We start from the raw sequence: 54,025 nt of genomic DNA on the forward strand, positions 1-54,025 counted from the left end.
CGGAGCGCCAGGTGGTGCTGCTCACAATCCCTCCCGAGGCCGTTACTTTCCTCTAGGTACCTACTATACGCAGGCGATTAACGTGCTCGGTGTCCACATGCACACCGAGAGGGGCACATCATGATCGTGGTTACCGGCGCGACGGGGAATGTCGGACGACCGCTGGTGCGGGCGCTGGCCGGGGCGGGTGAACCGGTGACGGCCGTGTCCCGGCGCGTCGCGGCGGCGGACCTGCCACCGGGCGTACGGGCGGTCCGCGCCGACCTGGCCGACCCGGCCGGGCTGAAGGCGGCGTTCGACGGCGCCGACGCGCTCTTCCTGCTGTTCACCGGCGAGCAGTTGGCCGGCGGCGCGGACCCGGAGGCCATCCTGGACACCGCGCGGCAGGCGGGCGTACGCCGGGTGGTGCTGCTGTCCTCGCAGGGCGTGGCGACGAAACGCCATCCGCCGGGGCAGGAGGAGGCGGTCCGCGCGTCCGGGCTGGAGTGGACGGTGCTGCGGCCGGGCGGCTTCCACTCCAACGCCCTCGCCTGGGCGCCCGGGGTACGCGCCGGGCGGGTGGTGCACGCGCCGTTCGGCGACGTGGCGCTGCCGAGCGTCGACCCGGCCGACATCGCCGAGGTGGCGGCGCTCGCGCTGCGCGGCGGCAGCCACGCCGGAGGAACGTACGAGCTGACCGGGCCGGCGGCGGTCTCGCCACGGCAGCAGGCGGCGGCGCTCGCGGCGGCGCTCGGGGAGCCGGTCCGGTTCGTCGAGCAGACCGCGCAGCAGGCGCGGGAGCAGATGCTGGCGTTCATGCCGGAGCCGGTGGTGGCGGCGACCCTGAGCATCCTGGGCACGCCTTCGCCGGCCGAGCAGCGGGTCAGCCCGGATGTCGAGCAGCTGCTCGGCCGGGCGCCGCGCGGCTTCGCCGACTGGGCGGCGCGACACGTCGCGGACTTCCGCTGACCGGTCCCGCCGGCCCGCCGGGGCTTGCCCGGCGGGCCGGCGGCGGTGCTCAGCCCTGCGGCCGGGGGCAGAGGCAGAACGGCTGGCCGATCGGGTCGAGCAGCACGGTCCACCGCTCGCCGCCCGGCTGGAACTCCGGCCGCGTCGCGCCGGCCGCCACGAACTCCTTCTCGGCGACGGTCACGTCGTCGACGTAGAGGTCGAGGTGGTAGCGCTTGCCGGCGGTCTCGTCCGGCCAGGCCGGCGGCGCGTATCCGGGCACCAGGCCGAAGCCGATCGAGGTCCCGTCCGTGCTGATCATGGCGTATTCGGCCTGGCTGTGGGTGACCTCCCAGCCGAGGGCGCGGGAGTAGAACGCGGCGTGGGCGACCGGGTCGGAGCTGTCGAGGTTGACCATGGCGAGGTCGGCGTGCAATGTCATGCCGGCAGTCTGCCGAAGGTACCTGCCATCTTCTGTCAGGATCAGCCGGCGGATCGCAGCCGGCACAAGTTCCTGCGGGCCGGCCCGCAGGTCTCTACCGTCGGTGGTGATGGGCAGGGAACGGGCGGGGAGCCGGCCGGCCCGGCGCCGCCGCCGGCCGGTACGCGCCGGCGTGCTGGTCGCCGGCCTCGGGCTGGGTACCTGCCTGGTCGGGGTGGCCGGGCTCGGCGTCTGGAACGTGCAGGTGGTGCTCCAGGCCAACGGCCCGGTCCGCGACACCGCCGACGCGTTCTTCCGGGAGGTGGCCGCCGGGGAGACCGACCAGGCGTACGGCAAGCTGTGCCGGGAGGCGCGGGGGAAGTGGAGCCAGGTCGGCTTCGGCAGCTGGGTGCGCACCCCGCCGCAGGTCAGCGGCTACGAGATCGTGGACGTGGCGGTGCAGACCCGGGGCGGCCGGCCGCGCGGCACGGTGACGGTGCGGCTGACCCGCGACGGCGGCGGCAGCGAGGAGCGGGAGCTGCCGATCGTGCAGGAGGACGGGAAGTGGCGGGTCTGCGGGGATCCGTTCTGACCGGCTGCCCCAGGCGGCGTACCAGGAGGTAGCCGCCGCTCAGGACGGCGCCCGCGCTGGCCGCCAGGACGATGGGCCGGCCGCCGCCGGCGAGCAGCGCGGCCACCGCCGCCACGTCGGCGACCACGCCGACGCCCTGCGGCAGCAGGCGCGCGGGTCCCGGTGGCGTGCCCTCCGCCGGTGCCGTGGTGATGCCGTCCGTGCGCACGGGCCGTCTGTGTCAGGTGCGCGCCCGTCAGGCGCGCGGGCCGAGGTCGCCGGAGCGGTAGTGGCGCCGACACAGCACCTGGTAGCGCACGTCGGCGCTGTCCACGGTGTCGCCGATGACCACCTGCTCGCCCTCGCGTACCACCCGCCCCTCGACGACGCGGGCGTTGAGCCGCCCCTCCCGCCCGCACCAGCAGAGCACCTCGACCTGGATGCGGGCCACCTCGTCGGCGAGTTCGAACAGCCGCTGCGCGGCCGGGAACAGGCAGGAGCGGAAGTCGGTGGCCAGGCCGAAGGCGTACACGTCGACGTCGAAGTTGTCGACCAGGTCGGCCATCTGCTCGATGTGCGCCAGGTTGTAGAAGGACGCCTCGTCGCAGATCAGGTAGTCGACGCGGACCCCCTCGGCCCAGGCATCGCGCACCAGGTCGCGCAGGTCCAGCTCGTCGGTCACCTCGACGGCGGAGTGGGCCAGCCCGATGCGGGTGGTCACCTGCGGGCCGAGCGAGCGGTCGATGCGGGTGGTGACCAGGCCGCGGCGGCCCTGCCGGGAGTGGTTGTAGTTCATCTGGAGGGCCATCGTGGACTTGCCGCAGTCCATCGGCCCCCAGAAGAACTTCAGCGCGGCGGCGTGCAGCGGCCGGCCGTCGACGCCGCGGGCGGCGGCACAGCCGCCGGCACGGTCGTCGCCGGGGCCCGGCAGGGGACGGGCCAGGCAGATCGGGGCGGCGTCGTCGGTCACGTCGGGGCAGCCTAGTTCATCGACGCGGAAGGATCTTGCCCGCGCGGCAGCCCGCGCGGGCCCGCTCACAGCACCCGGGGCGGGGTGTTGCCGGCGGCGACGATGGCCCGGCGGATCGGCACGGCCGCCAGCAGCGCGAACCCGACCACGAAGAAGATCAGCAGGGAGACCAGGCCCACCCGGTACGAGGAGGTGAGCTGGAACACCAGGCCGAAGGCGAGCGGCCCGAGCCAGCTGGTGCCCTTGTCGCTGATCTCGTAGAAGCCGTAGTACTCGCCCTCCTTGCCGGCGGGGATGAGCTGGCTGAACAGCGACCGGCTCAGCGCCTGGCTGCCGCCGAGCACCAGTCCGATGCACCCGCCGAGCACCATGAACGGCAGGGGCGCCTCGGCGGGCAGCCGGAACGCGGCGATGATCACGCCGGTCCACAGCACCAGGGACAGCAGCACGGTCTTCCAGGCGCCGATGCGTCGGGCCAGGGCGCCGAGGGCGAGCGCGCCGCCGAAGGCGAGGAACTGCACGAGCAGGATCGTCACGATCAGGGTGCTCTGCTCCAGCCGCAGCTCCTCGGTGCCGTACTGGCTGGCCAGGGTGATGACGGTCTGGATGCCGTCGTTGAAGACCAGGAAGGCGAGCAGGAAGAACAGCGTCAGCGGGTACGCCTTGATCTCCCGCAGGGTGTGGCCGAGCTGCCGGAACCCGTCGGTGAGCACGTTGCCGCCGCCGTGCAGCGCCGCGGCGGTGGGGTGCTCGCGCAGCCAGCGCAGCGGCAGCAGGGTGAACGCCGCCCACCAGACGCCGGCCGAGACGATCGACCAGCGGGCCAGGTCGAGGGTGCGCTGCGGGTTGCCCTCCTCGCTGAGCATGGTGACCGCGACCAGGTTCAGCGCGAGCAGCAGCCCGCCGCCGAGGTAGCCGATGGCCCAGCCGCGGCTGGAGATGGCGTCCCGGTCGTCGGGGCCGCCGAGCTGCGGCAGGAACGAGTTGTAGACGACCACGGCGGCGCCGAAGGAGATGTTGGCGAGCAGGAACAGCGCCCCGCCGAGCAGGTAGCGGTCGCCGGTGACGAACGCGAACGCGATGGTCGCGCCGGCGCCGGTGAACGCGGCCGCGGCGAGCAGGCGCTTCTTGTGCGCCGACCGGTCGGCGATCGCCCCGACGACCGGCAGCACGAACACGGTGAGGAACACCGACAGCGAGATCAGGTACGGGTAGTAGGAGCCGGCCGCGATCCGGATGCCCAGCGGGTGCACGGCCCCGTCGCAGCTGTCGGCGCCCAGCTCGCAGCCGGCGGCCAGTTCGGTGACGGTGGTGAGGAACGGGCCGAGGAAGACCGTGATCACGGTGGTCTGGAAGGCGGAGTTCGCCCAGTCGTAGAAGTACCAGCCGGTGCGTTCGCGGCGGGTGCTGCCCGGGCGGGCGGGCTCGGCGACGGCGGGGGCGACCGTATCGGCCATCGGGGTCCTCGGAGGTTCAGGCGGCCCAGTGGCCGCGGCTGCGGTAGACGTCGCGCAGCACGCCGACGTGATCGGTCATGATGCCATCCACACCAAGATCAAGTAAGTCGTGCATTTCGGCGGGATCGTCGATCGTCCAGACGTGCACCTGCAACCCGAGCCGGTGGCAGTAGTCGAGGAACCGGCGGTCGACCACGGGCACGCGGCCGTAGCGGACGGGGACCTGGGCGGCGACCACGGACGGGGGCAGCCGCAGCGGCCGCCCGTGCAGGGAGGCCATCCGCAGCCGGGCCACCCCGCGCATGCCGAGGCTGGTGGCGACCTTCGCCCCGGCCAGGGCGCGCAGCCGGGCCAGCCGGGCGTCGCTGAACGAGGCGAGCAGCACCCGGTCGCCGGCGCCGACCCGGGTGACCGTGTCGACGGTCGGCACGACACCGCCGTCGGCCTTCACGTCGACGTTGAACCGGACCTCGGGCCAGGCGCCGAGGACCTCGTCGAGGCGGGGCACCACGGCGGCGCCGCCGACGCGTACCGAGGCCAGGTCGGCCCAGCGCAGGTCGGCGATGCGGCCGCGCTCGCCGGTGACCCGGCGCAGGGTGGCGTCGTGGAAGATCACCGGCACGCCGTCGGCGGTGGCGTGCACGTCGGTCTCCACGTAGCGGTAGCCCAGGGCGACGGCGCGCGCGAACGCGGCGGCGGTGTTCTCGTCGCCCTCGGCCGCGCCGCCGCGGTGGGCGAAGGCCAGCGGCGCGGGGGCGTCGAGGTAGCCGTGACGGGGCTGCACGCCGGAAGTATGCCGCGCCCGCGTGACGTCCGGGTGACCGGCCGGCGTCGCCGCAACCAACTTCCCTATTGTTCCCTGTCGCCGCTACGATAGGGCGCGATGGGGAATGACATGTACTCGGTGGAGCAGGTGGCCGACCTGCTCGGGCTGCACGTGCGCACCGTGCGCGGCTACATCCGCGCCGGCCGCCTGCGCGCGGTGCGCATCGGCAAGCAGTACCGGATCGCCCGCGCCGACCTGGACGCGCTGACCGGCCGGCCCGCACCGGCCGCCGGGGCGCCGGCGGCGGAGGTGTCGAGCATCGTGCAGGTCGACGGCGTCGACCGGGCCGCGGCCGACCGCCTCGCCACGCTGGTGCTGGCCGGCGTCAACACCCATCACGACCCCGCGCGCCCGCTGCGCGTGCAGACCGTCCACGACGAGGAACGCCACCGCATGAAGATCGTGATCCTGGGCGACGCCGCCGCCACCGCCGACCTGCTGCACCTGGTCGACGCCGTGCTGGCCGGCGACAACGACCTGCTCGTCCGGACGGAGACCGGTGATGCCTGACGTGCTGGAACAGCGGGCCGGGGTGCCGGTGCTGGTCTGCGACCCGGCCGGCCCGCCGGTGGCCACCACCGAGGCGGCCCTCGACCTGATCGGCGCGGCCTTCGCCGGCGCCGAGGTGGTCGCCGTGCCGGCCACCCGGCTCGACCCGAGCTTCTTCTCGCTGGGCACCCGCTTCGCCGGGGAGATCATGCAGAAGTTCGTCAACTACCGGCTGCGGCTGGTCGTCGTCGGCGACATCTCCGCGCACCTGGCGGCCAGCGGCGCGCTGCGGGACCTGGTGGCCGAGTCCAACCGGCACGACCAGGTCTGGTTCGTGCCCGACCTGGCCGCGCTGGACGCCCGGCTGGGCCGCGGCTGAGCCTCAGCGCACCCAGCCCGCGGTCAGCGCGGTCACGCCGAGCCCGTCGGGGTCGGCCAGCTTGACGCCGACGAACTGCCGGGCGGCGGGGGAGGTCTGCACCCGGGGCGCGGGCTCCGGGTCGGTAAGCGTCGCCACCACCGCCGCGGCGGCGTCCGCGGGCGACTGCGCGGCGGCGAACGCGGCGGCGCTGCGATCGAGGTACGCGCGCAGGGCCGGCCCGTACACCCCGGCGGCGGCGATCGCGGCCTCGGGGTCGAGGCCGACGTTGGCGACGAACTCGCTGGCCACCGCGCCCGGCTCGACCACGGTGACGCTGACCCCCACGGTGGCGGCGACCGGGGCGAGGCTCTCCATGAACCCCTCGACGGCGAACTTCGCCGCGCAGTACGCCTCGTTGAACGGCTGCCCGACCACCCCGCCGACGCTGGTCACGGTGATCAGCCGTCCCCGGGTGGCGCGCAGGTGCGGCAGGGCGGCCCGGCTGACGTGCAGGACGCCGAAGAAGTTGACCTCCAGGACCGCCCGGACGGCCTCGACGGTCTCCTGTTCGAGGGTGCCGACGTGCCCGGCGCCGGCGTTGTTGACCACCGCGTCGAGCCGGCCGTACCGGGCGACCACGTCGGCCACGCAGGCGGCCGCCTCGGCCTGGTCGACCACGTCGAGCCGGCGTACGTCCAGCAGGTCGCCGACCCCGGCGGCGTCGGCGGCGGCGCGCAGCCGGTCGGCGCGGGCGAGGTCGCGCACCGTGGCCACGGTGCGCCAGCCGGCGCGGGCCGCGCCCACGGCGGTCTCCAGGCCGATGCCGGTGGACGTGCCGGTGATCAGGACCGTTGGTGCGCTCATCCCCGCCTCCGCCGTCGGCTGCCCGCGTTCCGCTCGCAGGGTCGCACCGGGCGGCGGGTCGGCGCAGCGGAACGCCCGACGTGAGCGCGTCAGCCCGGCTGCCGGCTCGGGCCGACCCCGGCGTCGCGGGTCTGCGGCGGCGGGTACGGCTGCTCGGCCAGCAGCCGCGCCAGGTGCGCGCTGTTGAGCGCCAGGGCCGAGGTGGTACGGCCCGTGGTGTCCGGTTTGGGGCGGGCGTCGATGTAGTCGGTCTTGTGCAGCGCCTCACCGACCCAGTAGGTGGCTCCCGCGGCGGGGCAGGTGAAGCCGACCTCGTTCAGCGCCTGCTGCACCTGGCCGATGGTGTGGTGCGCGCCATCCTCGTTGCCGACCACGGCGACGCCGGCCACCTTGCCGTACGTGCGCAGCCGACCCTCGGCGTCGGTCTCGGACAGCTCGGCGTCCAGGCGTTCCAGGACCATCTTGCAGACCGCCGACGGCTGGCCCAGCCAGATCGGGGTGGCGATCACCAGGATCTGCGCGGCGAGGAGCTTCGCGCGGATGGCGGGCCACCCGTCGCCCTCACCTTCGTCGGTGGAGACCCCGAAGCGCACGGGGTGGTCGACGATCCTGATCATCTCCCCGGCCACCCCCTGGGTGCCCAGCGCGTCGAGCACCTCCTGACCGAGCACCTCCGAGCTGGACGGGACGGGCGACGGCTTCAGCGTGCAGTTGAGCACCAGAGCCCGGATCGACGCCACGGTCGTTTCCTCTCGGCCGGCCGGCGGTGACGGGTGTCGCATACCCCGGTGGCTGGCCCGCGATGCCTGTCGGGTCAGCGCGCCGGCCGGCGGCGGTGCGACCGGCTGGTGTCGACCGGGCGGCCGGGGTCGACGTGGCGGGGCCGGTCCGGCTCGTCGGGACGCAGCGGCGCCAGGTCGTCGGTGACCGCGTCGATGATCCGTTCGGTGGCCCGCCGGGCCGCGCCGGGGGTGCCCGGGTGCAGGTCACGCAGCATCACCGGGACGCCGAAGTGCACCCGGACGGCCGGCCGGCGCCACACCGCCCGGGCCACGGCGCGCAGCATGCCCTTGGGCGCCCGGTAGGGCAGCACCTCGTGGGAGCCCCACTGGGCGACCGGGACGACGGGGGCGCCGCTGGCGAAGGCGAGCCGGGCGGTGCCGGTCTTGCCCCGCTCGGGCCACAGGCCGGGGTCCAGCCCGATGCGCCCCTCGGGGTAGACCAGCACCACCGAGCCGCCGGCCACCGCGCCGGCGGCCATCTCCAGCGAGTGGTGCACGGAGCTGGTGCCGCGGTCGACGCGGATGTGCCCGGCGCGGCGCATCAGCGGCCCGATCACCGGGGCGCGGAACAGCCCGCCGGTGGCCATGATCCGCGGGTGGATGCCGCGCACCTGGCAGGCCGCGGCGAGCACCACCGGGTCGAAGGGGCTGATGTGGTTCGCGGCCAGCACCAGCGGCCCGCGGCGCAGGTCCTCCGGCACGTCGCCGCTGACCTCGAGCCGGCCGAGCAGGCCGACGAGGCCACGGGCGGCCAGTTGCGCGGCGCGCCAGAGCAGGGGCGCCCGCCAGTGGGTGATCGGGGTGTCCATCAGTGCTGGATGGTCGCACGTGCGCGGGTGAGCCCGGGGCCCGATCCCGGGCCGGCCGGCAGAGGTGATCAGGGTCATTGGTCCCGGGCCGCTTCGGGCCCTGCGGCCCTGCCGATTCTTCTACGACGCCGAGTAGTATTTACTACGTCTCGTAGTATGCACAGCTGGGGGTTTCAGGTGGACGCGTTGGACGTCGCCCGCTGGCAGTTCGGTGTCACCACCGTCTACCACTTTCTGTTCGTGCCCTTGACCATCGGCCTCTCCGTGCTGGTGGCCATCCTCCAGACGATGTGGCACCGCACCGGCAACGAGCGGTACCTCAAACTCACCAAGTTCTACGGCAAGCTCTTCCTGATCAACTTCGCGATGGGCGTGGTCACCGGCATCGTGCAGGAGTTCCAGTTCGGCATGAACTGGAGCGACTACTCGCGCTTCGTCGGCGACATCTTCGGCGCGCCCCTGGCGATCGAGGCCCTGGTCGCGTTCTTCCTGGAGTCGACCTTCATCGGCCTGTGGATCTTCGGCTGGGACCGGCTGCCCAAGCGCCTGCACCTGGCCGCCATCTGGGCCGCGGCGATCGGCACCAACCTGTCCGCGTACTTCATCCTCGCCGCGAACTCGTTCATGCAGAACCCGGTCGGCTACCGGATCAACCCGGACACCGGCCGCGCCGAGCTGACCGACTTCGTCGCCGTGCTCACCAACAAGGTCGCCCTGATCACCTTTCCGCACACCCTCTCCGGCGCGTTCCTGGTCGCCGGGTCGCTGATCGTCGCCGTCGGGCTGTGGCACGTCATCCGCAACCGGGGCAGCGCCGACACCGACGCCTACCGCTTCGCCACGAAGTTCGGCTCCTGGGTGGTGCTGGTCTCCTCGGCGCTGGTGCTGTTCACCGGCGACATCCAGGGCAAGATCATGACCGAGGTGCAGCCGATGAAGATGGCCGCCGCCGAGGGCCTCTACACCACCGAGAGCCCCGCCTCGTTCTCCGTGCTCACCGTCGGCAGCCTCGACGGCAGCCGCGAGGTCTTCGCCCTCAAGATCCCGTACCTGCTGTCGTTCCTCGGCACCGGCGACCCGAACGGCACCGTGCAGGGCATCAACGACCTCCAGGCCCAGTACGCCACCCAGTACGGCGCCGGCAGCTACACCCCGATCATCCCGGTCACCTACTGGAGCTTCCGCTTCATGATCGGCCTCGGGCTGGCCGCCGCCGCGATCGCCCTGATCGTGCTCTGGACCCAGCGCAAGGGCCGCACCCCGTCGAGCCGCTGGCTGCTGCGCGCCGGCCTCGTCATGCCGGCCCTGCCGCTGCTGGCCAACTCCTTCGGCTGGATCTTCACCGAGATGGGCCGCCAGCCGTGGATCGTCTTCGGCGAGATGCTGACCCGCAACGGCGTCTCCCGCAGCGTCTCGCTGACCGAGGTGCTCACCTCGTTCACCGCCTTCACCCTGATCTACGCCACCCTCGCGGTGATCGAGTTCAAGCTGCTGGTCCGCTACGCCAAGGCCGGCGTGCCCGACCTGGCTCCGGCCCCCGAACCAGCCGACACCGACGACGCCGATCGCCCGCTGGCGTTCGCCTACTGACCCCGGAGCCCACCGTGGAACTGACGACCGTCTGGTTTCTCCTCGTCGCCGTGCTCTTCACCGGCTACTTCATCCTCGAAGGCTTCGACTTCGGCGTCGGCATGCTGCTGCCCGTGCTGGGCCGCGACGACCGGGAACGCCGCGTCCTGATCAACACCATCGGCCCGGTCTGGGACGGCAACGAGGTCTGGCTGATCACCGCCGGCGGCGCCATGTTCGCCGCCTTCCCCGAGTGGTACGCCACCCTCTTCTCCGGCTTCTACCTGCCGCTGCTGCTGATCCTGCTCGCCCTGATCGCCCGCGGGGTGGCCTTCGAGTACCGGCACAAGCGCCCCGAGGCGACCTGGAAGCGCCGCTGGGACCAGGCCATCTTCTGGGGTTCGGCCGTGCCGGCGGTGCTGTGGGGCGTCGCCTTCGCCAACATCCTCCGCGGCGTGCCGCTGTCGGCCGACCACGAGTACGCCGGCGGCCTGCTCGACCTGCTCAACCCGTACGCCCTGCTCGGCGGGGTGACCACCCTGGGCCTGTTCCTCACCCACGGCGCGGTGTTCATCGCCCTGAAGACCAGCGGCGACATCCGGCAGCGCGCCGGCGCGCTCGCCGTCAAGCTCGGCGTCGCCACCGCCGTGGTGGCGGTGGCCTTCCTGGCCTGGACGCTGACCATCCGCTCCAGCGCGGCCGCCGTCGTGCTCGCCGTCGGCGCCGCCCTCGCCCTGCTCGGCGGTCTCGCCGCCGCCCGGGTACGCCGGGAGGGCTGGGCGTTCGCCGGCACCGCCGTGGCCATCGCCCTGGCCGTGGCGACCCTGTTCGCCGCGCTGTTCCCGAACGTGCTGCCGTCCACCCTGGACGCCGCCGGCACGCTGACCGCGAGCAACGCCGCCTCCACCCCCTACACCCTGAAGATCATGACCTGGGTGGCGGTGGTGTTCACCCCGATCGTGCTGGCCTACCAGGGCTGGACCTACTGGGTGTTCCGCAAGCGGATCGGGGTACAGAACATCCCGCAACACTGACGAGCCTGCGGGCGCGGGTGACGCGGGGCCGGTGCGAGGGGGTCGCACCGGCCCCGCGGGGCGTCTCAGACCAGGTCGATCCGCTCCCACTCGACCGGGTAGCCGGCCCGGGCGAAGGTGGCCGCCATCGGCGTGTTGCCCTGGTCGGTGGCGGCCACGATCTCGTCGGCGCCCGCCTCGACCAGCAGGTGGGTGGCCTCGACGAGCAGGTCGTAGGCGTAGCCGTGGCCGCGCTGTCCGGGCAGCACGCCGACGAACCCCACCACGTGGTGGGTCTGGTTGCGGGCCGGCACGACCAGCCCGACCGGCTCACCGCCGGGGGTGAACGCCAGCCGCCACCAGTCCCGCGGGCTGGGCATCCAGCGCAGCAGGTCCAGGTCCTCCTGCGCCGCCGCGAGCGGGCCGTGGGCAGCCGCCGCGGCCCGGAAGTGGGCGTCCAGGCTGCCCTCGCCGATGCGGCACAGCACGTCCAGGATCACCGCGTCGTCCGGCTCGGGCCGGAACTCCAGCCGCCCCGGCCGGGCCGGCAGGCCGGATCCGGGCGTCCAGCGGTACCGGTACCGCTCGACCAGCACCCGCATGCCGGCCGCCGTCGCGGCGTCGATCCGGGCCTGCGCCTGGGCGCGGACCGCGGGATCCTCCCGCCAGCCGTAAGGGAGCAGGATCGAGTACTCGGTGCGCAGCGGCGCCGTGCGCAGCAACTCGACCGCCGCGGCCTCGTCGGTGAAGTCGAACCAGTCCAGCGCCAGCGGCGCCGGGTCCTCCGGCCCGGCCCACCAGGCGGCCCGGGCGACCACCACCCCGTCGCGCAGGGCCACCCAGGTCCATTCGGGGCGGAAGCCGCCGCCAACGTACGTCTCGCCGAGCACGGCCCGCCCGACCAGCCCCGGGTCGGGCAGGGAGTCGAAGAGGTGTTCCTCGCCCGCGACGAGCGGGCGGATGACCAGATCGGTCATGAAGGGTCCTTCCAGGAAGCGGTGCGCTCCCCGGTTCAGGATCCCGGCGTCCTCGCAGCCGGGTGGGAGCGCATGACTGTCGTACGCATGGCGCTCACCTCCCTCCGGTCTCGGTCGAGGACGCGGCGGAACGCTACCAGACGCCCCGCGCCCCGGCCGAGGCGTTTTCCCCGGCCGGGGCGCGGGGTGCGGGTCAGCGCGCCTCGCGCAGCTCCGCCAGCCGGGCCTCGATCTCGGCCAGCTCGGCGCGCAGCTTCTCCGCCTGCTGTTCCGCCTCGGCCCGCTCCGCGGCCAGGATCTGCTCCACCGCCTCCTGCACCCCCGGCACGTCGACCAGCGCCACCATCCGCAGCGCCTCGGCCGGCTTCACCACGTACGGCTTCGCGAGTGCCTTGGCGCCCTGCTGCGCCGCCACCGTCCACTCGCCCTCGGCGTAGGCCAGCGTCACCGTCAACCCGGCCGGGCCCTTCGGCTTCACCGCCTTCACCGCCCGCCGCGCCGGCTTCGGCTCCGCCTGCTGCGTCACCCTCGGCTCCTCCCGCCGCGGCGCCGGCACCGCCGGCGTGTCCAACACGAACTCCGGCTCCGCCGGCGCCGCCTCGACCGGCGGCTCCGGCTTCGGCTCCGCCGGCCGCCGCCCCGCCCCCTTCGGGGCGATCGCCACGTCGGTGGGGGAGAAGGGCAGCTCGTCGCGGCCGAACCGCACCACCACGAACTCCTCGGACACCTCCGGATCGGTCAGCTCCACCACCTGCCCGAGCTGGCCCGCCATCTGCCCGGCCGCCGCCGTGAACACCACCTTGGGCTTGCGGCCGGCCGCCAACGCCTCCCGGATGCCCTGTACCTCGTCAGTGGACAAACCCTGGCCCGCCATCACAGCCCTCTTCCGTACACGTGTCTGATGCCTGCCTTGATACCAGCCCGCACCGACACCCGGGAGATCAACCCCCGGCGACCCAGACGGCCGCCACCTCCTCGGCCACCGCGGCGGCCTGCGCGAACCCGGCCCGCGCCGACGCGGCCCGCCGCGCCGGATCCAGCACGTTGCGCCCGATCGCCGCCCGCGCCGCCCGGTCCGGCGACACCACCGCCACCCGCGCGCCCGCCGACCGCAACCCCGCCACCTGCGCCGACAGCCGCGGCATCGGCCCGAACCCGGCCCGCGTCGGCGCCAGCACCACCACCCGCTCCGCGCCCCGCGCCAGGTCCGCGTTCACCGCCGAGCGCACCCCACCGTCGACGTACCGCCGGCCCCCGATGGTGACCGGCGGCCACACCCCCGGCACCGCGCAGCTGGCACCCACCGCGTCCACCAGCGCCACCTGCGAGCCGGCGTCGAAGACCACGAACTCGCCCGAGGTCGCGTCCACGGCCGTCACCAGCAGCCGCCGCGCCGGCCACCCCTGCACCGGCAACCGCGCCGCGATGACCGCCCGCCGCGACTGCTCCGACGGGGTACGCGCCGCCAGGGCCATCGCGCCGACCCGGGCCCGCGCCAGCACCTCGTCGCGACCCCGGGCACCCGCCCACGCCCAGCGGGCCAGCACTCCGACGCCCAGCCGGGCCGCCACCTCGGTTCCCGTCGGGCGCAACTGCGCCGCGTACAGCTCCTCGACCGGCGTGTCCGAGCACACCTGCGCGCCCACCACCGAACCCGCCGAGGTGCCCACCACCAGCTCCGCCCCGGTCAGGTCCACGCCCCGCGCGGCCAGCCCGGCCAGCAGCCCCAACTCCCAGGCCACCCCGGTCACCCCACCGCCACCCAGCACCAGCGCCCGCGTCATGTGTGACCGTCCTCTCCACCCGGGTCCCGCGCCGATCACGGTAACGTCACCCCCACCACCAGGGCAGGGGAGAGGACATTGAGCTCCGTCACCATCGTCACCGGTGGGGGGCGCGGCATCGGCGCCGCCACCGCCCGCCGGCTCGCCGCCGCCGGCCACGACGTCGTCATCGGCTACCGCAGCGACCACGCCGCCGCCGAGGCCGTCCTCGCCGACGTGCGCGCCGCCGGCCGCCGCGGCGTCGCCGTCCCCGCCGACACCGGCGACCCCGACCAGGTCCAGCGCCTCTTCGACGCCGCCGACGAACTGGGCCCGCTCACCGGCCTGGTCAACAACGCCGGCATCACCAGCCCGATCGGGCCCTTCGCCGACCTGCGCGTCGAAGACCTGCGCCAGGTCGTCGACGTCAACCTCGTCGGCTACGTCCTCTGCGCCCAGCAGGCCGCCCGCCGGATGACCCGCGGCGGGGCCGTCGTCAACGTCTCCTCCGCGGCCGCCACCCTCGGCAGCCCCGGCGAGTACATCCACTACGCGGCCGTCAAGGCCGCCACCGACACCCTCACCGTCGGCCTCGCCAAGGAACTCGCCCCGCGCGGCATCCGGGTCAACGCCGTCGCCCCCGGCATCATCCGCACCGACATCCACGCCCTGTCCGGCGCGCCCGACCGCCCGGACACCGCGGCCGGCCGCATCCCGCTGGGCCGCGCCGGCGAACCCGACGAGGTCGCCGGCGCCATCGCGTTCCTCCTCGGCCCCGACGCCTCGTACACGACCGGCGCCGTCCTGCGCATCGCCGGCGGCCTCTGACGCCGAAACGGCCCGGGGGAGAGTCGTCCCCCCGGGCCGCCCGCCGCTAGTGGGTGAACAGCTTCGCCGCCGTGATCAGCGTCTGCACCACCCCGTACCCCAGCAGCGCCGACACCACCACCCACGACACCACCAGGCGGACCCGCTGCCCGCCACCGACCCGCTCGTTCACGACCCGCTCCTCTCCGCCGCCACCGGCTGCGCACCCTCGACACCGTCCCGGTCCGGCGCCGGCTCGTGGAACCGCTCCGGCACGGGCCGGATCAACAGGTTCGCCACGAAACCGACCGCCAGCACCCCGACCATCGTGAACAACGCCGGCCGGTACGCCGCCGCCGTCAACGTGCCCGGCTTGCCCTGCGCGTCCAGGAACGCGTTCACGATCAGCGGACCGGCCACCCCGGCCGCCGACCACGCCGTCAACAACCGGCCGTGGATCGCGCCCACCTCGAACGTGCCGAACAGGTCCCGCAGGTACGCCGGCACCGTGGCGAACCCGCCGCCGTAGAACGACAGGATCACGCACGCCAGCAGCACGAACAGCGCCGTCGCCAACTGCCCGAACAGGGCCAGCAGCACGTACAGCACCATCCCCACACCCAGATACAGCAGGTAGATGGGCTTGCGGCCGATCACGTCCGACGTCGACGACCACACGAACCGGCCGGCCATGTTGAACAGCGACAGCAGTCCCACGAACCCGCCGGCCGCCGCCACCGACACCGCCGAGGTCCCGTTGTCCCGGAAGAAGTCCTGGATCATCGGGCTGGCCTGCTCCAGGATCCCGATGCCCGCGGTCACGTTGCAGAACAGCACCACCCACAGCAGCCAGAACGAACGCGTCTTCACCGCGTTCGCCGCCGACACGTTCGCCGTGGTCACCAGCGGCTTCGCCGCCACCCGCGCCGGGTCGAAGCCCGCCGGCCGCCAGTCGGCCGCCGGCACCCGCACGTTGAACACCCCGAACATCATGATCACGAAGTAGCCGACGCCCAGCGTCAGGAACAGCCACACCAGCGCGCTGCCCGACGCCGTCGAGCCCGCGTTCGACGGGTCGTACCCGGAGTCGTAGAACGACAGCAGCTGCCGGGACAGGGGAGAGGCCACCATCGCCCCACCCCCGAAGCCCATGATCGCCAACCCGGTCGCCAGGCCCGGCCGGTCCGGGAACCACTTGATCAACGTGGAGACGGGGGAGATGTAGCCGATCCCCAACCCGATGCCGCCCAGCACCCCGTACCCCAGATACAGCAGCCACAGCTGCTTCGTGGCGATGCCCAGCGCGCCGACCAGGAAACCCGCCGCCCAGAAGCACGCCGAGACGAACATCGCCTTGCGCGGCCCGTTGGCCTCCACCCACGTGCCGGCCACCGCGGCCGACAACCCCAGCATCACGATCGCGATGCTGAAGATCACCCCGATCGCCGTCTGCCCGGTGTCGAAGTGCGCGATCAGGGAGTTCTTGTACACGCTGGTCGCGTAGACCTGCCCGATGCAGAGATGGATGGCCAGCGCCGCCGGCGGAATCAGCCACCGGCTGTAGCCCGGCGGCGCGACGGTGTGCCGACGATCGAGTGCGGAAAGCATGCGTGCTTCCTCTCCGGAGAATGGCGAGAAACCCACCCGTACATGCCCACGCCGCACGCTGCGCCGAAACCCGCTCCGCGCCGGACGGTCGAAACCCTGAGCCGAACGGTCACCCCGACACCGGGGTCGCGCACCTGTCGTCGACGCGCCGTCACCGCCCGTCGTCACCGATCATGGGCACATGCCGCTGCTCACCACCCCGGCCCTGCACCCCGGCGCCCTCGCCCGCCACCCCCAACCCGACCTCGACGCCGGCGACCTGCGCCTGCGCCCCTGGCGACCCGACGACCGGCCCGCCGTCCTCGCCGCGTACGCCGACCCCGCCATCCGCCGCTGGCACTGCCGTGCCATGACCGACGACGAGGCCCGCGACTGGATCGCCTCCTGGCCGGAGCGCTGGCGGCAGGAGACCGGCGCCGGCTGGGCGGTCACCGACCGCACCGGCGTGCTCGGACAGATCAGCCTGCGCGCCATCGACCTGCCCGAGGCCGAGGCCGAGGTGTCGTACTGGGTGCTGCCCGCCGCCCGCGGCCGGCACGTCGCCGCCCGCGCCCTGACCGCGCTGACCGCCTTCGGCTTCGACCGGCTCGGCCTGCACCGCGTCTGGCTGCGCCACTCCACCGCCAACCCGGCCTCCTGCCGGGTGGCCGAACGGGCCGGCCTCACCGCCGAGGGCACCCAGCGCGGCGCCGCCCGGCACACCGACGGCTGGCACGACATGCACCTGCACGCCCGCCTGCGTACCGACACCTGACCAGCGCCGCGCCGGCGGATGCGACGATGGGCCCGTGAAGATCCTGTCCATCCAGTCCTCGGTCGCCTACGGTCACGTCGGCAACTCCGCCGCCGTGTTCCCGCTGCAACGGCTCCGGCACGAGGTCTGGCCGGTGCTGACCGTGCACTTCTCCAACCACACCGGCTACGGCGCCTGGCGCGGGCCGCTGCTGCCCCCGGCCGACGTCGCCGAGGTGATCGCCGGCATCGAGGACCGCGGCGTCCTCGGCACCGCCGACGCCGTGCTCTCCGGCTACCAGGGCGACCCGGCGATGGGTGAGGTCATCCTCGACGCGGTCGCCCGGGTGAAGGCGGCCAACCCGGACGCCGTGTACTGCTGCGACCCGGTGATGGGCGACGTCGGCCGTGGCATGTTCGTCCGGCCCGGCATCCCCGAGTACCTGCGCGACACCGTCGTGCCACGCGCCGACATCGTCACCCCGAACCAGTTCGAGTTGGAGTTCCTGGCCGGCCGCGGCACCGACACCCTGGAGGACCTGCTCGCCGCCGTCGACGTCGTCCGCGACACCGGACCCCGGCACGTGCTGGTCACCAGCGTGCTGCACGGCGACGTCCCGGCCGGGTCGCTGGAGGTCGTCGCCGTCTCCGACTCCGGCGCCTGGGCGGTCACCACGCCGCTGCTGCCGATCAGCCCGAACGGCGGCGGCGACGTCACCGCCGCGCTCTACCTGGCCCACCTCGCCACGACCGGGTCACCCGAGACGGCGCTGGAGCGCACCACCAACTCCATCTACGCCGTCCTCGAGGCGACCCTCGCCGCGGGCACCCGGGAGCTGCAGCTCGTCGCCGCCCAGGACGCCATCGCCGACCCGCCCACCCGGTTCGGCGCCCGCCGGCTGCGCTGAGCCGACCTCCGCCGCGCCGGCGGCGGACTTCTCCGGACCGCCTTCTCCCGCCCGGCGGCTCGCCTAGGCTCGGTGGCGGCGCAGTCCGGTTCCGCCGCCGCGTAGGGGCCGGAACGGGCGCCCGGCCCCGCCCCGGTGCGGATGCGGAGGACGCCGGATGGACGAGACCACGTTCGCGGCGCCGGCCTGGGCCTGGCTGGCGGTCGGCGCGGTCATCGCCGTCATGCTCGCGGTGGACATGTTCTCCCACCGCGACCACCACGTCGTCGAACTCCGCGAGGCGCTGCTCTGGAGCGCGGTGTGGATCACCACGGGCGTCGCCTTCGGCCTGGTGATCTGGCTCTGGCGCGGCGGCGGGTCGGCGGTGGCGTACTACTCCGGCTACCTGCTGGAAAAGGCGCTGTCCGTCGACAACGTCTTCGTCTTCGCACTGCTGTTCAAATACTTCCGGGTACCCGCCGAATACCAGCACAAGGTGCTCTTCTGGGGAGTCCTCGGCGCACTGGGATTCCGGCTGGTCTTCATCTTCGCCGGCGCGCAGCTGCTGGAGCGGCTGACCTGGGCCGGCCTCGTGCTCGGCGCGTTCCTGATCTGGACGGGCTGGCGCCTCGCGGTCCGCGGCGAACCGGACGTCGACCCCGACCGCAACCTTGCCGTCCGGACCTTCCGCCGGCTGGTGCCGACCGACCCGCGCTACCACGACGGCCGCTTCACCATCCGGGTCGACGGCCGCCGCACGGGCACCGTGCTGCTCGTCGCGTTGGTCGCGATCGAGGCCACCGACGTCATCTTCGCGATCGACTCGGTCGCGGCCATCCTGGCCGTCACCACCAACACGTTCCTGGTCTGGACGGCGAACGCCTTCGCCGTGCTCGGGCTGCGCAGCCTGTACTTCTGCCTGGCCGGTCTGCTGCGGCACTTCGGCTACCTGCGCTACGGCCTGGCCGTGCTGCTCGCCTTCGCCGGGGTGAAGTTGATCCTGGCCGAGACCCCGGTGGGCAAGCTGCCGGTCTGGCTCACCCTCACCGTGGTGGTGCTGACCCTCGCCGTCGCCATCACCTGGAGCGCGGTGGCCGCGCGCCGGGACGTCCGGGCCCGGTGACCACCGCCACCGAGCCGGGTCGACACCGGCGCGGTGCGGCGGTGCTGGGCAACGCCGCCGGCGACGTGGCACGATCTGGCAGGTGACCAGCAGTACCGCCGCCGCCCAGCACCTGCGCGACCTCGCCCGGCTGCGCCGCGTCCGGGACCGGATCGACCGGGAGTACACCCAACCCCTGGACGTGGAGGCGCTCGCGCGCGGCGTGAACATGTCGGCCGGGCACCTCAGCCGCCAGTTCCGGCTCGCCTACGGCGAATCCCCGTACTCGTACCTGATGACCCGCCGCATCGAACGCGCCATGGCGCTGCTGCGCCGTGGCGACCTCAGCGTCACCGACGTCTGTTTCGCGGTCGGCTGTTCGTCGCTGGGCACCTTCAGCACCCGCTTCACCGAGCTGGTCGGCGTGCCGCCCAGCACCTACCGCGCCCAGGCGGCCGGCGGCACCGCCGAGATGCCGCCGTGCCTCGCGAAGCAGGTCACCAGGCCGGTCAGGAATCGAGAAGCGAAGGCCACGGGGCCGCAACTAGCGTGACCGCCATGGCCGTCACCCGCCACCACGCCCTCCTTTCGCACACCGACGCGGACGCCGCCGCCGCGCCGGGCTGAGCCGTCCGGCTGCCCGCACCCCGCCCACGGCCCACGCAGACCGCCGCACAGATGGAGACACGATGAGGACGGACACCCCGTCGCCCGCGCCGCACGCCGCCGACACCCACGACATGATCCGCGTGCAGGGCGCCCGCGAGAACAACCTCAAGGACGTCAGCATCGAGATCCCGAAGCGCCGCCTGACGGTGTTCACCGGCGTCTCCGGCTCCGGCAAGAGCTCGCTGGTCTTCGGCACCATCGCCGCTGAGTCGCAGCGCCTGATCAACGAGACCTACAGCACCTTCGTGCAGGGCTTCATGCCGACGCTGGCCCGCCCCGAGGTCGACGTGCTCGACGGGCTGACCACCGCGATCATCGTCGACCAGGAGCGGATGGGCGGCAACCCCCGCTCCACCGTCGGCACCGTCACCGACGCCAACGCCATGCTGCGCATCCTCTTCAGCCGGCTCGGCCAGCCCCACATCGGCTCGGCCCAGGCCTTCTCCTTCAACGTCGCCTCGATCAGCGGAGCCGGCGCGGTCACCATCGAACGCTCCGGCCAGACCACGAAGGAACGGCGCAGCTTCTCCATCACCGGCGGCATGTGCCCGCGCTGCGAGGGCATGGGCTCGGTCACCGACTTCGACCTGTCCGCCCTGTACGACGACACCAAGTCGCTCAACGAGGGGGCCCTCACCATCCCCGGCTACAGCGTCGACGGCTGGTACGGCCGAATCTTCAGCGGCTGCGGCTTCTTCGACCCCGACAAGCCGATCCGCAAGTTCACCAAGAAGGAACTGCACGACCTCCTCTACAAGGAGCCGACCAAGATCAAGGTCGAGGGCATCAACCTCACGTACGAGGGCCTCATCCCCAAGATCCAAAAGTCGTTCCTGGCCAAGGACGTCGACGCCATGCAGCCCCACATCCGGGCCTTCGTGGAGCGCGCCGTCACCTTCACCACCTGCCCCGACTGCGACGGCACCCGCCTCAACGAGGCCGCCCGCTCCTCCAAGATCGCCGGCATCAGCATCGCCGACGCCTGCGCCATGCAGATCAGCGACCTCGCCGACTGGGTACGCGCCCTCGACGAACCCTCCGTCGCGCCGCTGCTCACCGCACTCGGCGCCACCCTCGACTCGTTCGTGACGATCGGGCTGGGCTACCTCTCCCTCAACCGGCCCTCCGGGACGCTGTCCGGCGGAGAGGCGCAACGCACCAAGATGATCCGCCACCTCGGCTCCTCGCTCACCGACGTGACCTACGTCTTCGACGAACCCACCATCGGGCTGCACCCCCACGACATCCAGCGGATGAACGAACTGCTGCTCCAACTGCGCAACAAGGGCAACACCGTGCTCGTCGTGGAACACAAGCCCGAGACCATCGCCATCGCCGACCACGTCGTCGACCTCGGCCCCGGCGCCGGCACCGCCGGCGGCGAGGTGGTCTTCGAAGGCACCGTCGAAGGACTACGGGCCAGCGGCACCCGCACCGGCCGGCACCTCGACGACCGGGCCCGCCTCAAGCCGTCGGTCCGCACACCCTCCGGCCTCCTGGAGGTACGCGGCGCCGACACCCACAACCTCCAGAACGTCGACGTCGACATCCCCCTCGGCGTGCTGACCGTCGTCACCGGCGTGGCCGGCTCCGGCAAGAGCTCCCTGATCCACGGTTCGGTGTCCGGACGCGACGGCGTCGTGACCGTCGACCAGGGCGCCATCCGCGGCTCCCGGCGCAGCAACCCCGCCACGTACACCGGCCTGCTCGACCCCATTCGCAAGGCCTTCGCCAAGGCCAACGGCGTGAAGCCCGCGCTGTTCAGCGCCAACTCCGAAGGCGCCTGCCCCGCCTGCAACGGCGCCGGCGTCATCTACACCGACCTGGCCATGATGGCCGGCGTCGCCACCACCTGCGAGGAATGCGAAGGCAAGCGGTTCCAGGCCTCGGTCCTGGAATACCACCTCGGCGGCCGCGACATCAGCGAGGTCCTCGCCATGTCGGTCGACGAGGCCGAGGAGTTCTTCGGCGCCGGCGAGGCGCGCACCCCGGCCGCCCACAAGATCCTCGACCGGCTCGCCGACGTCGGCCTCGGCTACCTCACCCTCGGCCAGCCGCTCACCACGCTGTCCGGCGGCGAGCGGCAGCGACTCAAGCTGGCCACCCGGATGGCCGACACCGGGGGCGTCTACGTCCTCGACGAGCCGACCACCGGCCTGCACCTCGCCGACGTCGAACACCTGCTCGCCCTGCTCGACCGGCTCGTCGACTCCGGCAAGTCGGTCATCGTCATCGAGCACCACCAGGCGGTCATGGCCCACGCCGACTGGATCATCGACCTCGGCCCCGGCGCCGGCCACGACGGCGGCCGGATCGTCTTCGAGGGCACACCCGCCGACCTCGTCGCCGCCCGCACCACCCTCACCGGTGAACACCTCGCCGCGTACGTCGGCTCCTGACCGGCCCCGAGACGGGGAAGCACGCCGAGCGCCCGGCCCGGACCAGGATGGTCCGGGCCGGACCCGCCGACCGGTCAGCCCAACGCGGCAGCGAACATGCCGGGCTCATACGAACCGCCCCGCTGGTGCACGATCACGGCCATCCGGTTCGCCGCGTTGATCAACGCGACCAGCGCGACCAGCGCCGCGATCTGGTCGTCATCGTAGTGCTTGCGCACCGCGGCCCACGTCTCGTCCGACACCCCCTCGTGCGCGTCGGCCAGCCGGGTGCCCTCCTCGGCGAGCGCCAGCGCGGCCTGCTCGGCCTCACTGAACACGGTCGACTCCCGCCAGGCGGCCACCAGGTTGAGCCGGACCGCGCTCTCGCCGGCCGCCGACGCCTCCTTCGTGTGCATGTCGATGCACCAGCCGCACCCGTTGATCTGGCTGGCGCGCAGCGACACCAGCTCCTGCGTGGACCTCGGCAGCGGCGACTGGTGGATGACCAGGCCGGCGTTGGCGAACCGCTTGGCGAACTTGACGGCGATCTCGTTGGCGAACATGTCGAATCGAGCGTCCATGGCTCGTCCCTCCTGATGGTGTCGCACCGGACGACCACGAGATGTCGCCGACCCCCGACCCCGTGACAACACGCCCACGTGACGACCGCCACAGCCATCCGCACGCCCGTCGGTGTCACACAACGGCCCGGACCGGCATCTGATGGGGGAGACCATCGAGACCGAACAGGAGCCACCCATGGCCGGCACGGCGCACACCGCACCCGACGAACGTGGCCGCGACGACCGCCCGGACCCCGCCACCGAGGTGTTCCTCGCCCACCGCAACCTGCTGTTCACCGTCGCCTACGAGATGCTCGGCTCGGCCGCCGATGCCGAGGACGTCCTCCAGGAAACCTGGCTGCGCTGGGTACGCGTCGACCTCACCACGGTGCGGGAACAGCGGGCGTACCTGGTCCGGATCACCACCCGCCAGGCCCTCGCCCGCCTGCGCACGCTCGGCCGCCGCAAGGAGTCCTACGTCGGCCCCTGGCTGCCCGAACCACTGCTGACCGCACCCGACGTGGCCGAGGACGTCGAGCTGGCCGACAGCGTCTCGATGGCGATGCTGCTCGTGCTGGAGACACTCACGCCGACCGAGCGCGCGGTGTTCGTCCTGCGCGAGGTGTTCGATCTGCCCTACGACGAGATCGCCGAAGCCGTCGACAAGAGCGAGCCCGCCGTCCGCCAGATCGCCCACCGGGCCCGGGGCCACGTCGCGGCACGCCGGCCCCGCGGGGTCACGTCCGCGGCCGAGACCCGGGACGCCCTGGAGGCGTTCCGGAAGGCGACCGAAACCGGCGACCTGCAGGGCCTGCTCGACATCCTCGCACCGGACGTCGTCTTCCTGGGCGACGGCGGGGGAGTCCGGCAGGCCGTCCCGCGGCCCGTCGTGGGGGCCGACAAGGTGGGCCGCCTGCTGGCCGCCGGGGTGGGCCGGATCGCCGCCCTGATGTCGCTGCGACCCGCCCAGGTCAACGGCTACCCGGCGCTGATCCTCCAGCAGGGCGACGAGGTCGACACCGTCCTCGCGGTGCGCATCGACGACGGGCTCGTCACCGGGCTCTACGCCGTGCGCAACCCGCACAAGCTGTCCCACCTGCAGCGCGAGGTCAGCCTGAGCCGCTGACTCCGACATCGAGGAGCCATAGTGTCCGATGCGTCACGATTCCACCACGGGGGAGAGGTCCAGGAAGCCATGCCGAGACAGCGCGCGACCGACGAAGCCCAGATCCGCCAGCAGATCGACAAGATCGTCGAAAGACTCCGGGACCGGGACCTCGAGGGCCTGAAGCAGCTCTACACCACGAACGTGGTGTCCTTCGACGTCGAGCCGCCGCTACAGCACGTCGGGGTGGACGCGAAGCTCAAGAACTGGGCGAACGTCTTCGCGGTCTTCGAGCGGGTGGCCTACGAGGTCCGCGACCTGACCCTCACCGTCGGCGACGACGTGGCGTTCGGACACGCCTTCGCCCGGCTCAGCGGCGCCCTGAGGGACGGTACGACCACGAGCGGCATGTGGGTGAGGGCCACCTTCTGCTTCGAGAAGATCGGCGACACGTGGCTGATCGCGCACGACCAGGTCTCGGTGCCGCTCGACGTGCGCAGCGGCAAGGGGATGGTCGACCTCCAACCCTGACCTGTCGCAGGCGATCAGGGCCCGCTGCGGCAGGTCCTGATCGCCTCCCTCGTAACGTCGATAATGCACATTATGTCAAGTAAGCAGGTTCCGGCCCTCCCCGGGCTCAGTCCACGACCGGGTCGGTGAGGACCGCCGCCAGGGCCCGCGACTGCTCCTCGTTCCGGTCGTCGGCCACCAGCGTGATGAGGGCCTTCCACAGCGCCCAGCCGCGGGCGCGCCGCCAGGCGTCGTCGGGCAGGCCGACCGCCTCCCGGAACAGCCGGCGCTCCGGACCGGCGAACCAGGTCCACGCCGGCACCAGGTCGCAGGCCGGATCCCCGACGCCGCAGGTGCCGAAGTCGATGACCGCGGACAGCCGCCCCTCCGCGACGAGCAGGTTGCCCACCGCCACGTCGCCGTGGAACCAGACCGGCGCCGCCGGCCAGGCCGAGGTCAGCGCCCGCGCCCAGACGTCCTGGCAGGCGCGCGTGTCCACCCGGCCGTCCAGCACCTCGAGGGCCCGTTCGACCTCGTCGCCGTAGGCGCTCGGGTGGCAGCCCCGGAAGCAGGAGTGCCGCCCGGCCACCGGGCCTCCGACGGTGGGCGCCCGCCGCAGCGCGGTCAGGAACGCGCCGAGGTCGCGCGCCACGGCCGGCCGGTCGACCTCCCCGGCGGCCCCGAGGGTGTCGCCGGGCAGCCAACGCCGCACCGACCAGGGGTACGGGTAGCCGGCGCCGGGCGCTCCGGTGGCCACCGGTTCGGGTACGGGCAGCGGCAGGTGGCGGGCCAGCACGGGCAGGCAGCGGTCCTCCTTGGCGACGCCGGGCACGTAGCCCTCGGCGCTGGGCAGCCGCACGACGAGGTGGTCACCGAGGCGGAAGGTCCGGTTGTCCCACCCCTGCCGGGCCACGGCGGCGACCGGCAGGTGCGCCCAGTTCGGGAACTGTTCGGCGACGAGGCGGCGTACCAGTTCTTCGTCGATGTCCACCACGCACCCAGTCTGCGTGCCGCGACAAGTGGTTTCCGGTGTCGCTCTCCCCCACGTGGGCGGCTGGCGGGAACGCGAAAATCATGCATAATATGCCTTATGCATGACAAACCGGACGAACCGGTAGGACGGTTGATCGAGGAGTTCCTGACCGCCCGGGCCACCCGCAAGCCCTCCCCCCACACCCTGGCGGCCTACCGGCGGGACCTGACCACCGTGGCAACCCTGGTGGCGGCCGACGACGGGACCACTCCCCTCCCCCTCGACCGGCTCCCGGTCTCCGCCCTGTCCCCCCGGGTCATGCGCGCGGCGTTCGCCCGCTTCGCCGCGCCCCGCGCCGCCGCCTCGGTCCACCGTGCCTGGTCGACCTGGAACAGCTTCTTCACGTTCCTGGTCGCCGAGGGCGTCGTACCCGGGAATCCGATGCCGGCGGTGGGGCGGCCCCGCACCCCGCTCCACCAGCCCAAGCCGCTGCGCGGCGAGGACACCCCGGAGGAACTGCTGGCCGCGGTGGCCCGGGAGGACGGCCGGCAGCGCGACCCGTGGCCGGAGCGGGACCTGGCCGTGCTGGCGTTGGCGCTGTGCGCGGGGCTGCGCCTGTCGGAGCTGCTGGCGCTGCGGGTGGCGTCGGTGGCCGGCCGGCCCGGCGAGCGCCGGGTCGACGTGGCGGGCAAGGGTGGGCGGCCGCGGACGGTGCCGATCGAGGCGGGCGTGGACCGGGTGCTGGCGGACTACCTGGACAGCCGGCGGCGGCGGTTCGGGGCGCGCAGCGTCCGGCCGGACTCGCCGCTGCTGGTGGACCGGCGGGGTGAGCCGTTGCGCCGGGGTGGCCTGCAGTACCTGGTGGAGTCGTGTTACCGGCGGGCGGGGATCGGTGACCGGGTGCCGCGGGGGGCGCGGCTGCACGCGTTGCGGCACACGTTCGCGACCCGGTTGGCCGAGGACGGGGCGAGCGCGGCGGAGATCATGCGGTTGCTGGGGCACGCGTCGCTGGCGTCGTCGCAGACGTACATCGAGGTGACGGCGGGTCAGCAGCGCGCCGCGGTGGCCTCGAACCGCACGAACCGGGCCCTGGCCGGTCTGGTGGGGCGGCGCGAGGTGGGCTGAGCGGGGCAGCATGGTCGGGATGCGGGTGGGTGCGGCGCGGGCGGTGGCGGTCGAGTGGGTGCGCGCGGAGATGCGCCGGGATCCGTCGATCGGGGGTGCGTTCTTCAGCGGGTCGACGGTGGGTGTGCCGGACGAGGCGGTGCTGCCGTCGTCCTCGGATGTGGACGTGCTGCTGGTGCGGGACGGGCCGGCGGCGAAGGTGGGCAAGTTCGTTCACCGTGGGGTGCTGCTGGAGGTCTCGGCGGTGACCTGGGCGGAGCTGGGGACGCCTGCGGACGTGCTGGGGTCGTGGGTGTTCGCGCCGATGTTCCGGGCGGGTGCGGTGATCGCGGATCCGTCGGGTCGGTTGGCGGGCATCGGCGAGCGGGTGGCGGCGGGGTTCGCGGATCCGGTGTGGGTGCGGCGGCGGTGTGCCGGTGTGCGGCGGCGGATCGAGGACGGGTTGGCGCGGCTGGACGATCGGGCGTCGTTGCCGGAGCAGGTGCTGGCGTGGGTGTTCCCGACGTCGGTGCTGGCGGTGTGGCCGGCGGTGGCGGGGTTGCGGGATCCGACGGTGCGGCGGCGGTACGTGCGGGCGCGGGAGGTGCTGGCCGGGTACGGGTTCGGTGACCGGTATCCGGAGTTGCTGGCGTCGCTGGACGGTGGCGGGGTGGGGCCGGATCGGGTGCGGGAGCACCTGGCGGGGTTGGCGGTGACGTTCGACGAGGCGGCGCGGGTGGCGCGTACCCCGTTTCCGTTCGTGGCGGACCTGTCGGCGGCGGGGCGGCCGGTGGTGTTGGACGGCGGCGCGGAGCTGGTGGCGGCGGGCGCGCACCGGGAGGCGATGTTCTGGATCGTGGTGACGTACGCCCGGTGTCACGCGGTGCTGGCGGTGGACGCGCCGGAGCGGGAGCGGGTGTTGCGGCCGGCGTTCGAGGCGGCGGTGGCGGATCTGGGGGTGGCGTCGGCGGCGGATCGGCGGCGGCGGGCGGCGGAGCTGCTGGGGTCGTTGCCGCGGTGGCAGGCGGTGGTGGATGCGGTCGCGGAGCGCGCTGTGGCAGGCTGAGGGGCGAACGCGACTGGCGGCACGGAGGATGGGCAACCATCGGGGAGCTCGTCGCGGGGGTCGACCGCCTGGGCCTCCGCGGGCGGGGTGCGGCATGTCTTCTTCGGGTACGACGACGGCGCGGCTGCTGCCGGGTGCGCCGGTGGCGGAGCAGGTGTTGGCGGAGGTCGCCGAGTCGGTGGTGGCGTTGCGCGCGGCGGGGGTCACGCCGGCGTTGGCGACGGTGCTGGTGGGCGACGACGACGCGAGCGCGGGTTACATCCGGATCAAGCAGCGGCAGGCGGCGGAGCTGGGTTTCGTGTCGCCGCACGTGCATCTGTCGGCGTCGGCGTCGCAGGCGGATCTGCACGCGGTGCTGGCGGATTTCAACGCGGACAAGGCTGTGCACGGGGTGCTGGTGCAGTATCCGATTCCGGGGCATCTGGACTACGACCGGGCCCTCGCGGAGCTGGACCCGGACAAGGATGTGGACGGGATGCATCCGGTGAACATGGGCCGGTTGGCGTTGGGGTTGCCGGGTCCGCTGCCGTGTACGCCGGCGGGGATCGAGGCGTTGCTGGCGTTCCACGGGGTGCCGGTGGCGGGCCGGGAGGTGGTGATCCTGGGTCGGGGCGCCACGTTGGGTCGGCCGTTGGCGATGCTGCTGGCGCAGAAGCGGCCGACGGCGAACGCGGCGGTGACGGTGGTGCACACGGGGGTGCCGGACTGGCCGCGGTACACGCGGCGGGCGGAGATCCTGGTGGCGGCGGCCGGGGTGCCGGGGATTATCCAGCCGGAGCATGTGCGTCCGGGTGGTGTGGTGGTCGGCGGTGGGGTGCGTTACGAGGGGCGGCGGCTGCTGCCGGACGTGGACGAGTCGTGTGCCGAGGTGGCGGGGGCGATCACGCCGCGGGTCGGCGGGGTGGGTCCGACGACGGTGGCGATGCTGTTCCGCAACGCGGTGCGGGCGGCGCAGCGGGCGTCGGGGCTGGGCTGAGGCGCCGGGCGGTCAGCCGAGGTCGACCAGGAGCGGCCGGTGGTCGGAGATGGTGGACAGCGGGGTGTCGACGGCGGTGACCGGGGGCAGCCGGTCCAGGCCGCGCCGGTCGGCGAGGATGTGGTCGAGTTGCACCCGGGGTTGCCCGGCCGGGTAGGTGGGGCGCCGGCCGAGCGGTCGCCAGCGGGACAGCAGCGCGGCGGGTCCGGCGGGCAGGTTGAGGTCGCCGAGGAGGATCCGGGGGGCGGGCAGCGTGCGCAGGGCGCGGACGACGCGGCGCAGTTGCAGGATGTTCCAGCCGGGCACGAAGGACAAATGGGTGGCGGCGACGGTGAGCGGCCCGTGCGGGGTGTCGAGGACGGCGGCGAGGACGACGCGGGGTTCGTCGCGGAGCAGGACGAGCCCGCCGCCGGGGCCGGGGACGTAGATGGGTGAGCGGACGGGTGCGGGTCGTAGCCGGGTGACCTGCCAGGAGCGGACGGGGTGGCGGCTGACCAGGCCGATGCCGTAGAGGGGTTCGCCGTGGCCGTCGTCGTCGTGGGTGAGGGGGCGGAACTGTTCGCCGGGGGTGCCCACGACGGCGGCGGCGAAGCGGTGTTCGGGGGCGTCGAGGGCGCGGGCGGCGATGGCGGTGAGGTCGAGGTTGCCGCTGCGGGACTGGTCGCGGTCGACCTCCTGCAGGGCGAGGACGTCGGCGTCGAGCGCGGTGACGGCGGCGGCGAGCCGGTCGGGGTCGACGAGGCCGTCGGTGAGGGACCGGCCGTGCAGCAGGTTGAAGGTGGCCAGGCGCACCTGCACACCCTACGTCGGCATGGCAGGCTTGCCGGGTGCTGAGGGCGTTGCTGTGTTCGATGCTGGTGTTCGTGGCGGTGGCGTCGGTGGGCCTGTGGTTGCGGCGGCGCCGGGGGCGTTGACCTGCGGTGAGGCTGGCCACAGGCGGTCTCGTCGGGGCGGTGGGGCTGGGCAGAATGCGGCCCGTGGATCCTCTGTCGCTGACGACCCTGTTGAGCGCGGCCGCCCTGGCGGGCTGGGTGGACGCCGTGGTGGGCGGGGGTGGCCTGTTGCTGTTGCCGGCGCTGCTGCTGGGCGCGCCGGGGGTGCCGGTGGCGACGGCGTTGGGCACGAACAAGCTGGCGGCGATCTTCGGTACGTCGACGGCGGCGGTGACGTACGCGCGGCGCACGAAGTTGGACTGGGCGGTGGCGGGTCCGGCGGCGGGGTTGGCGGTGCTGACGGCCGGGTTGGGCGCGGCGTTGGCGGGGGCGGTGCCGGCGGGGGCGTACCGGCCGGTGGTGCTGGTGGTGCTGGTGTCGGTGGCGGTGTTCGTGCTGACCCGGCCGCGGCTGGGTGTGGTGTCGCATCCGGGGCGGCGTACGCCGGTGCGGGTGGCGATCGCCGTGGCGGTGGCGGGGCTGGGCATCGCGCTGTACGACGGGCTGATCGGTCCGGGCACCGGCACGTTCCTGGTGTTGGCGTTCACGGCGCTGGTGGGGTCGGATTTCGTGCACGCGTCGGCGATGGCGAAGGTGGTCAACGCGGGCACGAACCTGGGTGCGCTGGTGGTGTTCGCGGCGACCGGGCACGTGTGGTGGCTGCTGGGCGCGGCCATGGCGGTGTGCAACGTGGCGGGGGCGGCGGTGGGCGCGCGGATGGCGCTGCGGCGTGGTTCGGGTTTCGTGCGGGTGGTGCTGCTGGTCGTGGTGCTGGCGCTGGTGGGCAAGCTGGGCTACGACCAGTGGATGGCGGCGTGAGGCGTTGAGCGCCGCCGTGTGATCATCGGCGGGTGCCTGTCCGCGCCGAACACGACCGCGCCGTCCTCGCCGAGCTGCTGGGCCGGGACCCGGTGCTGCACGCGTACCAGCTGGGTGACCTGGACGACTTCTTCTGGCCGTACACCTCCTGGTATCGGCGGGGTGACGAGGTGGTGCTGCTCTACCACGGGGTCGAGCTGCCCACCCTGCTGGCGTTCGCGCCGCCGGCGCGCGCCGGGGACCTGACGGCGTTGCTGGCCGAGGCGGCGCCGGTGTTGCCGGCCCGGCTGTGGGCGCACCTCTCCCCCGGCCTGGAGGCCACCATGTCCCGCTGGTACGCGGTGTCCGACGCCGCGGTGCACCACCGGATGGCGCTGACCGATCCGGCGCGGCTGGCCGCGGTCCCGCCCGCCGGGGAGCCGCTGGGCCGCGCCGACCTGCCGGAGCTGCGGGAGTTGTACGCGGCCGCGTACCCGGGGAACTGGTTCGACCCGCGGATGCTGGACACCGGGCAGTACGTGGGGGTGCGGGAGGCCGGCCGGCTGGTCGCGGTGGCCGGGGTGCACGTGTGGTCGCCGACCTGGCGGGTGGCCGCCCTGGGCAACGTGACGACCCGTCCGGAGGCTCGGGGGCGGGGTCTGGCCGGGGCGGCGGTGGCCGCGCTCTGCGCGGGGCTGCGGGCCACCGTCGACCACGTGACGCTCAACGTCAAGGCCGACAACGTCCCCGCGGTACGCCTCTACGAGCGGCTCGGTTTCACCCGGGTCGCCGACTTCACCGAGTGCGCGCTGCACCGCCTTCCGTGACCGCCTGACCGGTCAGTCTGTCCTGTCCAGCCGCCACGCCGGGTAAACAACCCGACCCTGACCTGGGCATGTGTCTGACCGGCCCGGCGCGGCACAGCCCCTAGCGTCTGGCTTCGAGGCCGCGCCCGGGGCGGGCGCGGCGGAGCTGAAGGAGACACGATGGGTTTCACAGCAGTGCCCCGCGGGCGAAGAACGGCGGTGACCGTGGCCGCCGGCGTGACCGCGGTGCTGACCGCGGTGGCCACGCCCGCCTGGGCGGCGCCGGGCGTCGACCCGGCCACCGTGGACCGGTCCGCCGACCCGGGCGCCACCATTGCGATCAGCAAGGTGGTCTCGACGCCGCCGATCCCGCCGAACCCGGACGTCGTGCTGCTGGTCGACACGACCGGCAGCATGGGCCCGGCCATCGCGAACGTCCGCACCAACCTGCAACAGGTGATCAACAACGTGCGCGGGGCGCAGCCCAGCGCCCAGTTCGCGGTGGCCTCCTACCGCGACGAGGGTGACGGGGCGGAGCTGTTCCGGGTCCGGCAGAACCTGACCGGTGACGCCACCGCGCTGCAGAACGCGGTGGACGGGCTGGCCGCCGGGGGCGGCGGCGACGTCCCGGAGGCGTGGGTGAACGGGCTGTTCCAGGTCTCCGACGGGGGCATCGCCTACCGCTCCGGCAGCAGCCGGATCGTGGTGCTGGTCGGCGACGCGCCCAGCCACGACCCGAGCGCCGGCCACACCCTGGCGCAGGCCACCGCCGCGCTGCAGGCCGACGACGCCCGCGTGCTCGCGGTCGACGTCACCGGCGGGGGCGGCGGCCTGGACGCGCTCGGGCAGGCCACCAGTGTGGCCGCCGCCACCGGCGGGCAGGTGGTCGGCAGCGCCCCGGACACCGTCACCGCGGCGATCCTGTCCGGGCTGCGGGACCTCGACGTGACCGTCACCCCGCAGGTGGCCTGCGACCCGGGCCTGTCGGTGGGCTTCGACGCGCCGTCGAAGACCCAGCAGAGCGGCACCGACGTGCCGTTCGCCGAGACCATCACGGTCGCCGGCGACGCCCCGCAGGGCGCCACCCTGCACTGCACGGTGGACTTCCTGCTCAACGGACTCTCCGGCGGGCCCGCGTTCGTCGAGCACATCTCGGTGACGGTCAACGACGTGACCCCGCCGACCGTGGTCGTGGACGACCGGACCGTGGAGGCCACCAGCCCCGCCGGCGCGGTGATCACCTACCCGGCGAGCGCCACCGACAACGTCGACGGTCCGCTCACCCCGACCTGCGCGCCGCCGCCCGGCAGCACCTTCCCGCTGGGCGCCACCACGGTCACCTGCACCGCCACCGACGCTGCCGGCAACACCGGCAGCGACACCGCGGTGATGCGGGTGGTCGACACCACGGCGCCGGACACGCGGTGTGTGCCGACCAACAACCCGAGCGGCGACAACACCCCCGGCTCGTACAACCCGGACGGTTTCTACCAGCTGACCGCGACCGACATCGTCGACACCGCCGTCGTCGTGTACATCAGCGACGCCGCCGACGCGTCGGTGCGGTTCGGGCCGTTCCCGGCCGGCACGAAGATCAAGCTGGTGCAGGCGCCGGGCGCGCAGTCCCGGGTGAAGGACGGCACCGGTGACATCGACTACAAGGTGACGCTGCGCGGCGACGCGATCATCACCGGTGTGGACGACTCCGGTAACACCTCGACCGCGACCTGCCTGGTGGCCCCGCCGCCGAAGTGACCGATCGCGACCGACGTGCGGGGGTGGCCGTCCCGGCCACCCCCGCCGCCGTGGTTAGCGGCCCCGGCTGGGCGAGTCGAACCGGCCGGCGCGGATCTCCCGCAGCGCCCGGCGGCGGGTGTCGCCGCGCAGGGTGTCCACGTACAGGCGGCCGTGCAGGTGGTCGGTCTCGTGCTGCAACGCGCGGGCCAGGAACCCGCTGCCGGCGATGGTCAGCGGCTGGCCGTGCTGGTCGAAGCCGTGCGCCGTGGCGTGCATGGCCCGTGGCGTCGGGAAGTACAGCCCGGGGATGGACAGGCAGCCCTCCTCGTCGTCCTGGCGCTCCTCGGACAGCTCCAGCGTCGGGTTGATCAGGTGGCCGCGGTGCCCGTCGGCGTCGTAGACGAACACCTGCGCGTTCACCCCGATCTGCGGGGCCGCGACCCCGGCGCGGCCGGGCGCGCCGAGCAGCGTGTCCATGAGGTCCTGCACGAGCGCGCGCAGCTCGGCGTCGAAACTGGTCACCGGCTCGGACGGCGTGCGCAGCACGGGGTCGCCGATGATCCGGATCGGGCGCATAGTCATGCCGGGAAGGCTATCCGCCCGTTACGCCCGCCGGTGCCGCACCCGCCCGGTCCCGGACCAGGACCTCGATGCCGTCGAGCAGGCGGGCCAACCCGAACTCGAAGGCCCGGGCCGGGTCCCCGGTGGCCTGGTACTCCTGGCCGGCGGTGGTGCCCACCCGGGCGGCGAGCGGGAACCGGCTGGGGTCGAGGACCTTCTCCAGGTACGGGGCGTGCGCGTGCCACCACTGCTGCTCGGTCATTCCGGTGTCCCGGCTGGCCTGGGCCGTCTCCACGGCGGGGCGGGCCGCGCCGTGCACATAGCCGGTGACCAGGGTGACCACGGCGTCCATCTCCAGGTCGGTCAGGCCGATCCCGTCGACGGCGCGCAGCTCGTACTCGTACTTGGCGATGACGTTCGGGCCCAGCGGCGGCCGGGTGGTGGCGACCTGCAGCAGCCACGGGTGGCGCAGGTAGAGGGCGAAGTTCTCCCGGGCGATCTGCGCCAGCCGGCCGCGCCAGCCCCCCGGCACCTGGTCGGGGCGGGCGGTCTCGCCGTAGACGGTGTCGAGCATGACGTCGAGCAGCTCGCCCTTGCCGGGCACGTGCGTGTAGAGGGTCATGGTGCCCACCCCGAGCCGCTCGGCGACCCGGCGCATGGACAGCGCGGCCAGCCCTTCGGCGTCGGCGACCTCGATGGCCGCCCGCACGATCCGTTCCACGGAGAGGTCGCCGCCCTTGCGGCTGCGCTTGTCCCGGGTACGCCAGAGCAGGGCGAGGCTGCGCGCCGGGTCCCCGGTGCCGCTGTACTCGGTGGTCACCCGCCGACTGTACCGACCCCTCTTGTCGTATGGTGTACGGTACGACGTACCGGAAAAACGATCGGAGGGGCGATGGGACGGGACGGACCGGCGATCGAGGCGGAGGGCCTGCGCAAGCGCTACGGGGACCTGGTCGCCCTGGACGGGGTCGACCTGGCCGTGCCGGCCGGCACGGTCTGCGCCGTGCTCGGGGTGAACGGGGCCGGCAAGAGCACCCTGGTCCGCATCCTCACCACCCTGCTGCGCGCCGACGCCGGGACGGCCCGGGTCGCCGGGTTCGACGTGCGCCGGCAGGCCGACCGGGCCCGCGCGCACCTGGGCCTGGTCGGCCAGCACGCGGCGGTCGACGAGATCCTCGGCGGCCGGCAGAACCTGGTGCTCTTCGGCCGGTTGCACCACCTCTCCCCGGCCCGGGCGGCGGCCCGCGCCGACGAACTGCTCGACCGCTTCGACCTGAGCGCGGCCGCCGACCGGCCGGTGGCCACCTGGTCCGGCGGGATGCGCCGCCGGCTGGACCTGGCCGCCGCGCTGATCGTCGACCCCCCGGTGCTGTTCCTCGACGAACCCACCACCGGCCTGGACCCGCGCGCCCGCAGCGACGTCTGGGACGCCGTCCGCGCCCTGGTCGACGCCGGCGCCACCGTCCTGCTCACCACCCAGTACCTGGAGGAGGCCGACCGGCTGGCCGACACCGTGCGGGTGCTCGACCACGGCCGGGTGACCGCCGCGGGCACCCCGGAGGAGTTGAAGTCCACCCTCGGCGGCGACCGGATCGACGTGGTGCTGCACCACCCCGACGACCTGGCCGCGGCCGAGACGGCGGTCACCGCCGCCACCGGCGTCGCGCCCACCGTCGACCGCGCCGCGCTGCGACTCAGCGTCCCGGTCACCGACCGGGTCGCCGCCCTGGCCGCGGTGCTGCGCGCCGTGGACGCCGCCGGCCTGCGCGCCGGCGACGTGGCGGTCCGCCGCCCCACCCTCGACGAGGTGTTCCTGCACCTCACCGACGTCCGCACGGAGGTGCCGGCGTGACCGTCCTGCCGCGCGAGGCCCGCTGGGCCGTCGCCGACACCGCCACCCTGACCGGCCGCACCCTCGCCCACTGGGCGCGCCGACCCGGCGAGGTGCTGGTCGGCCTGCTCTTCCCCGTCCTGCTGCTGCTGATGTTCGGCTACCTCTTCGGCGGCGCCATGGCCGTCCCCGGCGACGCCGACTACCGGGAGTTCCTGCTGCCCGGCATGGTGGCCATGACCATGCTCTTCGGCGTGGAGACCACCTACACGGCGGTGGCCGTGGACACCGCGCGCGGCGTGACCGACCGGTTCCGGTCGTTGCCGATGAGCCGCGCCGCGGTGGTCACCGGCCGGGCCCTGGCCGACCTGCTGCACTCCGCGGCGGCGCTCGCGGTGGTGCTCGGCTGCGGCGTCCTGATCGGCTGGCAGCCGCACCGCGGGCCGCTGCGCGCCCTGGCCGCCGTGGCTCTGCTGCTGCTCCTGCGCTTCGCGATGATCTGGCTCGGGGTGTACCTGGCGCTGCTGCTGCGCCGCCCCGAGACGGTGGCCGCGCTGCAGATCCTGGTCTGGCCGCTGGGCTTCGCCTCCAACGCGTTCGTCGCCCCGAGCACCATGCCGGGCTGGCTCGCCGCGGTCGCCGCCTGGAACCCGCTGTCGGCCACCGTCGCCGCCGCCCGGGACCTGTTCGGCAACCCCGGCTGGGGCGCCGACTCCTGGCCGGCCGAGCACGCCGTGGCCCTGGCGGTGGCCTGGCCGCTGCTGCTGGTCGCCGTGTTCCTGCCACTGTCCGTGCTGCGCTGGCAGCGCCTGGGCCGCTGAGACCGGACGCGCCCGGCCGGCTCCGCGCCGGCCGGGCGCGGCTCGGGCGGCTTCAGCGGCGGAAGAAGCGGGTCAGGCCCGCCGGGTGGGCGCCAGGCCGGTGTCGGCGATCCGGTCGCGCAGCGGGCGGCGGCGCAGCGCGGCGAGCACCGCGTACAGCTCGTCGGCCAGGGGCACGGGCAGTTCGGCGTCGAGCCGCCGCATGGCCGCGGTGGTGGCCGCCCACTCGGCCTCGATCACCGGCAGCAGGGCGCGCGCCCGGTGGGTGAGGGTGACGATGCGCTGCCGGGCGTCCGCGCCGGGGGCCAGGTCGACCAGTCCGGCCCGGGCCATCTGCGCGACGGTCTGGCTGGCCGCCGAGTGGGTGACGCCGACCCGGGCGGCCAGGTCGCGGATCGCCAGGGGCCCGTCGGCGACCAGCACCCGCACCAGCGGTGAGTAGCGCGGCCGGTAGTCGGCCAGGTCGAGGTCGGCGTAGACGGCGGCGACGTCGCCGTCGAGCACCTCCAGGACGTGGCGCAGCAGGGTGCCGAGGGCCTCACGGTCGGGGGTGGTGGTCACGTCCGCTAATGTAACAGCGCTGTTGTATCCGGGCCGTGGGAGGGGAACCCGATGTATCCACCGATCGAGCCGTACGCGCAGGGCCAGCTCGACGTCGGCGACGGCCAGCGGATCCACTGGGAGACCTGCGGCAACCCCGACGGCCGGCCCGCCCTCGTGGTGCACGGCGGCCCCGGCTCCGGCGCGGGCCCCTCGTGGCGGCAGCTGTTCGACCCGGCCGCCTACCGGATCATCCTGTTCGACCAGCGCGGCTGCGGCCGCAGCACCCCGCCGGCCAGCGACCCGGCCACCGACCTGTCGGTCAACACGACCGCCCACCTGCTGGCCGACATGGAACGGCTGCGCGCGCACCTGGGCGTCGACCGGTGGCTGCTCTGCGGCGCGTCGTGGGGCTCGTCGCTGTCCCTGGCGTACGCCCAGCGCCACCCGGAGCGGGTCACCGCGCTGGTGCTGTTCAGCGTGGTCGCCAACACCCGCCGGGAGATCGACTGGGTGACCCGGGACATGGGCCGGATCTTCCCGCAGGAGTGGGCGCGGTTCCGCGACGGGGTGCCCGAGGCCGAGCGGGACGGTGACCTGTCCGCCGCGTACGCCCGGCTCGTCAACGACCCGGACCCGCAGGTCCGCGACCGGGCCGCCCGGGACTGGTGCGCCTGGGAGGACGTGCACGTCTCCCTGGCCGGCAGGTTCAAGCCCAGCCCCCGCTACGCCGACCCGGTGTTCCGGGCCGGCTTCACCCGGCTGGTCACCCACTACTTCAGCAACCTGGGGTTCCTGCCCGACGGGCAGCTGCTGCGCGACGCCGGCAAGCTCGCCGGCATCCCGGGCGTGCTCGTGCAGGGCCGCCTGGACGTCAGCGGCCCGCCGGACATCGCCTGGCAGCTCACCCAGGCGTGGCCCGACGCCCGGCTGGAGATCGTCGAGTCCGGCGGCCACGGCAGCGGCCACGGGGTGGGCGAGCGGGTGGTGGCCGCCCTGGACGCCTTCGCCCGCGCCTGACGGCGGGTCAGGCGCGGGCGAGCAGCGCGCGGACCGGGGCGGCCTTCGCGGCCGCCTCGGCGACCTCGGCGGCCGGGTCGCTGCCCCAGGTGATGCCGCCGCCGGCCCACAGGTGCAGCCGGTCGGCGTCCGCGGCGGCGGTGCGGATGGTCAACCCCAGGTCGACGCGGTCCGCGCCGACCCAGCCGAGCGCGCCCATGCTCGCGCCGCGGCCCACCGGCTCCAGGGCGGCGATCTCGTCGAGCGCGGCGAGCTTCGGGGCGCCGGTCACCGACCCGCCGGGGCAGACCGCGCGCAGCAGGTCGGCCAGGCCAAGCCCGTCCGCGGGCGCCGCGGACACCGTCGACTCGGCCTGCCACAGGTCGCACCACCGGCGTACGGCGAACAGCTCGTCGACCCGCACCGAGCCGGTGCGGGCCACCCGGGCCAGGTCGTTGCGCTCCAGGTCGACGATCATGACGTGCTCGGCGCGTTCCTTGGCCGAGGCGAGCAGCTCGCGGCGGCCGGCCGGGGTGGCCGGGCGGGTGCCCTTGATGGGTCGGGTGACCAGGCGGCCGTGTTCCACCGCGACGAGGGTCTCCGGGGAGGCGCAGCCGATCGCCCAGCCGAGCCCGGACAGGGTGCCGCCGTAGCGGGCGCCGGGCAGCGCGGCCAGCCGCGCGAGGGCGGGCAGCGGGTCCCCGGCGTATCCGGCGGCGGCGTGGCCGACCAGGTTGACCTGGTAGACGTCGCCGCGGCCGATGGCCGCCCGCACCGCCGTGACGGCGTCGGCGTGCGCGGCGGGGGTCCAGCTGTCGCGCCACTGCCCCAGCCACCAGCCGCCGGCCCGTCCGGCGGTCGGCGGCGCGGCGGGCCGGTCGGCGTGTCCGTAGACCACCACGGCGAGGTCCGGCAGCGCCGGCGCCGGGGTGGGCGCCCCGGTGGCGCCGCCCGCGGCGCGGGCCCCGGCCGCGGCGGACAGGAACAGGGCGGCCCCGCAGATCCCCTGCGGGTCGTGGGCGGCCGGCCGGGCCAGGTCGGACAGGGCGACACCGTGCGCGGCCAGGAAGTCCTCGGCGAGCGCGGCGGGGTCGCCGCCGTCGGCGAGCCACCATTCCAGGCGGGCCCGTTCCACGAGCCGGTCCCGGCAACCGGGCGGGGATCCGGGTGCGTCGACCCCCATCATTGGGAGCGCTTCCACGCCGTCCGGTCGGTTCACACTCATCCGTTCAGCCGATTTCGGGTGAACAAGCCGCATCCTTGCTCGATAGCGCGCACTTGCGCTTGGTACTGTGCGTCACTGGTCATGTGAACCATGACACAGTGCCCCCACAGTCCGGAGAACCCGATGTGCCAGCACCTACCCACCTGCCCCTCCGCCGAGGCGACGGATCGCGAAGCCGCACGCGTCCTCGCCTGCTTCCCTGAGCAGGGCTGGAGCCTGCTCTGCAACGGTGTCATCGTCTTCGAGGACACCGGTGAGCTGCTGCCCGACGGCAGCACGATCGCCCCGCACCGCGGCCCCGCCCGGCACGCCCTCGTCGCCTAGACGATCACGCTCCGTCGCCGAGCGTACGCGCCGGCACCGCCGGCCGGGGCGGCGGCACTGCACCGCCCCGGCGTACCGCATCAGTTCTCGAACGCCTCCGGCGCGGGGCACGAGCAGACCAGGTTCCGGTCTCCGTACGCGCCGTCGATCCGCCGCACCGGCGGCCAGTACTTCCCCGCCCGGTCCACCCCGGCCGGGTACGCGCCCACCGACCGCGGGTACGGGTGCGGCCACTCGTCACCCGACACCATGGCCGCGGTGTGCGGCGCGTTCGACAGCGGGTTGTCCCCCGCCGGCCACTCCCCCGAGCCGACCTTGTCGATCTCCGCGCGGATCGCGATCATCGCGTCGCAGAACCGGTCCAGCTCGGCCAGGTCCTCGCTCTCGGTCGGCTCCACCATCAGCGTCCCGGCCACCGGGAACGACATCGTCGGCGCGTGGAAGCCGTAGTCGATCAGCCGCTTCGCCACGTCGTCGACGGTCACCCCGGTCGCCTTCGTCAGCGGCCGCAGGTCCAGGATGCACTCGTGCGCCACCAGGCCCTTGTTGCCGGCGTACAGCACCGGGTAGTGGTGCCGCAGCCGCGCCGCCACGTAGTTCGCGGCGAGGACCGCCACGCCGGTGGCCCGGGCCAGCCCCTCGGCGCCCATCATCCGCAGGTACGCCCACGGGATCGGCAGGATCCCCGCCGACCCGTGGTTGGCCGCGGAGATCGCCGGCCGGCCGTCGGTGTGCGCGCCCAGCGGGTCGCCGGGCAGGAACGGCGCCAGGTGCGCCCGCACCGCCACCGGGCCCACGCCCGGGCCGCCGCCGCCGTGCGGGATGCAGAACGTCTTGTGCAGGTTCAGGTGCGACACGTCCGCCCCGAACCGCCCCGGCTTGGCGAACCCGACCAGGGCGTTGAGGTTCGCCCCGTCGACGTACACCTGGCCGCCGGCGTCGTGCACCCTCGCGCACAGCTGCGCGATGCCCGTCTCGTACACCCCGTGGGTGGACGGGTAGGTCACCATGATCGCGGCGAGCGCGTCCCGGTGCTTGTCGATCTTCGCGTCGAGGTCGACGAGGTCGACGTTGCCGTCGGCGTCACAGCCGACCACCACCACCCGCATGCCGGCCATCACCGCGGAGGCGGCGTTGGTGCCGTGCGCCGACGACGGGATCAGGCACACGTCACGGTGCCCCTCCCCGCGCTGCCGGTGGTAGGCCCGGATGGCCAGCAGCCCGGCCAGCTCCCCCTGCGACCCGGCGTTGGGCTGCACGCTGACCGCGTCGTAGCCGGTCACCTCGGCCAGCCAGCCCTCCAACTGGGCGATCAGCTCCCGGTACCCGGCGGTCTGCTCGGCCGGGGCGAACGGGTGCAGGTGCGCGAACTCCGGCCAGGTGACCGGCTCCATCTCGGTGGTGGCGTTGAGCTTCATGGTGCACGACCCCAGCGGGATCATGCCCCGGTCCAGGGCGTAGTCGAAGTCCGACAGCCGGCGCAGGTAGCGCAGCATCGCCGTCTCCGAGTGGTGGGTCCGGAACACCGGGTGGGTCAGGAAGTCACTGTCGCGGCGGAACCGCGCCGGCAGGTCCGCGTCCACCTCGCCGTCGACCCCGGCGACGCCGAACGCCGCCCACACAGCCGCCAGGTGCGCGGCCGTGGTGGTCTCGTCGCAGGAGATCCCGACCCGGTCGGCGTCGACCAGCCGCAGGTTCACGTTGCGCTGCGCGGCGGCGGCCACCACCTCGGCGGCCCGCCCCGGCACGGTCGCGGTGACGGTGTCGAAGAACGCGACGTCCGCGACCTGCACGCCGCCGGCGCGCAGCCCGGCCGCGAGCCGTTCCGCCGCCTCATGGGTACGCCGGGCGATGGCCCGCAGACCGTCCGGGCCGTGGTAGACGGCGTACATGCCGGCCATCACCGCGAGGAGGACCTGCGCGGTGCAGATGTTGCTGGTCGCCTTCTCCCGGCGGATGTGCTGCTCGCGGGTCTGCAACGCCAGCCGGTACGCGGGGTTGCCGTCGGCGTCCTTGGACACCCCGACGAGCCGGCCGGGCAGCATCCGCTCCAGCCCGGACCGGACGGCCAGGTAGCCGGCGTGCGGGCCGCCGAAGCCCATGGGCACACCGAAGCGCTGGGTGGTGCCGGCGGCGATGTCGGCGCCGATCTCGCCGGGCGGGCGCAGCAGGGTCAGCGCCAGCAGGTCCGCGGCGACCGTCACCAGGGCGCCGGCGGCGTGCGCGGCCTCCACCAGCGGGCTGTGGTCGCGGACCGCCCCGGACGCCCCCGGGTACTGCAGGTGCAGGCCGAAGAACTCGGCGGGCAGCTCGTCGCGCTCCACGTCGAGCACGCGCACGTCGATGCCGAGCGGCTCCGCGCGGCTGGCGATCACCGCGATGGTCTGCGGCAGGGTGTCGGCGTCGACCACGTACACCGGGCTCTTGCTCTTCGACGCGCGGCGGGCGAGGGTCATGGCCTCGGCCGCGGCGGTGCCCTCGTCGAGCATGGAGGCGTTGGCGGTGGCCAGCCCGGTCAGGTCGGTGACCATGGTCTGGAAGTTCAGCAGCGCCTCCAGCCGGCCCTGGCTGATCTCCGGCTGGTACGGCGTGTACGCGGTGTACCAGGCGGGGTTCTCCAGCACGTTGCGGCGGATCACCGCGGGGGTGTGCGTGCCGTGGTAGCCCAGCCCGATCATCGACACGGCCACGGTGTTGCGGGCGGCCAGGGCGCGCAGCTCGGCGATTGCCTCCCGCTCACTGGCCGGGGCGGGCAGGTCCAGGGCGCCGTGCCAGCGGATCACCTCGGGGATCGCGGCGTCCATCAGCTCGTCGATGGAGCTGTGCCCGACGGTCTCCAGCATCCGGCGCTCGTCGTCCGGGCCGGGGCCGATGTGCCGGTCGGCGAACTGCTCTGCGGTCATGCGCTGCGCTCCTTGTGGGGGCGAGGTCGACGGGTCGGCCTCCCCCTGAGTCGCGCTGACGCGCTCCACAGCGCCTGCCCACGTGGTCCTTTTGCCTGAGAGGTTCCGGGGAGAATCTGCCCCTTCGGCGCCGTCCGGGTGGTTCCCGGGCGGTCTCTCCCACGTGGGTGGTACCGGCATGGTCAACGCTACCAGCGACCATGTTTCCGGCTCATGTCGTACCCCGCCCCGGGGCGGTCACACCGCGGCGGCGGGAACCGGCGCGTCGGTGACCCGGTCGGCCAGGGCGGTCAGCGTCGCGCCCAGCGGCGCGTCGAGGGTGAGGACGGCGTGCCCGTCGCCGCGGGTGGGGCCCTGGTTGACGATGGCCACCGGGATGCCGAGCTTCGCCGCGCGCAGCACGAACCGGCGCCCCGACATGACGGTCAGGGAGGAGCCGAGCACCAGCAACGCCCGGGCCCGCTCGACCAGAGCGAAACAGTCGGCGACCCGGGGCGCGGGCACCGTCTCGCCGAAGAACACCACGTCGGGTTTGAGCATGCCGGCGCCGCAGATGCCGCAGTCGACGGTGCGGAACCGGGCCACCGCCTCGTCGGGCAGGTCCACGTCGCCGTCGGGGTTGACGTGCGCGACGTGCGCGTCGAAACCCGGGTTGGCCTCGGTCAGCCGCCGGTCCAGCTCGTCGCGGGAGGTCAGGTTCCCGCAGTCCAGGCAGGTCACCTCGTCGAGGCGGCCGTGCAACTCGATGACGCCGGTGGCGCCGGCGGCGGTGTGCAGGCCGTCGACGTTCTGGGTGATGACCCCGCCGAGCAGGCCGCCGCGCTGCAGCCGGGCCACCGCGCGGTGCCCGTCGTTGGGGGCGGCCCGGGCGATCATCCGCCAGCCCAGGTGGCTGCGGGCCCAGTACCGCCGCCGCGCGTCCGGGTCGCGGGTGAACGCCTGGTAGGTCATCGGGGTGTGCCGGCGGGCCGCGCCGCTGGGCCCCCGGTAGTCCGGGATGCCCGACTCGGTGGACAGGCCGGCGCCGCTGAGCACCACCACGTCCCCGGCGCCCACCAGCCGGGTCAACGCGTCGAACGTCTCGGTCACCCGTCCATGCTGCCTCGCCCGCCGCCGCTCGGCGACCACCACCGCCCCCGGTGACCGCCGTCACCGCGCCCGGCCGGGTCCCGCCGGACCCGGCGGGCGACCCGCCGCGCGACTACGTTGAGGGCATGCGCGTCGTCATCGCCGGAGGCCACGGGAAGATCGCCAAACTGCTGGAGCGGGAACTCGCCGGGCGCGGCGACACCGCCGTCGGATTGATCCGCAACCCCGAACACGAGGCCGCGCTGCGCGCCGCCGGCGCCGAACCGGTCCTCTGCGACCTGGAACACACCGACGTCGACACCGTCGCCGGGCACCTCACCGGCGCCGACGCGGTGGTCTTCGCCGCCGGGGCGGGCCCGGGCAGCGGCGCGGCCCGCAAGGACACCGTCGACCGGGCCGCGGCCGTGCTGCTCGCCGACGCCGCGCGACGCGCCGGGGTCCGCCGCTACCTGCTGGTCTCCTCGATGGGCGTGGACCGGCCCCCGGCGGCGGGCCGTGACGAGGTGTGGGCGGCGTACCTGCGGGCGAAGAAGGCCGCCGAGGACGAGGTCACCGCCCGGGACCTCGACGTCACCGTGCTGCGCCCCGGCCGGCTCACCGACGACGCGGCGGTCGGCCGGATCACCCTGGCCCGGCACGTCGACCCCGGCGCGGTCACCCGCGCCGACGTGGCCCGGGTCCTGCTGGCGCTGCTGTCCGCCCCGGCCACCGCCGGGCTCACGCTGGAGCTGGTCGGCGGGGAGACCCCGATCGGCGAGGCGATCCGCGCCGTCACCGCCTGACTGTCAACCGGCGGCCGCCCAGCTCGCCTCGTCCCGCACCCCCCACCGCCACAGCGCGGCCAGGACCGGACGCAGCGACTCCCCGCGCGGGGTCAGCGCGTACGCGACCCGGGGCGGCACGCCCGGCTGCTCGTCGCGGCGCACGATGTCATAGTCGGCCAGCAGCCGCAGCCGCTCGGTGAGCACCTTCGCCGTCACCGGCCCCAGCCCGGCGCGCAGCTGCGTGAACCGTTTCGGGCCGTCCAGCAACTCGCGGATGATCATGGCGTTCCAGCGGCCACCCACGATGTCCAGGGTCCGCGACAGCGGGCAGTCACCCGCGACGAGTTCCGGCGACCGCCAGTGCGTGGCGTCCACTCCCGCCCCCCGTGGTTACTTGAAGGAAACCCGCCCGCCGGTGCCAGCCTGACCTCCCGACTCCTCAGGAGGCAAGCATGCGCACCCCCGTCGTCACCGTCACCGTCCTCGGCGGACCGACCGTCCTGCTGGAGGTCGCCGGGGTCCGGCTGCTCACCGACCCCACCTTCGACCCGCCCGGTACCCGCTATCCGCTGCCCGGCGGCGCGCTCACCAAGTGGCGCGGTCCCGCGCTGCCGGCCGCGGCACTCGGCACCGTCGACGCGGTGCTGCTCAGCCACGACCAGCACCCCGACAACCTCGACCGGGCGGGCCGGGCGCTGCTCGCCGACGCCCCGGCCGTGCTCACCACCCCGGCGGCGGCCGGCCGGCTCGGCGGCACCACCGTCGGCCTGCCACCCGGCGCGCACACCGAGGTCGCCGGTCGGGTCACCGTCACCGCCACCCGGGCGACCCACGGTCCCGACCCCCTCGGCGCCGCGCTGGGCGAGGTGACCGGCTTCCTGGTCCACCCGTCCGCACCCGACCCGGCCACCGCGCACCCGGCCGTCTGGGTCAGCGGCGACACCGTCGACCCGGCCACCGCCGCCGAGGTGGCGGCCCGCGGCCCCGTCGGTCTGGCCGTCCTGCACGCCGGCGCCGCCCGGCTCGCCCCGTTCGGGCCGGCCACCCTGTCCTTCACCGCCGAACAGGCCGTACGGGCCGCCCGGCTGCTCGGCGACTGCCCGGTCGTGGTCGTCCACGACGACGGGTGGAGCCACTTCACCGAGGGACCCGCCGACGTGGCGGCCGCATTCGCCCGCCACGGCCTGGCGCACCGCCTGCTCACCCCGGCACCCGGCCGACCGGTCACCGTCGCGCCGCCCGACTGACGGGCCGGCCCGCCGGGTCACCCCGGCGGGCCGCACCACCGCTCAACGCCGTGTGACGGGGCCGCTCAGCGCTGGTGGCGCGGCAGCGCCGCCTGCGGCTGCCCACCGCCGACCCCCGGCGCCTCCCGCGCGATCCGCTCCATCGTCCGCGCCAGCTGCTCGCTGCCGTCGTCGAGGTGCCGGGCCGCCGCCTGCATGTGCGAGATCATCATCTCGCCGAAGATCCGCAGCGCCTCCCGGGTGGCCACCGAGTCGTCGAAGTTCACCCCGGCGGTGCTGCGGTACTCCGTCACGGCCCGCTCGGCCTCCTGCTTCGCCTCCTCCGCCGCGGCACGCATGTAGCTCTCGTACTGCATCCGGGCGTACTCGGCGACCCGGCGGGCGTAGTCGTGGGCCTGCGCGATGATCTGCTCGGCCTCCCGCTGCGCCGCCGACAGCAGGTTCACCTCCTTCGCCGCGGGCACCGCCGCCGCGTTGTCGGCACTCGGGATCACCCCGTGCCGGTGCAGCTCCAGGTGGTCGTTGAGCCGCTCGTTCTCCGCCCGCAGGTTCGCCAGCTGAGTCGCCAGCAGATCCAACTCGTCGGCCACCTGCAGCCGGAACCGGTCCACATCGGCGTGGTCGTAGCCACGGCGGGTGAACGACGCCGACCCGAACTCCCACCGGCGCACCCGGTCTGCGGTGAGGCGCACCTGCACCCCACCACCGGTCACCTGACCCTCGTACCTGCTGATCGGGGTCGCACTCACCGAGCCACCTCCGTCCTCGCGCTCACCGGGCACCTCCGGAATCGTCAGGGGCGGTCGCGGTCCGCCAGGCCGGCCCGTACCAGTGCTTGCCGAAACCCTCGTGGTGCAGCTGACCCGGCTGGTAGCCGGCCCCGGTCAGCGCGGCCACCGAATGGCTGACCATCTCGTCGGAGCCGCACACGTACACGTGCCGGGACCGCCAGTCCCCGTCGGCCAGGACCTGGTCGGCGACCTGCATGAACTCACCCGGCCGGCGCGGGTCGGACCCCGCCACGTACGTCACCCGCAGCCACGGGTACGACGCGGCGAACTTGTCGATCGCCTCACTGTCGTAGAACTCCAGCCGGGACCGGGCCCCCACGTACAGGTCCACCCGGCGGCCCACACCCTCCGCCGCGACCTGCTCCAGCAGGGCCTTCACCGGCGCCCAGCCGGTGCCACCGGCCAGCAGCAGCAGATCCGACGACCCGGCCTGCCACAACGTCAACCGGTCACCCACCGGCGCGGCCAGGTGCAGCTGGTCGCCGACCGCGCACCCGTACACCAGCCGCGACGACACCGCGCCACCCGGCGCGGCCCGCACGTGCAACTCCAGCGTCCCGTCCGGACGGGGCGCGTTCGCCGGGGAGTAGTACCGCCACGTCCGCACCGCCGGGTGGGACACCCCGATCGACTGGCCCGGGTTGAACGGCAGCAGGTACTGGGGCCGGACCGTCAGCACCGCCACGTCGAACGTGCGCCGCTCGTGCCCGAGGATCTCGGCCACCCACCACGGCGGTGACTTCGCCTCCGCCGCCTGCGCCGAGTCCATCATCACCTGCGCGACCAGCCCGTACGCGGCCGCCCAGTCGGCGGCCAGCTCGTCGGTCCACGCCTCACCGCAGAAGTGCCGCAGCGTCGCCAGCAGCGCCTCACCGACCGCCGGGTAGTGCTCGGCGCGCACCGCGAACTTGCGGTGATCCGCCCCGAGGTCCTGAAGGAACCCGACGAGCCGGTCCACCTGGTCCACGTGGGACACGATGTGCCCCAACGCGTTCACCAGCCGGTCCCGCTGCCCCGCCATGTTCGTGGGGAACATCTGCCGGGTTTCCGGGTGCGTCAGGAACAGCGTCGAATAGAAGTAGAGCGGCACCTGGTCGCCGTGCGCGGCGACCAGGGACCAGCTCTGCTTGAGCCGCGCCGTGTCCACGCTCAGGCGTTCCCCGCGGACACGACCTGGTCCTGCACCTGGCCCAGCACCACGTGCACGTCGGCGATCACATCGGCCGGCACGCCCAGCTCCACCAGCGTCGCCGTCAGGTGCTCGCCGACCTTCGCGTAGTGCGCCACCGGGATGTTCAGCGGCTGGTGCGCCTCGGCCAACCCCCGACCGGCGTACTCGTTCGGGCCGCCCAGCACCACCGCCAACATCAGCGCCAGGTGCCGCCGCTGCTCGGGCATGTTCACGTCGGTGAAGTAGCCGGCCAGATCCGGGTCGGCCAGCACCTTGTCGTAGAACAGCTCCACCGCGGCCTTCACCGCGGCGGCGCCGCCGATGCGCTCGTAGTGGGAGATCGGGGTGGTCTCTTCGGTCACCGTCATGGTGCTTCCTTCCGAACAGGGGTCACGCGGGCAGCGCCGCGGAGGGGCAACCGGCAGCCCACGCGCGTCGCACCGGCTCCACCGAACGGCCACGCGCAAGCGACCGTGTCGGACCATAGCGTGCCCGCCGGAACGGTTCAGCCCTGCCCCATCCGATTCCCGACAACTGTCGATCACGGACAGTCAACAACCTCGCCGAACCGCTCGCGTCCCGCGACCACACCGCCACGCTGGGTCGAACGCCGCGCCACCCGACATCCCTGGCGGTCCCTTTCGGACACCACCGGCCCGCGCTCCGCCCCGCCGCCGTTTCCCCACGTCACGGCCGCCCCGCTCGACCGGCGGCAACCGTCACCCTCAGGCCTGGCACCGCCCGACCGGCCGGCCGACACGCGCTGTGAACAAAAAAGGGGACCGCGCCATGCCCGTTCTGGGCGTGGCGCGGTCCCTCGAAGCTGTGACCGGGCGGTCAGCCCGCCCGACGGCGCGCCCGCCGGGCCGCCAACTCGTCCCCCACCGACTCGGACTCCGGCTCCGCCGGCGGGGCGGCCGGCTCCGGCTGCCCGCCCACCGGCTCCGCCGGCAGATGCGACAGCGAACCCTGGATCTCCTTGAACGCGCCGCCGATCGCGATGCCGAACACCCCCTGGCCGCCCTGCAACAGGTCCACGACCTCCTCCGGCGACCGGCACTCGTACACCGTCGTCCCGTCCGAGATCAACGTGATGCCCGCCAGGTCCTCCACGCCACGCGACCGCAGCGCGTCGATGGCCTTCCGGATGTTCTGCAACGACACCCCGGCGTCCAACAACCGCTTCACGACCTTCAACACCACCAGGTCGCGGAAGGAGTACAACCTCGACGTCCCCGACCCGGACGCGTCCCGCACGCTCGGCACCACCAGACCCGTCCGGGCCCAGTAGTCCAACTGCCGGTAGCTGATGCCCACCGCGGGACACGCGGTCACACCCCGGTAGCCCACCTCGCCGTCAACGACCGGATCAGGCTGCTGCTCCGTACTCGGACCAGGATCACGCGGCTCGTGCATCCGGACAACCTCCCCGCCCGTGCGGTGACACGTCGTCTCCCCGTACGTGCACCCCTCGACACCGCAACCCTAGCGCCGACACCGGGAGTCAACCCGCAGGAGACACCGCGACACGCCGCGCCGCCACCCGGAAGATCACCGACGGCGGCCAGCCGTCACTCACCGTGACAACCGCCGCCGCGCCGCCGACCGACCCACCGGCCGGCCACCTCAACCCGCGAAGTCCTCCGGACGCACCTGCTCCAGGAACTCCCGGAACTTCTCCACCTCGTCCTCCTGCTCGTCCGGGATCACGATCCCCGCCTCGGAGAGGACCTGCTCGGCACAACGAATCGGAGCCCCGACCCGCAACGCCAACGCGATGGAATCGCTCGGCCGCGCCGACACCCGAACGCCGTCACCGATCAACAGATCGGCGTAGAAGACGTTCTCCTTCAACTCGGTGATCTCCACCGCCCGCAACGGCGCCTGCAACGCCGCCAACACGTCCCGCAGCAGATCGTGCGTCAACGGCCGCGCCGGCTTGACCCCCTGCTGCTCGTAGGCGATCGCCGTCGCCTCGACCGCACCGATCCAGATCGGCAGATAGCGGTCCCCCTCGACCTCCCGCAGCAGGACGATCGGCTGGTTGCTGGGCAGCTCCACCCGAACTCCGACCACGCTCAGCTCGCGCACCGCCGCCTCCGTGTCGTTGTCACCTACGCCCGCACCGCGCCCTTCCCTGCACGGTACACGGACCGCGACACGGGAGTCCCATGCGCTACGTGCACCACGCCTCGCCGGAAAGGGTTACCCCGGCAAGCCTACGACACGCTTCCCGGCACAGATCTTTCCGCGCCACCCACGGCGCCCACCCACGGCGAAGGCCGGGCGCCCCCACGACACCCGGCCCGCACCACCTCACCGACCCAACGTCGACCGCAGCCCCACCCGCACCAACGCCGCGTGCAACTGCTGCGACAACGCCACCAACTCCCGCGCCGTCTCCGCCGCCCGGGCCCGCGCCGCCGGATCCGACTGCCGCGCCAGCGGCGCCACCAACTGCGCGAACAGACCGACCTCCCGATCCGCCGCCGTCCGGTACGCCCGCAGGTGCCGCGGCTCCAACCCGTACGCCGCCAGCCCCGCCACCGCCCGCGCGATGATCAACGCATCCGCGTCGTACCAGCCCGGCGGATCCGACACCAGCACACCGAGCCGCTCCAACTCCGCCAACGTCGACTCGTCGACCCCGCTGCGGGAGATCAGCTCGGCCCGGCCCAGCCGCACCTCCGACGACTCGGTGGACTCCGCCACCTCCCGGCCCGGCACCTCACCACCCGGACCGACCGCCACCAGATTCGGCCGCTGCCGCGCCGGCGCCGCACCCGACGAGTCCCACTCCGCCAACTGGTCCCGGATCACCCGCAACGGCAGGTACTGATCCCGCTGCGCGGTCAACACGAACCGCAACCGCGCTACATCGTCCCAGCTGTACTTCCGGTACCCCGCCGGCGTCCGCTCCGGCTCCACCAGGCCCTCGGCCTCCAGGAACCGCAACTTCGAGATCGTGACGTCCGGAAACTCCACCCGCAACTGCGCCAACACCTCGCCGATGCTCATCAGCGCAGGCCCACGCGCCTCCCCGGGCGACGTCGAAGCCGCAGGCCCGTTCACCCCCGGCCGGCCTCCTCCTCCGGACGCGGACCAGCGATGAACACCACCCGGAACTTACCGATCTGCACCTCGTCGCCGTTGCTCAGCGTCGCCGCCTCGACCCGCTCCCGGTTCACGTACGTGCCGTTCAGGCTGCCCACGTCCCGCACCGTGAACGTGCCACCATCGCGATGGAACTCGGCGTGCCGCCGCGAAACCGTCACGTCGTCGAGGAAAATGTCACTGTCCGGGTGCCGGCCGCTCGTCGTCACATCGTGGTCCAACAGGAACCGGGCGCCCGCGTTCGGACCCCGGCGAACCACCAGCAGCGCCATTCCCGGCGGCAACGAACCGGACATCCGGCTCGGCACCACATCGGTGTCCGGACCCTCCAGCACTTCGTCGAGCGAACCGAGATTGAGCGTCGAAGTGACGTCGAGCGGGGGGAACTCGTCGTCTGGGCGCGTCATGGGGACCACCTCACGGATCTCTTCGGTCGGCGTCGGGTAATGGCGGGTCTGGCCGCCGGGCCGAAACACACCCGGCGGCTGGCTCCCCGGTGCCCGGGAAGGCGCATTCCGCAACGCTCAAACTATTGGGTCTCGGTCAACTGGGCGAGCCTAGCCAGCGCCGAAAAACAGGGCAACCGGACGCGCGGAGACGACCCCGCCGCCCGGAACGGACGAACTCAGCTCTCGGTGAGCTCGCGGTACGCGCCAGCGGTCAGCAAACCCTCGACCGCCGCCGGATCATCCGGGGTGATCTCCACCAACCACCCCGCACCGTACGGATCCGTGTTGATCACCTCAGGGGTGTCGGCCAACGCCTCGTTGCGCGCCGCCACCGTACCGCTCAACGGCGCGTAGATCTCCGACACGCTCTTCGTCGACTCGATCTCACCCAGCGACTCACCCGCCGCCACCACCGCGCCCTCGTCCGGCAACTGGACGAACACGATGTCACCCAGGGCATCCTGCGCGAAGTGCGTGATACCGACCCGGACGGCACCGCCGTCCCCACCGGCCACCCACTCGTGCTCGGCGGTGTACCGCAGATCCTCAGGAATCACCAGCTGCGTCCTTCGTCATCAGTGCACCGGGGGGAAACCGGCGCCGGCCGCGACCGGTCAGGAGACCGGCCGGGCGTGTTCCAGCTTGATCGGCGCGTGCAGCTGCGAAACCTCCACAGCCTCACTGTCCACCGGCGTCACGTTACCGCCGGCCTCCTCCACCGATGCGACCACCCCGCCGGGAATGTTCAACGCCGTACGCAGCGTCGCCGGATCACCGATCACCGAGATCACGTACGGGCCGGTCAACCGCCGCCCGTCCACCACCAGGCCACCGCCCGCCGCATCGACGAAATACGTCGACGCGATGATCCGCACCGCCGTCCCGTCCGCGCCCGCGATCTGCATCGCCTCCGCGCCCGCGCCCCGCAGCTCCTGCACCGCGTCCAGGATCCGCTCCGACTCGACAGCCTTGTCCGGACCCTCGAACCGCACCGACAGACCCGGCCCCACCGCCGGCAACGTGCCCGCCAGGATGCCCAGCTCGTCCGCCCGCCGCGTCGCCTCCTCCAGCGCCGCCTGCCGGCCCTGCTCACCCGAACGCAGCTGCCGCTGGCTCTCCTCCAGCGCCTCGATGTCCTGCCGCAGCCGCCGCTCCCGCGAATCCAGATCCGACGAGATCCGGACCAGGTCCTCCTCCCGCGTCGCCGCGAGGGTCGGGTCGGTCGACGTCGTCTTCAACTGCACCACCAGCGTGAACCCCAGCAACGCCAGCAACACCGCGATCATCGCGCCCGCCGACGTCAACCGCCGCGACACCGGCGTCGGCTTCGCCCCGGCCGCGGACGCCCCCGGTTCCTCCGCCGGCTCCGGCACGTCCTCCTGCTCGACCGGCGCCGCCGGCTCGACCGGCGCCAACGGGCTCAACTCATCCGGATCGGGCGCGTCCGGGCGCGGATCCGGCTCACCGGCCGGACCCGACGGCCGCACCGGCTCCGCCGGCTGCGGCCAGCCCGTGCCCGTCTCCCTGTGCTCCTCGCTCATCGCCACAAACCTACGCCCGGAACAGGTGCCGGCGGATCGCCGCCACGTTTCCGAAGATGCGCACCCCGAGCACGACCACCACACCGGTGGACAACTGACCGCCCACACCCAACTGGTCACCCAGGTACACGATCAGACCCGCCACCAGCACGTTCGAGATGAACGACACCACGAACTGCTTGTCGTCGAAGATCCGGTCCAGCTTCGCCCGCACCCCGCCGAACACGGCGTCGAGCGCCGCCACCACGGCGATCGGCAGGTACGGCTGCAACGCCGCGGGCACCGTGGGATCCAGATACACCCCGAGCACCACACCGGCGAGCAACGCCAGCACCGCGATCATCGGCCACCTCCGGAGGGGCTGGAAGAGGTCCCCGGACCGGACGGCCCGGGACTGGTCGAACCGGCGACACCCGAACCCGACGGGCTCGGACTCACCGAAGGCTCGGCGTAGCGTAGCCGTGGCTCCGGAGCCGCCGGCAGGGTGAGGTTGTCCGCGTCCTTCACCCCGAACGACAACCCGTTCGTCCGGGCCACGTACCGCATCAGCTCCGCGGCCTCACTGCCGTCGAACCGCTCCCGCATCGACCCCGGCCCGATCGCCGCCACCTGGTACGGACCCGTCACCGGCCGGTAGTCCACCAGGATCGCCTCTCCCGCCTGGCGGATCGTCGACGTCGCCGTCAACCGCTGCCCGTTGATCGCCACCGCCTCCGCGCCCGCCGCCCACAGGGCGTTCGCCACCTTCTGCAGGTCGGAGTACAACACCCGCGACGGCCCCGCGTCCGCACCGGTCACCGCGTCCTGATCCCGCGTCGCGTCCGCCAGGCGCACCACCACACCGTCACCGCGCACCCGGCCCAGGCCCGTGCCCGCCTCCAGGTTGCGCAGCCGCGACGCCTGCGAGCCGCTCAACGCCGCGTCCCGCTGCCGGCTGACCTCCTCGCGCAGCTGGTCCGCTCGCGCGGTCAACCGGTCGGTCTCCGCCTCGCGCTGCTTGATCTCGGCAACCAGCCCGGCCCGCGCCTTCGCCCGGCCCGGCTCCTCCGCCACCGTCTCCCGGTAGGCCACCGCGAACAGGAACCCGATCACCAGCAGCACCACCAGGCCCACCGGCCGCGCCAGCACCCGCCGCGCCCGCGACGGCGGCGCCGCCGCCCGCCGGGCCGCCGCGTCGGCGTATCCCGGATCGAGGGGGTTGCGGAACAGTTCGGTCAGGAAGTCCGGCGCGTACACCCGCGCCGACGGGTCGCGGCCCTTGTCCTTGTCCCGGGGCGGCGTCGTGCTCACGCCGCCGCTCCCGCGCGCCGCGCCCGCATCGCGCGGACCAGACGGCTGGCCTGCACCACGTACATCGCCCCGGCCACCCAGTACAGCACCAGGCCCCACCAGGCGAGGCCCCAGCCGATCGCGCCGGCCGCGGTGGCCACGCCCGGGGCGGCGGCCGCCAGCAGCAGGATCGGGAACGCGGCCAGCAGCAGGAACGTGGCGGTCTTGCCCACGTAGTGCACCGGCGGCGGGCCGTAGCCGTAGCGGCGCAGCACGCCCAGCGACCCGAGCAGCAGCAGCTCGCGGGCGAGCAGCGCCCCGGTGAACTGCCACGGCACCACCTCACGGGCGGTGAACGCCAGCAGCGTGGCCAGGATGTAGAGCCGGTCGGCGAGCGGGTCGAGCAGCTCGCCCAAGCGGCTGACCTGCTGGAGGCGGCGGGCGATCCAGCCGTCCACCCAGTCGCTGGTGCCGCCGATGGCCAGCACCACGATGGCGGCCACGTCGGCCTTGACCACGAGGAACAGGTAGAGGAAGAGCGGCACACCGACGAGCCGGACGAAGCTGATCATGTTCGGCAGGGTGAGGACGCGATCCCCCACGACCGCCGCACCGCCGGGAGCCGGGTGCTCCGATGGAGCCGGCCGACGCGACACCGAACCCTCCCTCCGCAGCACGGTCCGGCGGCCGAGTGGTCGGCCGCCAAGGGCACGTGCGCGTTGCCGGCCGGTCAGACGCCGGCGCCCTCTGCGATCCCGGGCTGGGACCTCCCCGTTGCGGCCCGCGATCGTGTCGATCACGGGCCGGTGAGTTGCGCTGCCACTATATCGGGCT

General features: G+C 73.6%; 61 protein-coding genes and 2 riboswitches (1 of these 63 only partly in view). Of the genes, 26 read left to right on the plus strand and 35 right to left on the minus strand.

Annotated features, from left to right (window positions below; genetic code table 11):
• A protein-coding gene (locus tag IEY96_RS18865) for a winged helix-turn-helix transcriptional regulator (protein ID WP_229791700.1) crosses the window boundary here: on the minus strand, nucleotides 1–25 show its 5' portion. Its footprint begins 377 nt before the window's first position; only the first 25 of its 402 coding nucleotides appear in the window; it begins with the start codon at nucleotides 23–25; the stop codon falls past the left edge of the window.
• Between the two features lie 95 nt (nucleotides 26–120).
• On the opposite strand from IEY96_RS18865, the gene IEY96_RS18870 reads away from it, so the two are divergent.
• Nucleotides 121–948 (plus strand): SDR family oxidoreductase, encoded by an 828-nt coding sequence (locus IEY96_RS18870; protein WP_189196101.1) that lies wholly within the window; start codon nucleotides 121–123, stop codon nucleotides 946–948.
• A 49-nt stretch (nucleotides 949–997) separates the two neighbouring features.
• Here IEY96_RS18870 and IEY96_RS18875 read toward each other — a convergent pair whose 3' ends face one another.
• The gene (locus IEY96_RS18875) at nucleotides 998–1,369 is read right to left on the minus strand and encodes a VOC family protein (RefSeq protein ID WP_189196102.1); all 372 of its coding nucleotides are present in this window, start codon (nucleotides 1,367–1,369) and stop codon (nucleotides 998–1,000) included.
• A 109-nt stretch (nucleotides 1,370–1,478) separates the two neighbouring features.
• Here IEY96_RS18875 and IEY96_RS18880 point away from each other — a divergent pair, with 109 nt between their 5' ends.
• Nucleotides 1,479–1,940: an Rv0361 family membrane protein gene (locus IEY96_RS18880; RefSeq protein ID WP_189196103.1), complete on the plus strand. Its 462-nt coding sequence runs from the start codon at nucleotides 1,479–1,481 to the stop codon at nucleotides 1,938–1,940.
• A 235-nt stretch (nucleotides 1,941–2,175) separates the two neighbouring features.
• Here IEY96_RS18880 and IEY96_RS18885 read toward each other — a convergent pair whose 3' ends face one another.
• The 3 genes from IEY96_RS18885 to IEY96_RS18895 form a co-directional block, all read right to left on the minus strand.
• Entirely contained in the window at nucleotides 2,176–2,862 is a 687-nt protein-coding gene (locus IEY96_RS18885) for a thymidine kinase (protein WP_373293604.1), read from the minus strand.
• 92 nt (nucleotides 2,863–2,954) lie between these two features.
• Nucleotides 2,955–4,346 (minus strand): MFS transporter, encoded by a 1,392-nt coding sequence (locus IEY96_RS18890; RefSeq protein WP_189196105.1) that lies wholly within the window; start codon nucleotides 4,344–4,346, stop codon nucleotides 2,955–2,957.
• 16 nt (nucleotides 4,347–4,362) lie between these two features.
• Entirely contained in the window at nucleotides 4,363–5,130 is a 768-nt protein-coding gene (locus tag IEY96_RS18895) for a glycerophosphodiester phosphodiesterase family protein (protein ID WP_189196106.1), read from the minus strand.
• A gap of 99 nt (nucleotides 5,131–5,229) precedes the next feature.
• On the opposite strand from IEY96_RS18895, the gene IEY96_RS18900 reads away from it, so the two are divergent.
• Both IEY96_RS18900 and IEY96_RS18905 read left to right on the plus strand, forming a co-directional pair.
• Nucleotides 5,230–5,682: a helix-turn-helix domain-containing protein gene (locus IEY96_RS18900; RefSeq protein ID WP_229791701.1), complete on the plus strand. Its 453-nt coding sequence runs from the start codon at nucleotides 5,230–5,232 to the stop codon at nucleotides 5,680–5,682.
• Complete coding sequence (locus IEY96_RS18905) at nucleotides 5,675–6,040, plus strand: DUF4180 domain-containing protein (RefSeq protein WP_189196107.1); 366 nt, start codon at nucleotides 5,675–5,677, stop codon at nucleotides 6,038–6,040. Before IEY96_RS18900 ends, IEY96_RS18905 begins: the two co-directional genes overlap by 8 nt.
• 3 nt (nucleotides 6,041–6,043) lie before the next feature.
• Here the strand turns inward: IEY96_RS18905 and IEY96_RS18910 are convergent, their stop codons facing one another.
• The 3 genes from IEY96_RS18910 to IEY96_RS18920 all read right to left on the minus strand — a co-directional run bounded on the left by IEY96_RS18910 (nucleotide 6,044) and on the right by IEY96_RS18920 (nucleotide 8,477).
• Nucleotides 6,044–6,886 carry an SDR family NAD(P)-dependent oxidoreductase gene (locus IEY96_RS18910; RefSeq protein ID WP_189196108.1) on the minus strand — a complete coding sequence of 281 codons (843 nt, stop codon included), beginning with the start codon at nucleotides 6,884–6,886 and terminating at the stop codon, nucleotides 6,044–6,046.
• Between the two features lie 89 nt (nucleotides 6,887–6,975).
• Complete coding sequence (locus IEY96_RS18915; RefSeq protein ID WP_189196109.1) at nucleotides 6,976–7,626, minus strand: flavodoxin family protein; 651 nt, start codon at nucleotides 7,624–7,626, stop codon at nucleotides 6,976–6,978.
• A 74-nt stretch (nucleotides 7,627–7,700) separates the two neighbouring features.
• A complete protein-coding gene (locus IEY96_RS18920) occupies nucleotides 7,701–8,477 on the minus strand; it encodes a lysophospholipid acyltransferase family protein (protein ID WP_189196110.1) in 777 nt (258 codons plus the stop codon).
• A gap of 177 nt (nucleotides 8,478–8,654) precedes the next feature.
• On the opposite strand from IEY96_RS18920, the gene IEY96_RS18925 reads away from it, so the two are divergent.
• The gene (locus tag IEY96_RS18925; RefSeq protein WP_189196111.1) at nucleotides 8,655–10,067 is read left to right on the plus strand and encodes a cytochrome ubiquinol oxidase subunit I; all 1,413 of its coding nucleotides are present in this window, start codon (nucleotides 8,655–8,657) and stop codon (nucleotides 10,065–10,067) included.
• A gap of 14 nt (nucleotides 10,068–10,081) precedes the next feature.
• Entirely contained in the window at nucleotides 10,082–11,080 is a 999-nt protein-coding gene (gene cydB, locus IEY96_RS18930; RefSeq protein ID WP_189196112.1) for a cytochrome d ubiquinol oxidase subunit II, read from the plus strand.
• A gap of 65 nt (nucleotides 11,081–11,145) precedes the next feature.
• Here the strand turns inward: cydB and IEY96_RS18935 are convergent, their stop codons facing one another.
• The 3 genes from IEY96_RS18935 to IEY96_RS18945 form a co-directional block, all read right to left on the minus strand.
• Nucleotides 11,146–12,036: a GNAT family N-acetyltransferase gene (locus IEY96_RS18935; protein ID WP_189196113.1), complete on the minus strand. Its 891-nt coding sequence runs from the start codon at nucleotides 12,034–12,036 to the stop codon at nucleotides 11,146–11,148.
• Nucleotides 12,037–12,229: 193 nt separating this feature from the next.
• Nucleotides 12,230–12,910: a hypothetical protein gene (locus IEY96_RS18940; RefSeq protein WP_189196114.1), complete on the minus strand. Its 681-nt coding sequence runs from the start codon at nucleotides 12,908–12,910 to the stop codon at nucleotides 12,230–12,232.
• A 67-nt stretch (nucleotides 12,911–12,977) separates the two neighbouring features.
• Nucleotides 12,978–13,820, minus strand: coding sequence for a patatin-like phospholipase family protein (locus IEY96_RS18945; RefSeq protein WP_189196115.1), 843 nt, complete (start codon nucleotides 13,818–13,820; stop codon nucleotides 12,978–12,980).
• Nucleotides 13,821–13,898: 78 nt separating this feature from the next.
• Between IEY96_RS18945 and IEY96_RS18950 the strand changes: the two genes are divergently transcribed.
• Complete coding sequence (locus IEY96_RS18950) at nucleotides 13,899–14,627, plus strand: SDR family NAD(P)-dependent oxidoreductase (protein ID WP_189196116.1); 729 nt, start codon at nucleotides 13,899–13,901, stop codon at nucleotides 14,625–14,627.
• 46 nt (nucleotides 14,628–14,673) lie between these two features.
• Here the strand turns inward: IEY96_RS18950 and IEY96_RS33170 are convergent, their stop codons facing one another.
• Nucleotides 14,674–14,799 (minus strand): MFS transporter small subunit, encoded by a 126-nt coding sequence (locus IEY96_RS33170; protein WP_255509868.1) that lies wholly within the window; start codon nucleotides 14,797–14,799, stop codon nucleotides 14,674–14,676.
• A complete protein-coding gene (locus tag IEY96_RS18955; RefSeq protein WP_189196117.1) occupies nucleotides 14,796–16,214 on the minus strand; it encodes an OFA family MFS transporter in 1,419 nt (472 codons plus the stop codon). Before IEY96_RS18955 ends, IEY96_RS33170 begins: the two co-directional genes overlap by 4 nt.
• A gap of 181 nt (nucleotides 16,215–16,395) precedes the next feature.
• Here IEY96_RS18955 and IEY96_RS18960 point away from each other — a divergent pair, with 181 nt between their 5' ends.
• The 5 genes from IEY96_RS18960 (at nucleotide 16,396) to IEY96_RS18980 (ending at nucleotide 22,003) form a co-directional block, all read left to right on the plus strand.
• The gene (locus tag IEY96_RS18960; RefSeq protein WP_189196118.1) at nucleotides 16,396–16,968 is read left to right on the plus strand and encodes a GNAT family N-acetyltransferase; all 573 of its coding nucleotides are present in this window, start codon (nucleotides 16,396–16,398) and stop codon (nucleotides 16,966–16,968) included.
• 34 nt (nucleotides 16,969–17,002) lie between these two features.
• A complete protein-coding gene (pdxY, locus tag IEY96_RS18965) occupies nucleotides 17,003–17,854 on the plus strand; it encodes a pyridoxal kinase PdxY (RefSeq protein ID WP_189196119.1) in 852 nt (283 codons plus the stop codon).
• 157 nt (nucleotides 17,855–18,011) lie between these two features.
• Entirely contained in the window at nucleotides 18,012–18,956 is a 945-nt protein-coding gene (locus tag IEY96_RS18970; RefSeq protein WP_189196120.1) for a TerC family protein, read from the plus strand.
• Nucleotides 18,957–19,038: 82 nt separating this feature from the next.
• Nucleotides 19,039–19,488, plus strand: a complete 450-nt coding sequence (locus IEY96_RS18975; RefSeq protein ID WP_189196121.1) for a helix-turn-helix transcriptional regulator — start codon at nucleotides 19,039–19,041, stop codon at nucleotides 19,486–19,488.
• Nucleotides 19,489–19,624: 136 nt separating this feature from the next.
• Nucleotides 19,625–22,003, plus strand: a complete 2,379-nt coding sequence (locus IEY96_RS18980; protein WP_189196122.1) for an ATP-binding cassette domain-containing protein — start codon at nucleotides 19,625–19,627, stop codon at nucleotides 22,001–22,003.
• 74 nt (nucleotides 22,004–22,077) lie between these two features.
• On the opposite strand, the gene IEY96_RS18985 is transcribed toward IEY96_RS18980, so the two are convergent.
• Complete coding sequence (locus IEY96_RS18985) at nucleotides 22,078–22,563, minus strand: carboxymuconolactone decarboxylase family protein (protein ID WP_189196123.1); 486 nt, start codon at nucleotides 22,561–22,563, stop codon at nucleotides 22,078–22,080.
• A gap of 142 nt (nucleotides 22,564–22,705) precedes the next feature.
• On the opposite strand from IEY96_RS18985, the gene IEY96_RS18990 reads away from it, so the two are divergent.
• Nucleotides 22,706–23,671, plus strand: a complete 966-nt coding sequence (locus tag IEY96_RS18990) for an RNA polymerase sigma-70 factor (protein ID WP_373293600.1) — start codon at nucleotides 22,706–22,708, stop codon at nucleotides 23,669–23,671.
• A gap of 69 nt (nucleotides 23,672–23,740) precedes the next feature.
• A complete protein-coding gene (locus tag IEY96_RS18995) occupies nucleotides 23,741–24,181 on the plus strand; it encodes a YybH family protein (protein ID WP_189196124.1) in 441 nt (146 codons plus the stop codon).
• Nucleotides 24,182–24,287: 106 nt separating this feature from the next.
• Here IEY96_RS18995 and IEY96_RS19000 read toward each other — a convergent pair whose 3' ends face one another.
• Nucleotides 24,288–25,154 (minus strand): aminoglycoside phosphotransferase family protein, encoded by an 867-nt coding sequence (locus IEY96_RS19000; RefSeq protein ID WP_189196125.1) that lies wholly within the window; start codon nucleotides 25,152–25,154, stop codon nucleotides 24,288–24,290.
• Between the two features lie 96 nt (nucleotides 25,155–25,250).
• Between IEY96_RS19000 and IEY96_RS19005 the strand changes: the two genes are divergently transcribed.
• The 3 genes from IEY96_RS19005 (at nucleotide 25,251) to IEY96_RS19015 (ending at nucleotide 28,279) form a co-directional block, all read left to right on the plus strand.
• Nucleotides 25,251–26,258, plus strand: coding sequence for a tyrosine-type recombinase/integrase (locus IEY96_RS19005; protein ID WP_189196126.1), 1,008 nt, complete (start codon nucleotides 25,251–25,253; stop codon nucleotides 26,256–26,258).
• Between the two features lie 19 nt (nucleotides 26,259–26,277).
• Entirely contained in the window at nucleotides 26,278–27,303 is a 1,026-nt protein-coding gene (locus IEY96_RS19010; protein WP_189196127.1) for a hypothetical protein, read from the plus strand.
• A riboswitch (ZMP/ZTP riboswitch) is annotated at nucleotides 27,303–27,384 on the plus strand. Its footprint overlaps the gene before it by 1 nt.
• A gap of 13 nt (nucleotides 27,385–27,397) precedes the next feature.
• Nucleotides 27,398–28,279 (plus strand): bifunctional 5,10-methylenetetrahydrofolate dehydrogenase/5,10-methenyltetrahydrofolate cyclohydrolase, encoded by an 882-nt coding sequence (locus tag IEY96_RS19015; protein ID WP_189196128.1) that lies wholly within the window; start codon nucleotides 27,398–27,400, stop codon nucleotides 28,277–28,279.
• A 12-nt stretch (nucleotides 28,280–28,291) separates the two neighbouring features.
• Here IEY96_RS19015 and IEY96_RS19020 read toward each other — a convergent pair whose 3' ends face one another.
• Complete coding sequence (locus IEY96_RS19020) at nucleotides 28,292–29,071, minus strand: endonuclease/exonuclease/phosphatase family protein (protein ID WP_091321476.1); 780 nt, start codon at nucleotides 29,069–29,071, stop codon at nucleotides 28,292–28,294.
• A 185-nt stretch (nucleotides 29,072–29,256) separates the two neighbouring features.
• Between IEY96_RS19020 and IEY96_RS19025 the strand changes: the two genes are divergently transcribed.
• The 3 genes from IEY96_RS19025 to IEY96_RS19035 all read left to right on the plus strand — a co-directional run bounded on the left by IEY96_RS19025 (nucleotide 29,257) and on the right by IEY96_RS19035 (nucleotide 32,570).
• Nucleotides 29,257–30,030 carry a sulfite exporter TauE/SafE family protein gene (locus IEY96_RS19025; protein WP_189196129.1) on the plus strand — a complete coding sequence of 258 codons (774 nt, stop codon included), beginning with the start codon at nucleotides 29,257–29,259 and terminating at the stop codon, nucleotides 30,028–30,030.
• Between the two features lie 32 nt (nucleotides 30,031–30,062).
• Complete coding sequence (locus IEY96_RS19030; RefSeq protein WP_189196130.1) at nucleotides 30,063–30,836, plus strand: GNAT family N-acetyltransferase; 774 nt, start codon at nucleotides 30,063–30,065, stop codon at nucleotides 30,834–30,836.
• 159 nt (nucleotides 30,837–30,995) lie between these two features.
• Nucleotides 30,996–32,570: a VWA domain-containing protein gene (locus IEY96_RS19035; protein WP_189196131.1), complete on the plus strand. Its 1,575-nt coding sequence runs from the start codon at nucleotides 30,996–30,998 to the stop codon at nucleotides 32,568–32,570.
• A 54-nt stretch (nucleotides 32,571–32,624) separates the two neighbouring features.
• Here the strand turns inward: IEY96_RS19035 and def are convergent, their stop codons facing one another.
• Both def and IEY96_RS19045 read right to left on the minus strand, forming a co-directional pair.
• A complete protein-coding gene (def, locus tag IEY96_RS19040; RefSeq protein WP_189196132.1) occupies nucleotides 32,625–33,134 on the minus strand; it encodes a peptide deformylase in 510 nt (169 codons plus the stop codon).
• Nucleotides 33,135–33,144: 10 nt separating this feature from the next.
• Nucleotides 33,145–33,933, minus strand: a complete 789-nt coding sequence (locus IEY96_RS19045; protein ID WP_189196133.1) for a TetR/AcrR family transcriptional regulator — start codon at nucleotides 33,931–33,933, stop codon at nucleotides 33,145–33,147.
• Between the two features lie 72 nt (nucleotides 33,934–34,005).
• Here IEY96_RS19045 and IEY96_RS19050 point away from each other — a divergent pair, with 72 nt between their 5' ends.
• On the plus strand, nucleotides 34,006–34,965 hold the full coding sequence (locus IEY96_RS19050; RefSeq protein ID WP_189196134.1) for an ATP-binding cassette domain-containing protein: 960 nt from the start codon (nucleotides 34,006–34,008) through the stop codon (nucleotides 34,963–34,965).
• Complete coding sequence (locus IEY96_RS19055; protein ID WP_189196135.1) at nucleotides 34,962–35,765, plus strand: ABC transporter permease; 804 nt, start codon at nucleotides 34,962–34,964, stop codon at nucleotides 35,763–35,765. The genes IEY96_RS19050 and IEY96_RS19055 overlap by 4 nt, the downstream gene beginning before the upstream one ends.
• 72 nt (nucleotides 35,766–35,837) lie before the next feature.
• On the opposite strand, the gene IEY96_RS19060 is transcribed toward IEY96_RS19055, so the two are convergent.
• The gene (locus IEY96_RS19060; protein ID WP_189196136.1) at nucleotides 35,838–36,326 is read right to left on the minus strand and encodes a MarR family winged helix-turn-helix transcriptional regulator; all 489 of its coding nucleotides are present in this window, start codon (nucleotides 36,324–36,326) and stop codon (nucleotides 35,838–35,840) included.
• 51 nt (nucleotides 36,327–36,377) lie between these two features.
• Here IEY96_RS19060 and pip point away from each other — a divergent pair, with 51 nt between their 5' ends.
• The gene (gene pip / locus IEY96_RS19065; protein WP_189196137.1) at nucleotides 36,378–37,325 is read left to right on the plus strand and encodes a prolyl aminopeptidase; all 948 of its coding nucleotides are present in this window, start codon (nucleotides 36,378–36,380) and stop codon (nucleotides 37,323–37,325) included.
• Between the two features lie 7 nt (nucleotides 37,326–37,332).
• Here the strand turns inward: pip and IEY96_RS19070 are convergent, their stop codons facing one another.
• Nucleotides 37,333–38,529, minus strand: a complete 1,197-nt coding sequence (locus IEY96_RS19070; RefSeq protein ID WP_229791702.1) for a chorismate-binding protein — start codon at nucleotides 38,527–38,529, stop codon at nucleotides 37,333–37,335.
• Nucleotides 38,530–38,652: 123 nt separating this feature from the next.
• Between IEY96_RS19070 and IEY96_RS19075 the strand changes: the two genes are divergently transcribed.
• The gene (locus IEY96_RS19075; RefSeq protein ID WP_091306916.1) at nucleotides 38,653–38,853 is read left to right on the plus strand and encodes a DUF5999 family protein; all 201 of its coding nucleotides are present in this window, start codon (nucleotides 38,653–38,655) and stop codon (nucleotides 38,851–38,853) included.
• An 80-nt stretch (nucleotides 38,854–38,933) separates the two neighbouring features.
• On the opposite strand, the gene gcvP is transcribed toward IEY96_RS19075, so the two are convergent.
• Both gcvP and IEY96_RS19085 read right to left on the minus strand, forming a co-directional pair.
• Nucleotides 38,934–41,756 carry an aminomethyl-transferring glycine dehydrogenase gene (gene gcvP, locus IEY96_RS19080; protein WP_189196139.1) on the minus strand — a complete coding sequence of 941 codons (2,823 nt, stop codon included), beginning with the start codon at nucleotides 41,754–41,756 and terminating at the stop codon, nucleotides 38,934–38,936.
• 73 nt (nucleotides 41,757–41,829) lie between these two features.
• A riboswitch (glycine riboswitch) is annotated at nucleotides 41,830–41,928 on the minus strand.
• A 65-nt stretch (nucleotides 41,929–41,993) separates the two neighbouring features.
• Nucleotides 41,994–42,845 (minus strand): NAD-dependent protein deacetylase, encoded by an 852-nt coding sequence (locus tag IEY96_RS19085; RefSeq protein ID WP_189196140.1) that lies wholly within the window; start codon nucleotides 42,843–42,845, stop codon nucleotides 41,994–41,996.
• Between the two features lie 125 nt (nucleotides 42,846–42,970).
• Between IEY96_RS19085 and IEY96_RS19090 the strand changes: the two genes are divergently transcribed.
• Complete coding sequence (locus IEY96_RS19090; RefSeq protein ID WP_189196141.1) at nucleotides 42,971–43,627, plus strand: SDR family oxidoreductase; 657 nt, start codon at nucleotides 42,971–42,973, stop codon at nucleotides 43,625–43,627.
• Nucleotides 43,628–43,630: 3 nt separating this feature from the next.
• Here the strand turns inward: IEY96_RS19090 and IEY96_RS19095 are convergent, their stop codons facing one another.
• Nucleotides 43,631–43,984 (minus strand): winged helix-turn-helix transcriptional regulator, encoded by a 354-nt coding sequence (locus IEY96_RS19095; RefSeq protein ID WP_229791703.1) that lies wholly within the window; start codon nucleotides 43,982–43,984, stop codon nucleotides 43,631–43,633.
• 77 nt (nucleotides 43,985–44,061) lie between these two features.
• On the opposite strand from IEY96_RS19095, the gene IEY96_RS19100 reads away from it, so the two are divergent.
• The gene (locus IEY96_RS19100) at nucleotides 44,062–44,856 is read left to right on the plus strand and encodes an MBL fold metallo-hydrolase (protein ID WP_189196142.1); all 795 of its coding nucleotides are present in this window, start codon (nucleotides 44,062–44,064) and stop codon (nucleotides 44,854–44,856) included.
• A 65-nt stretch (nucleotides 44,857–44,921) separates the two neighbouring features.
• Here IEY96_RS19100 and IEY96_RS19105 read toward each other — a convergent pair whose 3' ends face one another.
• The 12 genes from IEY96_RS19105 to clsA all read right to left on the minus strand — a co-directional run bounded on the left by IEY96_RS19105 (nucleotide 44,922) and on the right by clsA (nucleotide 53,847).
• Nucleotides 44,922–45,605, minus strand: coding sequence for a DivIVA domain-containing protein (locus IEY96_RS19105; protein ID WP_189196143.1), 684 nt, complete (start codon nucleotides 45,603–45,605; stop codon nucleotides 44,922–44,924).
• Between the two features lie 22 nt (nucleotides 45,606–45,627).
• The gene (locus tag IEY96_RS19110) at nucleotides 45,628–46,794 is read right to left on the minus strand and encodes a globin domain-containing protein (RefSeq protein WP_189196144.1); all 1,167 of its coding nucleotides are present in this window, start codon (nucleotides 46,792–46,794) and stop codon (nucleotides 45,628–45,630) included.
• Nucleotides 46,795–46,796: 2 nt separating this feature from the next.
• Nucleotides 46,797–47,186 carry a group I truncated hemoglobin gene (locus tag IEY96_RS19115; RefSeq protein ID WP_189196145.1) on the minus strand — a complete coding sequence of 130 codons (390 nt, stop codon included), beginning with the start codon at nucleotides 47,184–47,186 and terminating at the stop codon, nucleotides 46,797–46,799.
• A 469-nt stretch (nucleotides 47,187–47,655) separates the two neighbouring features.
• Entirely contained in the window at nucleotides 47,656–48,234 is a 579-nt protein-coding gene (locus IEY96_RS19120; RefSeq protein WP_189196146.1) for a MerR family transcriptional regulator, read from the minus strand.
• 210 nt (nucleotides 48,235–48,444) lie between these two features.
• On the minus strand, nucleotides 48,445–48,909 hold the full coding sequence (locus IEY96_RS19125; protein WP_073833177.1) for a bifunctional nuclease family protein: 465 nt from the start codon (nucleotides 48,907–48,909) through the stop codon (nucleotides 48,445–48,447).
• Between the two features lie 225 nt (nucleotides 48,910–49,134).
• The gene (gene ftsR, locus IEY96_RS19130; RefSeq protein WP_189196147.1) at nucleotides 49,135–49,836 is read right to left on the minus strand and encodes a transcriptional regulator FtsR; all 702 of its coding nucleotides are present in this window, start codon (nucleotides 49,834–49,836) and stop codon (nucleotides 49,135–49,137) included.
• 50 nt (nucleotides 49,837–49,886) lie between these two features.
• Nucleotides 49,887–50,339 carry an oxoglutarate dehydrogenase inhibitor Odhl gene (odhI, locus tag IEY96_RS19135; RefSeq protein WP_007071101.1) on the minus strand — a complete coding sequence of 151 codons (453 nt, stop codon included), beginning with the start codon at nucleotides 50,337–50,339 and terminating at the stop codon, nucleotides 49,887–49,889.
• A 218-nt stretch (nucleotides 50,340–50,557) separates the two neighbouring features.
• A complete protein-coding gene (gene gcvH, locus IEY96_RS19140; RefSeq protein ID WP_148425731.1) occupies nucleotides 50,558–50,938 on the minus strand; it encodes a glycine cleavage system protein GcvH in 381 nt (126 codons plus the stop codon).
• A gap of 57 nt (nucleotides 50,939–50,995) precedes the next feature.
• Complete coding sequence (locus IEY96_RS19145; protein ID WP_189196148.1) at nucleotides 50,996–51,922, minus strand: DUF881 domain-containing protein; 927 nt, start codon at nucleotides 51,920–51,922, stop codon at nucleotides 50,996–50,998.
• Between the two features lie 10 nt (nucleotides 51,923–51,932).
• Entirely contained in the window at nucleotides 51,933–52,265 is a 333-nt protein-coding gene (locus tag IEY96_RS19150) for a small basic family protein (protein WP_007071104.1), read from the minus strand.
• Nucleotides 52,262–53,212: a DUF881 domain-containing protein gene (locus tag IEY96_RS19155; RefSeq protein WP_189196149.1), complete on the minus strand. Its 951-nt coding sequence runs from the start codon at nucleotides 53,210–53,212 to the stop codon at nucleotides 52,262–52,264. The genes IEY96_RS19150 and IEY96_RS19155 overlap by 4 nt, the downstream gene beginning before the upstream one ends.
• Nucleotides 53,209–53,847, minus strand: coding sequence for a cardiolipin synthase ClsA (clsA, locus tag IEY96_RS19160; RefSeq protein WP_373293601.1), 639 nt, complete (start codon nucleotides 53,845–53,847; stop codon nucleotides 53,209–53,211). Before clsA ends, IEY96_RS19155 begins: the two co-directional genes overlap by 4 nt.
• Nucleotides 53,848–54,025 lie beyond the last annotated feature (178 nt).

Origin of the sequence: Micromonospora fulviviridis, assembly GCF_014648395.1 — a bacterium.
In the GTDB taxonomy this organism is placed as follows: Bacteria; Actinomycetota; Actinomycetes; order Mycobacteriales; family Micromonosporaceae; genus Micromonospora; species Micromonospora fulviviridis.

Coding starts and splice junctions, on each gene's coding strand:
- IEY96_RS19090 (WP_189196141.1), top strand. CDS start 42,971: ATGCGCGTCGTCATCGCCGGAGGCCACGGGAAGATCGCCAAACTGCTG.
- IEY96_RS18990 (WP_373293600.1), top strand. CDS start 22,706: ATGGGGGAGACCATCGAGACCGAACAGGAGCCACCCATGGCCGGCACG.
- IEY96_RS18875 (WP_189196102.1), bottom strand. CDS start 1,369: ATGACATTGCACGCCGACCTCGCCATGGTCAACCTCGACAGCTCCGAC.
- IEY96_RS19100 (WP_189196142.1), top strand. CDS start 44,062: ATGCGCACCCCCGTCGTCACCGTCACCGTCCTCGGCGGACCGACCGTC.
- IEY96_RS18890 (WP_189196105.1), bottom strand. CDS start 4,346: ATGGCCGATACGGTCGCCCCCGCCGTCGCCGAGCCCGCCCGCCCGGGC.
- IEY96_RS19010 (WP_189196127.1), top strand. CDS start 26,278: ATGCGGGTGGGTGCGGCGCGGGCGGTGGCGGTCGAGTGGGTGCGCGCG.
- IEY96_RS18900 (WP_229791701.1), top strand. CDS start 5,230: ATGGGGAATGACATGTACTCGGTGGAGCAGGTGGCCGACCTGCTCGGG.
- IEY96_RS19050 (WP_189196134.1), top strand. CDS start 34,006: ATGGGACGGGACGGACCGGCGATCGAGGCGGAGGGCCTGCGCAAGCGC.
- pip (WP_189196137.1), top strand. CDS start 36,378: ATGTATCCACCGATCGAGCCGTACGCGCAGGGCCAGCTCGACGTCGGC.
- IEY96_RS18945 (WP_189196115.1), bottom strand. CDS start 13,820: ATGACGCGGGCGCTGGTGCTGGGTGGCGGTGGGGTGACCGGGGTGGCC.
- IEY96_RS18935 (WP_189196113.1), bottom strand. CDS start 12,036: ATGACCGATCTGGTCATCCGCCCGCTCGTCGCGGGCGAGGAACACCTC.
- IEY96_RS19015 (WP_189196128.1), top strand. CDS start 27,398: ATGTCTTCTTCGGGTACGACGACGGCGCGGCTGCTGCCGGGTGCGCCG.
- IEY96_RS19005 (WP_189196126.1), top strand. CDS start 25,251: ATGCATGACAAACCGGACGAACCGGTAGGACGGTTGATCGAGGAGTTC.
- gcvP (WP_189196139.1), bottom strand. CDS start 41,756: ATGACCGCAGAGCAGTTCGCCGACCGGCACATCGGCCCCGGCCCGGAC.
- ftsR (WP_189196147.1), bottom strand. CDS start 49,836: ATGAGCATCGGCGAGGTGTTGGCGCAGTTGCGGGTGGAGTTTCCGGAC.
- IEY96_RS18980 (WP_189196122.1), top strand. CDS start 19,625: ATGAGGACGGACACCCCGTCGCCCGCGCCGCACGCCGCCGACACCCAC.
- IEY96_RS19075 (WP_091306916.1), top strand. CDS start 38,653: ATGTGCCAGCACCTACCCACCTGCCCCTCCGCCGAGGCGACGGATCGC.
- IEY96_RS18910 (WP_189196108.1), bottom strand. CDS start 6,886: ATGAGCGCACCAACGGTCCTGATCACCGGCACGTCCACCGGCATCGGC.
- def (WP_189196132.1), bottom strand. CDS start 33,134: ATGACTATGCGCCCGATCCGGATCATCGGCGACCCCGTGCTGCGCACG.
- IEY96_RS19120 (WP_189196146.1), bottom strand. CDS start 48,234: ATGCACGAGCCGCGTGATCCTGGTCCGAGTACGGAGCAGCAGCCTGAT.
- IEY96_RS18905 (WP_189196107.1), top strand. CDS start 5,675: ATGCCTGACGTGCTGGAACAGCGGGCCGGGGTGCCGGTGCTGGTCTGC.
- IEY96_RS19070 (WP_229791702.1), bottom strand. CDS start 38,529: ATGAGTGTGAACCGACCGGACGGCGTGGAAGCGCTCCCAATGATGGGG.
- IEY96_RS18920 (WP_189196110.1), bottom strand. CDS start 8,477: ATGGACACCCCGATCACCCACTGGCGGGCGCCCCTGCTCTGGCGCGCC.
- IEY96_RS19115 (WP_189196145.1), bottom strand. CDS start 47,186: ATGACGGTGACCGAAGAGACCACCCCGATCTCCCACTACGAGCGCATC.
- IEY96_RS18870 (WP_189196101.1), top strand. CDS start 121: ATGATCGTGGTTACCGGCGCGACGGGGAATGTCGGACGACCGCTGGTG.
- IEY96_RS19145 (WP_189196148.1), bottom strand. CDS start 51,922: ATGAGCGAGGAGCACAGGGAGACGGGCACGGGCTGGCCGCAGCCGGCG.
- IEY96_RS18880 (WP_189196103.1), top strand. CDS start 1,479: ATGGGCAGGGAACGGGCGGGGAGCCGGCCGGCCCGGCGCCGCCGCCGG.
- IEY96_RS19150 (WP_007071104.1), bottom strand. CDS start 52,265: ATGATCGCGGTGCTGGCGTTGCTCGCCGGTGTGGTGCTCGGGGTGTAT.
- IEY96_RS18995 (WP_189196124.1), top strand. CDS start 23,741: ATGCCGAGACAGCGCGCGACCGACGAAGCCCAGATCCGCCAGCAGATC.
- IEY96_RS18955 (WP_189196117.1), bottom strand. CDS start 16,214: ATGCTTTCCGCACTCGATCGTCGGCACACCGTCGCGCCGCCGGGCTAC.
- IEY96_RS18960 (WP_189196118.1), top strand. CDS start 16,396: ATGCCGCTGCTCACCACCCCGGCCCTGCACCCCGGCGCCCTCGCCCGC.
- IEY96_RS18970 (WP_189196120.1), top strand. CDS start 18,012: ATGGACGAGACCACGTTCGCGGCGCCGGCCTGGGCCTGGCTGGCGGTC.
- odhI (WP_007071101.1), bottom strand. CDS start 50,339: ATGACGCGCCCAGACGACGAGTTCCCCCCGCTCGACGTCACTTCGACG.
- IEY96_RS19035 (WP_189196131.1), top strand. CDS start 30,996: ATGGGTTTCACAGCAGTGCCCCGCGGGCGAAGAACGGCGGTGACCGTG.
- IEY96_RS18985 (WP_189196123.1), bottom strand. CDS start 22,563: ATGGACGCTCGATTCGACATGTTCGCCAACGAGATCGCCGTCAAGTTC.
- IEY96_RS18940 (WP_189196114.1), bottom strand. CDS start 12,910: ATGGCGGGCCAGGGTTTGTCCACTGACGAGGTACAGGGCATCCGGGAG.